The sequence below is a fragment of the Marinobacter sp. ES-1 genome (assembly GCF_000475255.1).
Lineage (GTDB): Bacteria > Pseudomonadota > Gammaproteobacteria > Pseudomonadales > Oleiphilaceae > Marinobacter > Marinobacter vinifirmus.
Map to the genome: position 1 here is coordinate 1 of NZ_AXBV01000060.1, position 57,033 is coordinate 57,033.

Below are 57,033 nucleotides of genomic sequence, written 5' to 3' on the forward strand. Positions count from 1 at the left end.
GGTTGGGTGTTGTCGCAGGTGTGGGTCGGTGTTCCAGAAAACGCTCCTTGCGGCACATCCATGTGGCGCTTCTGCTCCGCCATCCATGGCTTCGCAAATTTCTGGAAACCCCCTCTCGCACTGCCGCCCATCATGGGCAGAGCGTCTTGCTGCAATTGTCAGACACGGATCATGTTGGTGACAGCGGAATCTGTCAATGACTGAACCGCCACTGCATCACGTTACAGAAGGCCATTCGCGGTTAACCGCCAATATCTCCCCACAACCACTGGCACAGTGCCATGGCTGCCACCGGCGCCGTTTCGGTGCGCAGAACCCGGGGGCCGAGGGCGACGGGGAGGAAGCCGTTTTGTTCTGCCAGGGCAATCTCGTCGGCGCTCAGGCCGCCTTCGGGGCCGATCATCAGGGCGACGCTGGCGGGTTTCTCGAGTGTGTTGAGGGATTGTTCGGTGCGGTGGTGCAGCACCAGGCGCAGGTCGCAGGTTTGGCTGTATTGCAGCCATTCCGCTACGGTCATCACCGGCAGGATGTTCGGGACCTTTGCACGGCCGCATTGTTCGGCGGCGCTGATGGCGACTTGTTGCCAGTGGCGCAGGCGTTTTTCTTCCCGGTCGCCTTTGAGTTTTACGTCGGAGCGTTCGGTGGTGAGGGGGGCGATGGTGGTTACGCCCATTTCCACGGCTTTCTGCACCGCGTAGTCCATGCGGTCGCCCTTGGACAGGGTCTGGCCCAGGACGATGGTCAGAGGCGATTCGGTGGCGTTGGCCTCGGTGCTTTCGATGGTGACGGTGACGTTCTTTTTGCCGGCTTCGGTGATGGTGGCGGTGTAGTCGTTACCGTCGCCGTTGAACAAACGGAGCTGCTGGCCGGGCTGCATGCGCAGTACCCGGCCTACGTGGTTGGCGGCGTTGTCGTCGAGTTCACACGGGCTGCCGGTGTGCAGGGGGCTGTCGGTGTAGATTCTGGGAATGCGCATGGTCAGCCCTTAACTGCGATTTCGATGCCTTCGGTGGCCACCTGGGCCAGGTGTCGGATCTGGTCTTCGGTGATCACGTAAGGCGGCATGAAGTACACCACGTTGCCCAGCGGGCGCAGCAGGGACTGGCGGGTGAGGGCATGCTGGTACACCTTGATGCCACGGCGTTCCTGCCAGGGGAACGGGGTTTTGCTGGCTTTGTCTTTGACCATTTCGATGGCCAGGGTCATGCCGTGCTGGCGGATGTCACCCACGTTGGGATGGTCGGCCAGGTGAGCGACGGATTCGGCCATGCAGCGGGACAGCTGGCGGTTGTTTTCGATGACGTTTTCGTCCCGGAAGATGTCCAGGGTGGCCAGGGCGACGGCGCAGCCGATGGGGTTGCCGGTGTAGCTGTGGCTGTGCAGGAACGCACGCAGGGTTTCGTAGTCGTCGTAGAAGGCGTTGTAGACGGTGTCGGTGGTGAGCACTACGGACAACGGCAGGTAACCGGCGGTCAGACCCTTGGACAGGCACATGAAATCCGGGGTGATGCCGGATTGTTCGCAGGCGAACATGGTGCCGGTGCGGCCGAAGCCCACGGCGATTTCGTCGGCAATCAGGTGTACGCCATAGCGGTCGCAGGCTTCGCGCAGTTTGGTGTGGTAAACCGGGTGGTGCATGCGCATGCCGCCGGCGCACTGGATCAGGGGCTCCACCACCACGGCACAGATTTCGTGGTGCCGCTCGGCCAGCAGCTTGTCCATGGCTTCGAACTGGCGCAGGGCGTAGTCTTCATCGGTTTCGCCCGGCTCCTTGTTGTAGGCATCCGGCGAGGGCGCCGTCAGTACTTCCATCAGCAGCGGCTGGTAGGTGTCTTTGTAAAGGGCAACATCACCCAGCGCCAGCGCGCCCAGGGTTTCTCCGTGGTAGCTGTTGCTGAGGTTAACGAAGTTCTTCTTGCCCGGGTGGCCCTGGTTTTTCCAATAGTGATAGCTCATTTTCAGGGCGGCTTCGATGGCGGAGGAGCCATTGTCTGCGTAGAAGCATTTGTTCAGCCCTTCCGGCGTCACCTCAATCAGCCGCTCGGACAAGTTCACCACCGGTTCGTGGCTGAAGCCCGCCAGGATCACATGCTCCAGCTGGCCGATTTGTTCCTTGATGGCGGAGTTGATGCGCGGGTTGGCGTGGCCGAACAGGTTCACCCACCAGGAGCTGACCGCATCGATGTAGCGATTGCTCTCGAAATCTTCCAGCCATACGCCTTCGCCCCGCTTGATGGGAATCAGCGGCAGGGTTTCGTGGTCTTTCATCTGGGTACAGGGGTGCCACACGGATTTAAGGTCCCGTGCGACCAGGTCGGCATTGCGCATGGTTGTCTCCTGTCAGGCTGCGGAGGCGGTGAATAAATATCCGGATGCGACATGATACTTGGCTGTCAGCAGCCTTAACAGCTCCTTACTGTGAACCAGTCGGATGACCGGCTTGCCATAGCCCGGCGCCAGACCGGCCAATGTTGGTGCACCAGCCTGCGGCAACAATGGAATAAAAATAACAGGAGTCGAATATGGAGCTGAATCTGAAACACCCCTATGAGGCTGGTGTGGATCATGTGCTCGAACGTTTTTTCAGCGAAAGCCACATTATCGAAAAGAACGAGAAAATCGGGTCCCGCAATGTACAGCTGGCCGAGCTGCGCAAAGACGATGTGTCCGGAAAGTTGGTGATCGAGCGTGAAATGATGGCTTCTGCGCCCGTGCCCGGAGTGCTCTCAGGCTTTCACCGGGAGTGGAATCGCGTGCGGCAGGAGGAACACTGGTTCCGTAAAGACGACGATGAGTGGCACTGCGAGTTTCGGGTGAAAATCGACGGTGTGCCGGCGAAGATCAAGGGCGAAATGCGGCTTCAGGGTAACGGTAACCGCTGCATCAATTATGTGAATCTGTCGGTTCGTTGTGATGTGCCGTTGTTGGGCAAAAAAGTGGCAAGGTTTCTGGCGGATGACTCCCACGCCAAGATTGAACGGGAGTATGAAGTCATCCGCCAGTTGCTTTGACCTGCCGGTTCAGTGCGCCAGCACCCGGGACAGGAACGCCTGGGTGCGCTCGTTCTTAGGGTTGTCGAACACATCTTCAGGCCGGCCTTCTTCGACAATCTGGCCTTCATGGATGTAGATCACCCGGTCTGCCACTTCCCGGGCGAAGCCCATTTCGTGGGTGACGACCATCATGGTCATACCCTCTTTGGCCAGCTCCCGCATCACGTCCAGTACTTCACCGATCATTTCCGGATCCAGTGCCGAGGTGGGTTCATCGAACAGCATCAGCCGGGGTTCCATGGCCAGGGCCCGGGCAATGGCGACCCGCTGCTGCTGGCCGCCGGATAGCTGGTTGGGGTATTTGTCGGCCTGGCTGCCAATGCCTACACGTTCCAACAGTCGCTCGGCGGTAGCGTTGGCGACTACCTGGGAGGTGTTTTTTACCTTCATGGGCGCCAGCATGATGTTCTTTCTTACCGTCAGGTGCGGGAACAGGTTGAACTGCTGGAACACCATGCCGACTTCCTTGCGGATTTCGGCAAGGGCCTGCTGGTTGCCGCCTTTCGGCGCCAGTTTCTGGCCATCCACTTCCAGTGTGCCGGATTCAAATTCTTCCAGGCCGTTAACGCAGCGGATCAGGGTAGATTTGCCGGAGCCACTGGCCCCGATGATCACCACGACTTCGCCCTGTTCTACGGTCAGGTCTATATCTTTCAGGACATGCAGTTTGCCGAAGTACTTGTTCATGCCCTTCATCTTTACGATCTGAGTCATTACCCGGGCTCCTTCAGACAGACGCAACGCCGCGGCGTTCAAGCAGCCGCAGAATCAGGGACAGGGACAAGGTTATGGCCAGGTACATAAGGGCCACTACGAAGTAAACCTCGAAGGCGGTAAAGGTGTTGGCGATATACACCTGGCCCTGGCGGACCAGTTCGCCCACGCCGATCACCGAGAACAGCGAGGTGTCCTTGATGCTTACGATAGCCTGGTTTCCGAGCGGCGGGATCATGCGCCGGAAGGCCTGGGGCCAGATAATCGACCAGAAGGTCTGGGTACGGGAAAGCCCCAGAGACAAGCCGGCCTCGCTCTGGCCTTTGTCGATAGACTGCACGCCACCGCGCACCACTTCGGATATATAGGCGCCGGAGTTCAGGGCGATCGCGGCAATACCGGCTGTCAGCGGGTCGATGGGGCCGCCGACCAGGTCCGGCAGGCCGTAGAAGATAAACAGCACCTGCACCAGGATGGGGGTGCCGCGAAAAATTTCGATATAGGCGGTTGCCGGCCAGCGCAGGAACCATTTTTTGTTGATGCTGAGCAGGCCAAAAACGATGCCGAGTACAAAACCGATGGCCAGGCCACCGAAGGAAATCATCAGGGTGTAGGGAATGCCCTTGGCCAGGTAGGGAATGGAATCAATGGCCGCTTGCCAGTCAAACTGAAACTGGAATTCCACGGTGTGTTTCTCCGTTGGGTTGGGAGGAGGCGCCCGGGGCATTGTGTACCCCGGGCGGGTCAAGTGGAGGTTTACTTGTCTTCAGGCATCGGGCCGAACCATTTTTCGTAAATGGTTTTGTAGGTGCCGTCTTCCTTGATTTCTGCCAGGGCCTCGTTAACCGGGCCAACCCATTCGCTACCTTTTTTCAGGGCGATACCGTACTGCTGGCCTTCATACAGCGGGCCTACGGTTTTCACCTTGCCTGCGCCGCGGGTGCTGGCGAAGTAGCCTACGTTCGGGGCGTCGTAGAACACCGCATCTACCGCGCCGGACATCAGCGCCATATACATGTCGGAGCTGCCGGGGTAGGGGGTTACGCCGTCGTTATCGTCCAGGTTCTTGGTGAGGAAGTCGTAGCTGGTGCTACCAATCTTGGTGCCGACTTTCTTGCCTTCCAGGTCAGACATTTCCTGGGTGCCATCGTCTTCGCGAACCAGGATGCGCAGGCCGGAATCGTAGTAAGGGTCGGAGAAATCGACGATTTGCTTACGCTCATCGGTAATGGTGATGCCGGCAATGGCAATGTCGACGTTGCCGGTTTGCAGGGCCGGGATAATACCGTTGAAATCCATGGTGTTCAGGTCGTAATCAAAGCCCGCACGCTCGGCGACTTCGGCGATGATTTCCATGTCGAAACCGATCATTTCGCCGGTTTCCTGATCCATCATTTCAAACGGGACGAAGCTGGGGTCGGTGACTACGCGCAGGGTCTCTGCGCTTACCGACGTGGCGGCGACAGACAGTGCCAGGCCAGCGCCCAGGGTTTTCAGCCATGTTGTACTCATGCTTGCTCCTTTCTCTTATTGTGGTTCCGTCTGCCCGGTAAGGCAGGCTGCGCTATGACCGGTTTGTTCGGTATTGCACAGGGAACATTGATGGGGATGCATCAGATACAGGTTAGCCCATCTTGAAAGGATTTGCAGGAAATCAGGTGGTTAGAAAACGAAAGAGGGGCCGAAGCCCCTCTTTGTACTGCTTTGAAGAATGCCTCAGAAAGCAATCTTTTCGCGGTCGCTGATGCCCAGGTTCTTCCAGATGGAAATGCTGGGTTCGGCCTGGTTCAGGGTGTAGAAGTGCAACCCCGGAGCCCCGGCTTTCAGCAGTTTTTCACACATTTCGGTGACCACGTCTTCACCGAACTTGCGGATGCTGTCGGTGTCGTCGCCGTAGGCTTCCAGCTGCTTGCGGATCCAGCGGGGGATTTCCGCACCGCACATATCCGAGAAACGCACCAGGCTGGAGAAGTTGACGATGGGCATGATGCCCGGCACCACCGGAATGGTGACGCCCATCTTCTCCAGGCGGTCGATGAAGTAGAAGTAGCTGTCGGCATTGAAGAAGTACTGGGTGATGGCGCTGTTGGCACCGGCCTGTACTTTCCGTGCGAAGTTCTTCAGGTCTTCCTCGGCATTGCGGGCCTGGGGGTGAAATTCCGGGTAGGCGGCCACTTCGAGGTTGAAGTGATCCCCGCTGTGCTCCCGGATGAATTCCACCAACTCGTTGGCGTAACGCAGCTCACCGGAGGCGCCCATGCCCGAGGGCAGGTCGCCGCGCAGGGCGACGATCCGGTTGATGCCGTTCTCTTTATACACGTCCAGCAGCTCGCCGATCTCTGCGCGGGTACCACCCACGCAGGACAGGTGCGGTGCTGTGGAAATACCCTGCTTGTGCAGGTTCAGCACCGTTTCGATCGTGCGATCGCGAGTGGAACCGCCGGCTCCGAAGGTGACCGAGAAAAAGTCCGGGTTTACCTCGGCCAGCTGGTTGCGTACCGCCTGCAGCTTCTCCTTGCCCTGATCGGTCTTGGGCGGGAAAAACTCGAAGCTGAAGCGGCGTTTGAATTGCTTCTGGGATTCCATGATCGTTTCCGCTTAGTACCTGTAGCTTTCCGGCTTGTACGGGCCTTCGACCGGTACGCCGATGTATTTCGCCTGGTCCGGAGTCATCTTGGTGATCACGCCACCAAAGCCTTCCACCATGGCGCGGGCCACTTCTTCGTCCAGCTGCTTGGGCAGAACCTGGACGTAAACGCCCTTGGCCTTGGACTCTTCAGGCAGGTCCGCAAACTTGCGCTCGAACAGGTACATCTGCGCCAGCACCTGGTTGGCGAAGGAGCCGTCCATGATCCGCGACGGGTGACCGGTGGCGTTGCCCAGGTTTACCAGACGGCCTTCGGACAGCAGGATCAGGTGGTCGTTGCTGGCCTTATCGCGGTAAATCACGTGCACCTGCGGCTTGACCTCGTCCCACTCCCAGTTCTTGCGCATGTAGGCGGTGTCGATCTCGTTGTCGAAGTGACCGATGTTGCACACCACAGCGCCGTTCTTCAGGGCTTTCAGCATGTTCGCGTCACACACGTTGACGTTACCGGTGGTGGTCACCAGCAGGTCAGTGGTGCCCAGCAGGTCGGTGTTGATTCCTTGCTCGGTGCCGGTGTTGATGCCGTCGATGTACGGAGACACCACTTCAAAACCGTCCATGCAGGCCTGCATGGCACAGATCGGGTCGGCTTCAGTCACCTTCACGATCATGCCTTCCTGGCGCAGGGACAGGGCAGAGCCCTTGCCCACGTCACCGTAACCGATCACCAATGCTTTCTTGCCGGACAGCAGGTGGTCGGTAGCGCGCTTGATGGCGTCGTTCAGGCTGTGGCGGCAACCGTACTTGTTGTCGTTCTTGGACTTGGTGACCGAGTCGTTAACGTTGATGGCCGGAATCTTCAGGGTGCCGTCACGCAGCATTTCCTGCAGGCGGTGCACGCCGGTGGTGGTTTCTTCAGTCACACCGTGGCACTTGGCAATAATCTGCGGGTATTCCTTGTGCAGCAGCTCGGTCAGGTCGCCGCCGTCGTCCAGGATCATGTTCGGCTCCCAGCCGTCTACGTCTGCGCCCACGGTTTTGTGCAGGCACCATTCGTATTCTTCGTCAGTCTCACCTTTCCACGCGAATACGGGAATGCCCTGAGCTGCGATGGCAGCGGCGGCCTGGTCCTGGGTGGAGAAGATGTTGCACGATGACCAGCGCACATCAGCGCCCAGCTCGACCAGTGTTTCAATCAACACGGCGGTCTGGATGGTCATGTGGATGCAGCCCATGATGTTGGCGCCTTTCAGCGGCTGCTCGGCTCTGTATTTCTCGCGCAGTTTCATCAGGGCGGGCATCTCGCCTTCGGCGATCTTGATTTCCTTACGGCCCCAGTCGGCGAGTTCGATATCGCGGACTTTGTAATCTTCGAAGTTGTTCGGAGTGCTCATGTGGTGCTCCTGTCATGTTTGAAATGGTTAGCCACGGAATCCACGGAAAAACACGGAAGGAAAAGATTTTTTTGCCACTAAATCCACCAAAGGACACGAAAGTAAAAACAACTGCTTTTTTAGTGATCAGTCTTTTTTCGTGTTCTTTAGTGGATTTCGTGGCAAATCATTTCTTCTTTATCTTTTTCCGTGTCCTTCCGTGGATTCCGTGGCCAAAAAGTCTTTTAGATGCCCGCAGCGTCTTTCAGGGCTGCCGCCCGGTCGGTCTTCTCCCACGGGAACGCGGTGAAGGTCTTGCCGCCAACGGTCATCTCGTACGGATCACGGCCGAAGTGGCCGTAGGCTGCTGTGGCCCGGTACATCGGGTGCAGCAGGTCCAGCATGTTGGTGATCGCGTACGGGCGCAGGTCGAAGTGCGCGCGTACAAGGTCGATGATCTTGTCGTCGCTGATCTTGCCGGTGCCGAAGGTGTTCAGGGAAATGGAAGTCGGCTGGGCTACGCCAATGGCGTAGGACACCTGAATCTCACACTTCTCGGCCAGGCCGGCAGCCACGATGTTCTTGGCGACGTAACGGCCAGCGTAGGCGGCGGAGCGGTCAACCTTCGAGGGGTCTTTGCCGGAGAAAGCGCCGCCACCGTGACGGGCCATGCCGCCGTAGGTGTCTACGATAATTTTTCGGCCGGTCAGGCCACAGTCGCCCACCGGGCCGCCAATCACGAACTTGCCGGTCGGGTTGATGTGGAACTCGGTGTCTTTGTGCAGCAGTTCGGCCGGCAGGGTGTGCTTGACGATCAGCTCCATCACCGCTTCTTTCAGGTCTTCCTGGGTCACGTCCGGGTCGTGCTGGGTAGACAGAACCACTGCGTCGATGCCCACGACCTTGCCGTTTTCGTAGCGGCAGGTTACCTGGCTCTTGGCGTCCGGGCGCAGCCACGGCAGCAGGCCGCTCTTGCGGGCTTCGGCCTGGCGCTGCACCAGACGGTGCGAGAAGGTGATCGGAGCCGGCATCAGCACGTCGGTTTCGTTGCTGGCGTAGCCGAACATCAGGCCCTGGTCGCCCGCGCCCTGGTCTTCCGGCTTCTGGCGGTCAACGCCCTGGGCGATATCCACGGACTGCTTGCCGATGATGTTGATTACGCCACAGGTGTCGCCGTCGTAGCCCACATCCGAGGAGGTGTAGCCGATGTCTTTGATCACGCCACGCACCAGGTCTTCCAGGTCGACCCATGCGCTGGTGGTGATTTCACCGCCAACGATGGCCACACCGGTTTTCACCATGGTTTCGCATGCTACGCGAGCGTGCGGGTCGTCGGTCAGGATGGCGTCCAGTACCGCGTCGGAGATCTGGTCGGCCAGTTTGTCCGGATGGCCTTCAGAGACCGACTCGGAGGTGAAGATGTTGTAGTCAGACATAGTGGTGCTCCTCTGTGAGCGTTTTCAAAATCGGTGTACGTAATTCTACGTACGTCAATATCAAAGTTTTTTGATGTTCCAGTGTCTGCGCGGGCTTCAGGCCGTTCCAGACGTTTTCCAGAATTCCCGTACCTGCACCTGGAAGCCGTTCCGCAGGCCGATAAACAGTTGCTCGCCCGCTGTCAGGCCGGCATCGGCCGCCCAGGCGGTGAGTTCTTCCGGCTCGAAGCCCAGCCACAGGTCGCCGCAGTTCTCCTTGGCCCAGTCCTGGTCGTGGCTGCACAGGTCGCTGACGATCAAACAGCCACCGCTGTTCATCAGAGCTGCGGCGTCCAGAAAGATGTCCGCCGGGCTGGGTACGTGGTGCAGCACCATGTTGGCGACAATCAGGTCAAAGGCATCGCCCCGGGCCAGTACCGTGTCGGTGACACCTTCAATAAGGTCGACGTTGTTCAGCCGTTCCTCAATACAGGTGCGGGTGGCCTTGGCGAGCATGTCCTTGCTGTTATCCAGCCCCACCACATGATCGAACAGTTGTGATAGCACCGGCAGGAAGCCGCCTTCACCGGGGCCGATTTCCAGCACACTGCGCCAGCCCTGCCGTGCTGCCCGCTTGCGGATCAGTTCGGCGGTGGGCTCCGCATACAGGTCAAAGGCGGCGATCAGTTCCTGCTGCTCCCGGAACTGCTCCGAATGCCGGGAGAAGAAGGCCTGGGACTGTTCCGCCCGCTGCTCGCGGATGGCCTCGATTTTGTCTTCCAGCTGCGGAGGCAAGGGCACCCGGTCTACGGTCTCGAAAATCTGCCGGATGGCCTGGTCTGCCAGCTTGTCGCTGTCCAGGTTCAGGGGGCGGCGGTAGAAAATGGCATTGCCTTCCCGCTGGGGCTCCAGCAACCCGGCTTTGTGCATCACCTTGAGGTGGTGGCTCATGCCGGACTGGCGCATATCAAACATCTGGCTCAGCTCCAGCACACCGAAGGTGTCCCGGCGCAGCACCCGCAGGATCTCCAGGCGCAAGGGATCGCCGCTCGCCTTGAAGATCGGTACCAGGGTGTCCACCGAGGACAATTCGTTCGCATGTGCATTGAGTGAGGTCATGGTTGGCAAGTGTAGGGGGGTTCGATTGATCGATCAATAGCCATATCAAAATTTTTTGATATAGATTTATAGCGTTTGTGAAATCAGTCGCTTTGGTGATTTTGTACCGGCGCCATCGGAAAACCACTACATATGGATTTGCCCCGGCACACAGTAATCGGCGAAAATACGCGCCTTCTTTTTGAGCAGTTTTTGCAGCTTGAAGTCTTTTCCTGAAAAACACTGGAGAATTGTCAATGCCGTCCCGTAAAGATCTCGCCAACGCCATTCGCGCGCTGAGCATGGATGCGGTTCAGAAAGCCAAGTCCGGCCACCCGGGTGCGCCCATGGGTATGGCGGATATCGCCGAGGTACTGTGGAACGATTACCTGAGCCACAACCCGGCCAACCCGCAATGGGCCAACCGTGACCGTTTTGTACTGTCTAACGGCCATGGCTCCATGCTGCAGTACTCCCTGCTGCACCTGAGCGGGTACGACGTTAGCATTGACGACATCAAGAACTTCCGGCAGCTGCACTCCAAGACTCCGGGGCACCCGGAATACGGTTACACACCGGGCATTGAAACCACTACCGGCCCGCTGGGGCAGGGCATTGCCAACGCCGTTGGTTTCGCTCTGGCCGAGAAATCCCTGGCGGCGCAGTTCAACCGCCCGGGCCACGACATTGTGGACCACTACACCTATGCGTTCCTGGGCGACGGCTGCCTGATGGAAGGCATCTCCCACGAAGTGGCTTCCCTGGCCGGTACCCTGGGCCTTGGCAAGCTGGTGTTCTTCTATGACGACAACGGCATTTCCATCGACGGCGAAGTGGAAGGCTGGTTTACCGACAATACTCCGCAGCGTTTTGAATCCTACGGCTGGCAGGTAATTCCGGACGTTGACGGCCACGATGCCGACGCCATCCGCGCGGCTGTTGAACAGGCCCGGGCCAACACCGAGCAGCCGACACTGATCTGCTGCAAGACCATCATCGGCTTTGGTTCCCCCAACAAGCAGGGCAAGGAAGATTGCCACGGTGCCCCGCTGGGTGACGATGAAATTGCCCTGACTCGCGAGGCTCTGGGCTGGCAGCATGGCCCGTTTGAAGTGCCCTCTGAAATCTATGCCGCCTGGGATGCCAAAGAGAAAGGCGCAGCGGCCCAGAAGGCCTGGGAAGACAAGTTCGCCGCCTACGAAAAGGCCGAGCCGGAACTGGCAGCTGAATTCAAGCGCCGTATGGCGGGCGAGCTGCCGGCGGACTTTGCCGAGAAAGCCCAGGCCTACATCCAGGAGTGCCAGGACAAGGGCGACACCATCGCCTCCCGCAAGGCCTCCCAGAACACACTGAATGCCTACGGCCCGCTGCTGCCGGAACTGATGGGTGGCTCTGCCGACCTGGCCGGTTCCAACCTGACCATCTGGTCTGGCTGCAAAGGCGTGAGCAAAGAAGACGCCTCCGGTAACTATATTTACTACGGCGTTCGTGAGTTCGGTATGGCTGCTATCATGAACGGCATCGCCCTGCACGGCGGTTTTGTTCCTTACGGCGCAACCTTCCTGATCTTCATGGAATACTGCCGTAACGCAGTGCGCATGGCCGCGCTGATGAAGCAGCGTTCCATCTATGTGTTCACCCACGACTCCATCGGTCTGGGCGAAGACGGCCCCACCCACCAGCCCATCGAGCAGATGGCCAGCCTGCGTTCCACGCCGAACATGAGCATGTGGCGCCCGGCCGATGCCGTAGAGTCTGCGGTGGCCTGGAAAGCTGCCCTGGAGCGCAATGACGGCCCCACTGCCATGGTGTTCTCCCGTCAGAACCTGCCGCACCAGCAGCGTGATGCAGAACAACTAGCCAACGTCGCCAAGGGCGGCTACGTGCTGTCTGACAGCGAAGGCACCCCGGAACTGATCCTGATCGCCACCGGCTCTGAAGTGGGCCTGGCCCAGGACACTGCCGCCAAGTTGCGAGAGCAGGGCAAGGCCGTGCGTGTGGTTTCCATGCCGTCCACCGACGTGTTCGACGCCCAGAGCGCCGAGTACAAGCAACAGGTACTGCCGCTGGACGTCACCAACCGTATCGCCATCGAAGCCGGCATCGCCGACTACTGGTACAAGTATGTTGGCCTGGACGGCCGCGTTGTGGGCATGACCACCTTCGGTGAATCTGCCCCCGCTGGCGAGCTGTTCAAGGAATTCGGCTTCACCGTCGATAACATTCTTGAAGTGGCTTCGGAGCTGCTGGACGCCTGATGACCAACTCGACGCCGTTTCGCATCGCCATCAACGGGTACGGCCGCATCGGCCAGTGCGTGTTGCGGGCTCTTTATGAAAACGGCTATCGCGACCATCTACAGGTGGTCGCGATCAACGAGTTGTCGGATATCGACACCATTGCCCACCTGACCAAGTACGACTCCACCCACGGGCGGTTTCACGGTGAGGTGGCGGTGGATGGCGACAACCTGGTGGTGAACGGCGACCGCATTCGAGTACTGCGTCACCCGGACCCGGCGGAACTGCCCTGGCGTTTGCTGGACGTGGATCTGGTGCTGGAATGTTCCGGCGCCTATTCCGACCGTGCCACAGCGGAAAAACATATTGAAGCCGGTGCCCAGCGCCTGCTGTTTTCCCAGCCGGGTGACCCGGATGTTGACCGCACCGTGGTCTATGGCATCAACGATGGTGACCTTAACCCGCAGGATGTGATTGTGGCTGCAGGTTCCTGCACCACCAACTGCCTGGTACCGGTGATCAAGGTGCTGGACGACGCCTTCGGCGTAGAACAGGGCAGCACCACCACCATCCATGCCGCCATGAACGACCAGCCGGTGATCGACGCCTACCACCACCAGGACCTGCGCCGCACCCGCAGCGCGCTTCATAATATCGTCCCGGTAGACACAGGACTGGCCCGCGGCATCGAGCGCCTGCTGCCCCACATGGAAGGCCGCTTCAGCTCGGTGGCCATGCGAGTGCCAACGCTCAATGTCTCTGCTATAGACATGGTGGTGAACGTGCGTGCAGCGACCGATGTTGCGGCAGTAAACCTGCTGCTGAAAAACGCCGCTAACGGATCGCTAAAAGGCATTCTCGGCTACACCGACGAACTCCTGGCCAGCTCAGACTTTAACCACGACGCCCATTCCGGCGTGGTCGACGGCGGCCAGACCCGGGTGACCGGCGGCACCATGGTGAAAGTGCTGTGCTGGTTCGATAACGAATGGGGTTTCGCTAATCGCATGCTGGATGTCAGCTGGTGTTGGCTGAGTAAAACTGATTGATTGTTTTGCCACGGAATCCACGGAAGGACACGGAAAGAAAGATAAAGAAGAAATGATTTGCCACGAAATCCACGAAAGAACACGAAAAAAGATTATTGATTAAAAGCCTAAAAAGTCTTTGTCTTTAATTTAGTGTTTTTTCGTGGATTTAGTGGCCAAAAAAATCTTTTAGTCTTTTCTTTCCGTGTCCTTCCGTGGATTCCGTGGCAAAAAACGCTTTTAAACTCGTAAGAAAATGGAATTGAGATTATGGCCATCAAAAAAATGACTGACCTGAACCTCGCCGGCAAGCGGGTTCTGATTCGTGAAGACCTCAACGTACCGGTCAAAGACGGCAAAGTATCCAGCGACGCCCGCATCCGCGCCTCGCTGCCGACCATCAAGGCCGCCAAAGACGCCGGCGCCAAAGTCATGCTGATGTCCCACTTGGGCCGCCCGGAAGAAGGCGTGTACGACGAAGCCTCCTCCATGAAGCCCGTAGCCGAGCACCTGAGCACCCTGCTGGGCCAGGAAGTCCGCCTGATCAAGGATTACCTTGACGGCGTTGAAGTGGCCGACGGCGAAGTGGTGCTGTTCGAAAACGTTCGCTTCAACAAAGGCGAAAAGAAAGACAACGAAGACCTCGCCAAGCAATACGCCGCCCTGTGCGATGTCTACGTGATGGACGCCTTCGGCACCGCCCACCGCGCCCAGGCCTCCACCCACGGTGTGGCGAAGTTCGCTCCCGAAGCCTGCGCCGGCCCTCTGCTGGCAGCCGAACTCGACGCCCTCGGCAAGGCCCTCGACAACCCGACCAAGCCAGTGGTGGCCATCGTTGGCGGTTCCAAAGTCTCCACCAAACTGGACGTCCTCAACGCCCTGGAAAAAGTGTGTGACCAGATCATCGTTGGTGGCGGCATCGCCAACACCTTCCTGGCCGCATCCGGCCACCCGGTAGGCAAGTCCCTGTGCGAACACGACCTGATCGACACTGCCAAAGACATCGCCAGCCGCGTGGAAATCCCGCTGCCGGTTGACGTGGTGGTCGCCAGCGAATTCGCTGAAACCGCCACGGCGACGACCAAAAACATCTCCGACGTCAGCGATGAAGACATGATCCTCGACGTAGGCCCGGAAACCGCCGGCCAGTTCGCTGAACTGCTAAAAAACGCCAAAACCATCCTGTGGAACGGCCCGGTTGGCGTGTTCGAATTCGACCAGTTCGGCAACGGCACCAAGGCACTCGCCCAGGCCATCGCCGAAAGCGACGCCTTCTCCCTTGCCGGTGGCGGCGACACCGTCGCTGCCGTTGACAAATACGGCGTAGCTGACAAGATTTCCTACATCTCCACCGGCGGCGGCGCGTTCCTCGAATTCGTGGAAGGCAAAACCCTGCCGGCAGTAGCCGTGCTGGAAGAGCGTGGTAATTAAGACGCCACTCCAAAATCCAAAACGAACAGAATTCAAACCTCAAAACGTCAACGAAGGAGACAACCCATGGCCCTGATTTCGCTGCGGCAACTTCTGGACCACGCCGCCGAGCATGGTTACGGTGTGCCAGCCTTTAACGTAAACAATCTCGAACAAATGCGCGCCATCATGGAAGCGGCCGACAAAACCGACTCCCCGGTCATTGTTCAGGCCTCCGCCGGTGCCCGCAAATACGCCGGTGCGCCTTTCCTGCGCCACCTGATCCTGGCCGCCATCGAAGAATGGCCGCACATCCCCGTGGTTATGCACCAGGACCACGGCACCAGCCCGGCCGTATGCCAGCGCTCCATCCAGCTTGGCTTCAGCTCCGTGATGATGGATGGCTCCCTGGGTGAAGACGGCAAAACCCCGACCAGCTACGAATACAACGTCGACGTGACCCGTCGCACCGTTGAAATGGCCCACGCCTGTGGTGTCTCCGTAGAAGGTGAGCTGGGCTGCCTGGGCTCCCTCGAAACCGGCCAGGCCGGTGAAGAAGACGGCATTGGCGCCGAAGGCACCCTGGACCACAGCCAGATGCTGACCGATCCCGAAGAAGCCGCTGACTTCGTGCAGAAAACCCAGGTCGACGCACTGGCTATCGCCATCGGCACCAGCCACGGCGCCTACAAGTTCACCCGTCCGCCTACAGGTGACATCCTGGCCATCGACCAGATCAAAGCGATCCACGCCCGCATCCCGGACACCCACCTGGTCATGCACGGCTCCAGCTCCGTACCTCAGGAGTGGCTGAAAGTGATCAACGAATTCGGCGGCGAGATCCCGGAAACCTACGGTGTACCGGTGGAAGAAATCGTCGAAGGTATCAAGCACGGTGTGCGTAAGGTCAACATCGACACCGACCTGCGTCTGGCCTCTACCGGCGCCGTTCGTCGCTTCATGGCCCAGAACCCGGCGGAATTTGACCCGCGCAAATTCCTCAAGGCCACCATGGTTGCCATGACCGACATTTGTGTCGCCCGCTACGAAGCCTTCGGCTGCGCCGGCCAGGCCAGCAAGATCAAGCCGCTGAACCTCGAACAGATGTTCGAACGTTATGCGGCTGGCGAGCTGGACCCCAAGGTCAAGTAAGTCCCGCCTTGAAGCCCCCGACCTCCGGGGGCTTTTTCCTGATGGGTGATCTGAAAACCCTTCCCCCATGTTGATCCCCGCACTTATCGCTGCACCAAAGAACAGGATGCCGACGGCAAGAGTTGTCGCTCCGAAGGTTGGTATTGCTTAACGGCAGTTTTGCGTTTTGGCGTGGATGGCCAATACTTGAAGGCGTGCTTTTCCCGGTATTGGCCAAGGATGCCTTCCAATGAAGCTGTTCCACTGCGGTCGATGTGCCAACCTGCTTTACTTTGAAAACAGTCGCTGTACCCATTGCGGAGCTGACCTGGGCTTTGCCCCGGATGTCATGGATTTGCTGGCGATCGAGCCGGAAGGCGATAACACCTGGGCGACGGTCGCACGTGGTGATCTCTACCGGTTGTGTGACAACTATCAGAATCAGCGAGCCTGTAACTGGCTGATCCCCAAAACCGATCCGCATACCTTCTGTGTTGCCTGTCGCCTCAATCGCACCATTCCGGATCTCAGCATCGAGAAGAACAATGATCTCTGGCGTCGCCTCGAAAAAGAGAAACGGCGGCTTGTGTATTCCGTCTTGCGCCTGGGACTCCCGTGCGAACCCCGGAACGAAGATCAGCTTGGGCTGGCATTCGATTTTCTGGCCGATCAGCCGGCTATGTTTGACGAGCGTAAAAAAGTAACGACAGGCCATGCCAATGGCGTCATTACCATCAACATCGCCGAAGCAGACCCGGTGGAACGCGAGCGGATGCGCAACCAGATGGCCGAGCCGTATCGCACTGTTTTAGGGCATTTTCGCCATGAGTCCGGACACTATTACTGGGATCTGCTTGTCCGGAGTAGCCCGTGGCTGGGCAAATTCCGGGACCTTTTTGGTGATGAGACCAGAGACTACAGGCAAGCGCTGGACCAGCATTACCAATACGGCCCGCCATCTGACTGGCAAAGCCGATACATCAGCGCCTATGCCGGCAGCCATGCCTGGGAGGACTGGGCAGAGACCTGGGCACACTATCTGCATATGGTGGATGCATTGGAAACGGCCTGGCAGTTTGGCCTGCGGCTACACGCCCAACAGAGCCCGACAACAAGCAACGAACCTGGTCCGGCGTTTGATCCCTACCTGGCAGGCGATTTCGATGCGCTGATCAGGCATTGGTTGCCTTTGACGCTTGCGCTCAACAGCCTGAACCGAAGCATGGGGCACGACGACGCCTACCCCTTTGTGCTGGCGCCTGCGGTGGTGGAGAAGCTCCGTCTGGTGCACCAGATCGCTCACGGACGTTAATGAAAGGATCCCGAATGAAAAAGAACAAAGCGATTGACTGGAAAAACTACGATCCCAACGACTTCTACGATGAGCTGATCGCTGCCAAAGGGAAGCCCAGACGAGCCGCGACGGCGATTACCGACTACCTGGGCAATCTCGGGTCCGAGGAGATCCAGGCGCGCCAGCAGGCTGCCGAACTGGCGATACTGGAGATGGGGATCAGTTTCACCATCTACAGCGAGGGCGAGAATATCGACCGGGCCTGGCCTTTCGATATCATTCCCCGGGTGATCTCGCTCCGGGAGTGGGAAAACATTGAACAAGGGCTGGCCCAGCGCCTGACGGCCCTCAACATGTTCATTAACGATATCTACAACGACCAGAATATCGTCAAAGACAAGGTCATTCCCAAGTACGTGTTCGCCAACTCCAAGAACTTCCGCGAGCAGTGCCGTGGTTTTACGCCGCCACTGGGGGTCTGGGCCCACATCTGCGGATCGGATCTGGTGAGAGACAAGGACGGAAAGGTATATGTTCTTGAGGACAACCTGCGGGTTCCTTCCGGTGTTTCCTACATGCTGGAAAATCGCCAACTGACCAAGCGGGTGTTCCCGGAACTGTTCGACAACAACAGTATCCTGCCGGTGGATGACTACACCAACCAGCTGTTCGACATGTTGGCGTCGATTTCTCCAAGGCCCCAGGATCATCCAAGAATTGCGGTACTCACCCCGGGGATTTTCAATTCGGCCTATTTCGAGCACTCGTTCCTGGCGCAGCGCATGGGGGCCGAGCTGGTGGAGGGGGCTGATCTGGTCGTTGGTGAAGACGATTGCGTGTACATGCGCACAGTAGAGGGCCTGGAGCGCGTGGACGTGATCTACCGGCGCATTGATGACGACTTTCTGGACCCGGAAGTCTTTCGGGCAGACTCTACCCTGGGCGTGCCGGGCCTGATGCGAGCCTGGCGCAATGGCAAGGTTGGCCTGGCCAACGCGCCCGGTGCCGGTGTGGCTGATGACAAGGTGATCTACGCCTTTGTGCCAGACATGATCCGCTATTACCTCGATGAGGAGCCGATCATCCCCAACGTGCCCACCTATATGTGCGTGAACAAACAGGACCAGGAGTATGTGCTCGAGCACCTGGACGAGCTGGTGGTCAAACCGGCGAACGAGTCTGGTGGTTACGGCATGCTGGTGGGGCCGCATTCCACCAAGAAGCAGCGCACCGAATTTGCCCGTCTGATCAAGAAGAACCCACGCAACTACATCGCCCAGCCCACGTTGAGTCTGTCGGTCGCTCCCACGCTGTGCGACGAGGGTTTGGCGCCGAGGCACCTGGATCTGCGGCCTTTCGTGCTGCAGGGCGTGCGAACCTACGTTACCGCCGGCGGGCTCACGCGGGTGGCGATGCGCAAGGGCTCCCTGGTGGTGAATTCTTCCCAGGGCGGTGGAAGCAAGGATACCTGGATCGTGGACGAGGAGAATTGATGTGCTGTCACGTGTAGCGGAAAGACTGTACTGGATGGCCCGACACCTTGAACGGGCCGAGAACAGCGCCCGGATGATCATGGCTTTCAATTCCCTGGCGCTGGATATGCCGCGGGAAACCCAGCTGTCCTGGAAGAGCCTGGTAGCGGTTACCGGCATGGAAGCCCTGTTCGATCAGCACCATCAGAAAGCAGATGAGCGCAATTGTGTGAAGTTTCTGATGGCAGACAGCTACAACCCGAGTTCCATTGCTTCCTGCATCAAGGCCGCCCGGGAGAATGTGCGTACCACACGGGATCAGGTGCCGACCGACGCCTGGGAAGTCATCAATGAGCTTTATCGATACATCCAGGAGCACATGGATCAGGGGATAGGTAAACGGGCGAGATACGAATTCCTGAACGAAATCGTTGGCCGCTGCCAGATGCTCAACGGCCTGCTGGCTGGGTGTATGAGTCATGACGAGGGCTACGACTTCATCCGGGTCGGGCGCAACCTTGAGCGGGCAGACATGGCCACGCGACAGATTGAGGTGGGTGCCTTACAGTTCCTCGATGGCTGGGATGGCACCGAAACCTACGGCGGGCTCTTGTGGACCAGCGTTCTGCGCTACCAGAGTGCCTTCCAGATGTACCGTCACAACGTGCGACGCAAGGTCAGTGGGCCTCTGGTGATTCGCTTCCTGTTGCAGAACGAACCCTTCCCGCGCTCGGTGCTGCACAGTCTCAGCGAAGTGGCCGGTGCCCTCAGTCGCCTGCCCAGGAACGAAATTCCGCTGCGCACGGCACTGCAGGCAGTCCGTCATACCCGTGAAGGCGACGTGGATGCGTTAATCCGCAAGGAGGATGTGATCCTGTTTCTGGAGAACCTGCAGCTGGAGATCGGTGAGCTTCACGACGACATTGCAGAGACCTGGTTTCCTGTCTACGAGACAGTCTGAAACTCCCAACACTATTCCCGTGCGAGATAGGTTCCATGTCGATTCACGTTGCCCTGAGTCATACCACCCATTATCGCTACGAGCGCCCGATCACCCTGGGCCCTCAGATTGTTCGTTTGCGACCCTGTCCACATGCGCGAACCCGTATTCTCAGTTACTCGCTGAGGGTTGAGCCCGAAGGTTACTTCCTGAACTGGCAACAGGACCCGCAGGCCAACTATCTGGCCCGGCTGGTGTTTCCGGAAAAAACTGACGAGTTGAAGATCACGGTGGACCTGGTTGCCGAGATGGCCGTGATCAACCCGTTCGATTTCTTTCTGGAACCCCGGGCGGAGACCATTCCCTTCGACTATGAGGAATGGCAGACGGCGGAGCTGGCGCCTTACTTGCAGAAACTGCCGGAAACACCGGAATTCCGGAAGTGGATGGCCGCTATAGACCGCAAGGAAACCCCCAGTGTCGATTTTCTGGTGGGTGTGAATCAGCGTGTTGCTGATCGGATCGATTATCTGATCCGGATGGAGCCGGGTGTCCAGACGCCGGAAGAGACCCTGAAAAAAGGGTCTGGATCCTGTCGGGATTCGACCTGGTTGCTGGTTCAGACGCTTCGGCACCTCGGCCTGGCAGCGCGGTTCGTCTCCGGCTACCTGATTCAGCTCAAGGCGGACCAGAAAGCCCTGGACGGACCCTCGGGCACCGAGGAAGACTTCACCGATCTGCACGCCTGGTGCGAGGTCTTTCTGCCTGGCGCGGGTTGGGTGGGGCTGGACCCCACCTCCGGTCTGTTTGCCGGAGAAGGGCATATTCCCCTGGCCTGTAGCCCTGATCCGTCCTCTGCGGCTCCCATCACCGGCATGGTGGAGGAATGTGACGTAGAGTTCGAGCATCAGATGGGCGTCCAGCGCATCTGGGAGGCGCCGCGGGTGACCAAACCCTACACCGAGGAGCAGTGGCAACGCATTGTGGATCTGGGGCATGAGGTGGACGAACGCCTGACCGAGCTGGATGTGCGCTTGACCCAGGGCGGTGAACCCACCTTCGTGGCCAATCACGACCGTGATGAGCCGGAGTGGAACACCGAGGCCATGGGCCCCACCAAGCGGAAAAAGGCCATCGAGCTCTACCATCGGATGCGGGACCGGTATGGAGCCGGTGGGCTGGTGCACTTTGGCCAGGGCAAGTGGTACCCGGGCGAGCCGCTGCCACGGTGGTCCCTGAACTGTTTCTGGCGCAAGGATGGTGAACCAATCTGGCAGGATGAACGGTGGCTGGCGGACGAGCGTACTGAAGGTAAGGCAAGCCCGGAAGATGCTCACCGGTTTTTGGGGGCCCTGGCGAGGGAACTGGGTGTCGATGAAAAGCACCTGTTCCCTGGGTTCGAGGATGCCTTTTATTACCTGTGGCGGGAACGACGGCTGCCGGTCAACGTCGATCCCTTCGATGCCAGGCTCGACAATGCCCTGGAACGGAAGCAGCTTCAGCAAATTTTCAGCCGGGGGCTGGATAAGCCCGTCGGCTACGTGCTGCCACTGCGTGTTTCCGAAAAGGAGAAGGCCTGGGAGACCGGACCCTGGTTCCTGCGCAGCGAGCGCTGCTATCTGATTCCGGGCGGCTCACCCATGGGCCACCGACTGCCGCTGGACAGCCAGCCCTGGGTGGAAGAAGCGGATTACCCCTGGATACACGAGCAGGACCCGTTTGCCCCCCGTGGTCCGTTGCCCGCCAGTGAGCAGATCCGTCAATGGAACAGCCGAAGCCAGTCTGGCCAGCCGTCCTCTGAGCGGAAGCCGCCGGCAAAAGGCAAGTCGGCCCCCGAGATTGTCCGCACGGCCCTGTGTGTTGAGCCCCGGGAGGGCATCCTTCGCGTTTTCATGCCGCCGCTGGCGGAGCTGGAACCCTATCTTGTGCTGGTCTCTGCCATCGAGAAAACCGCCGCAGAGCTCAAACAACCGGTCTTGCTGGAAGGCTATGAGCCAGCTTCCGACCCACGGTTGAGTCATTTCCGGATTACGCCGGATCCGGGGGTGATCGAAGTGAATGTGCAGCCGGTCAAGACCTGGGACGAATTGGTAGAGCAGACCGAGACGCTCTATGCAGACGCCTACGAATGCCGGCTTACGTCTGAGAAGTTCATGATGGACGGCCGTCATACCGGTACCGGTGGCGGCAACCATTTTGTGCTGGGTTCGCAAAAGGCCGAGGACTCTCCGTTCCTGCGGCGCCCGGATCTGTTGCGCAGCCTGATCAGCTACTGGCACAACCATCCCAGTCTGTCCTACCTGTTCTCCGGCCTGTTCATTGGCCCCAGTTCCCAGGCCCCCAGGATTGACGAGGCCCGCAATGACCACGTGTTCGAAATGGAGCTGGCCTTCAAGGAGATGGAGCGGTTATGCCCGGTGGGCAAGAAAATCGCGCCCTGGATGGTGGACCGCTTGCTCCGGGACCTGCTCACCGATGTCACCGGCAACACCCACCGGGCCGAGTTCTGTATCGACAAGCTCTATTCCCCGGACGGTCCGGGCGGGCGTCACGGTTTGCTGGAGCTGCGTGCCTTCGAGATGCCGCCCCATGCCCGCATGAGCCTGACCCAGCAGCTGCTGTTGCGCGCGCTGGTGGCACGCTTCTGGGAGCAACCCTACAAGCCGCCAGGGCTGGTGCGCTGGGGCACCGAACTGCACGACCGGTTCCTGCTGCCTCACTATGTCTGGCAGGATTTCGAAGATGTGATCGACGATATGAAGGCCCGTGGTTACCCGCTGGAGAGCGAGTGGTTCGCGCCCCATTTCGAGTTCCGGTTCCCCCGGATCGGCGACTACAAGGTCAAGGGCATCACCCTTGAGCTGCGCTCGGCCCTGGAGCCCTGGCACGTCACTGGTGAGCACGGTGCAATCGGCGGCACTGCCCGTTATGTGGATTCCTCCCTGGAGCGTCTGCAGGTGAGGGTGCGCGGTGCTGCGCCGGATCGTTACCAGATCACCTGTAATCAGGTGCCTCTGCCACTTCAGCCTACCGGCATGGTGGGCGAGTCGGTCGCCGGGGTCCGTTACCGGGCCTGGCAGCCGTCGCAGTGCATGCACCCGACCATCGGGGTGGATGGGCCGCTGGTGTTTGATATCGTGGACACCTGGAACGAACGCAGTCTGGGCGGGTGTGAGTATCACGTGACCCATCCCGGTGGCCGGAATTTCGAGACGCTGCCGGTGAATTCGTTCGAGGCTGAAGGCCGCCGTATGGCGCGTTTCTTCCGGATGGGACACAGCTCAGGCCAGCAACCCCTGCGGCCGGTGCCGGAGCACCGGGAGTTCCCGTTCACCCTGGATTTGCGGTATCACAAATAACATGTGTGAACTTACCGTTTGATACTGGCTCAGGGGGCTGGAAAGCGGCTATGCTTCCAGCTCATTGACTAACGGAGCCCGAATTCACGGTGGCGAAGCAGCGCGCAGTAACGGACATCCTCCGCCAGTACCATCCGGTGCCGGATCGGTTTGATGAGCTTGGTTCCCTGGGTTCCGGGCCAAAGCCCCATTGGCGGCCGTTGTTGCAACAGTTGAACCTTGAGTCGGTCGCCGGTCTCAATCTCAGGGCTCAGGCGGTTTCCAGCGCGATTGCCGAAGACGGGGTAACCTACAACGTCTACGAAGATCCCCGTGGCGATACCCGGCCCTGGGAAGTCGATCTGCTGCCGCTGGTTCTGGGCGCGGATGAGTGGCAATGGCTCTCGAAAGCGGTCGCCCAGCGAGCTGAACTGCTGGACAGCGTTCTGGGCGATCTGTATGGCGATCAGGCGTTGCTCAAAGAGGGCTTGATGCCGCCGGCCCTGGTTTACGGTCAGGCTGGTTTTCAATGGCCCTGCCAGGGCATACAGCCGGTGAGTGGCCGCTTCCTTCACCTTTATGCGGTGGATCTGGCGCGGGCGCCGGATGGCGGCTGGTGGGTGATGGCGGACAGGACCCAGGCCCCTTCGGGGGCGGGTTACGCCCTGCAAAACCGGTTGGTCATCTCCCGGGCGTTCCCCGCGCCCTTCCACAACCTGCCAGTGACCAACCTGGCGGAATTCTTCCAGGGGTTCCAGAACAGTCTTGCGAGCATGTCTCCGGCGCGAAATGAGACCGCGTTGTGTGTGCTTCTGACACCGGGCCGTTTTAACGAAACCTATTTCGAACATGTATTTCTTGCCCGCTACCTCGGTTTACCTCTGGTGGAAGGTCAGGATCTCACCGTGCGCGATGACACGGTCTACCTGAAAACACTTCAGGGCCTGCGTCGTGTGCATGCCATCTATCGCCGGCTCGATGATGGCTTTTGTGATCCGCTGGAACTCCGTGCCGATTCCGTGTTGGGTATCCCCGGCTTGCTGGGTGCTGTGCGAGCCGGCAAAGTGCTGATGGCAAACGCCCTGGGTTCCGGCGTTCTTGAAAGTGCGGCGCTGTTCGGTTTTCTGCCGGAGATTTCAAAAAAACTGCTGGGTTCACCTCTGGCTATGCCATCCGTGGCCTCTTGGTGGTGTGGTGAAAAACCCGCGTTGGACTATGTCATTGAGCACCTCGATGAACTGGTCATCAAACCGGCATTTGCGAGTATGCGCATGGAGCCGGTGTTCGGTTATCAGATGAAGGGGGCAGAACGGACCGCACTCATCAAGAAGATGAGTGCCCACCCCCATGCTTTTGTCGGGCAGGAGTTGGTTCACCTTTCTCAGGCCCCGGTCTGGAAGGGTGATCAGAACCAGCCGCTGGCAACCCGGTCTATTGGCCTGCGCCTGTTCGCGGCGGCCACGCCCTCCGGCTGGCGGGTGATGCCCGGTGGATTGACCCGTGTCGCCATGGATGAGGGCGTGGAGGTCATCTCCATGCAGCGGGGCGGGTTGTCGAAGGATACCTGGGTACAGTCGCGTTACACTGCGCCATCCAAATCGCTGATCAAGAAACGGTTGCAGGTTTCCGACCTGCTGGATGGCGAGCGGGACACGCCGTCCCGTGTGGGCGAAAATCTGTTCTGGATGGGCCGACATTCTGAGCGGGCGGAAGGCACGGCTCGCTTGCTGAGGGCGGCGTTCAACCGGTTGTCGGGGCATGATCAGGCCAGTGAGGAGGCACTGCTTGGGCTCCAGCAGGCGGCCGAGCAGTTCGGTACCCTTCCTGAGCCGGAAAAAGATGCCGTACCCGAGCCCCTCCCCGAGGCTTTGCTGAGAGCAGTAAGTGACCAGGAATCCCCGGGGTCGATTGCGTCGATCATCCAGGCCTTGCTGTTCAATGCCAGCCAGGTCCGGGATCGGTTATCCACAGACAACTGGCACACACTCAACCGGGTCGGGAAACCTCTCAGTCCGGCGCCGGCGACGCCAGAACAATCAATCCGGGCGTTGAATCTGGTGTTGCTGGATTGCATATCGCTGGCTGGATTTGCCATGGATGACATTACGCGGGACGCCAGTTGGGTTTTTCTGGTGATCGGGCGGCGCCTGGAGCGGTTGGCCAATCTGTGCACCCTGATTTGTGTGCCGCTGTTCAGTGACCGTTTCAGTCGCAACGCCATGCTGGAGTGGCTGCTGGAAGTGGCAAACTCGGAAGTGACCTACCGGACCCGATATCGCCGGACACCAGAGCTTCTGGGGGTGCTTCACACCATTGTGATCGACGCGAGCAACCCCCATTCTGTGATGTTCCAGTTGCGCCAGTTGCAGAAGGATTTACCCGAAATGGGTCAGAAAACCGGACAGCTGTTTTCCCCGGATCTGAACGACTCCCTGCGTCGTTTACAAGGGTTGGATCTGCACCCGTTTGAGCGCAAGCATCCGGATCAGGCCTGCGGAGCTCTGGCAGAGCTCTTGTGTGATATCCGGTCAGAAGCCTATCGTGTATCGGGTGAAATCCAACGGCAGTGTTTTATTCACACCCGGTATTCCGACCGGCCGGTGAAAGCGGATTAAGGCGCCTGTCATGACATTTGTCCGTTACCATGTGCGTCATGAGACCCTCTACCACTACGACCAGGTGGTGGGTGAGTCTCATCACCTGCTCAGGCTGACTCCGCGGGCGCTGCCCTGGCAGAGGAATCTTGAGCATCACCTGGCGATCTCACCGGATCCATCGGCACGTCGTTCCTTCCTGGACTGCTTTGGCAACCGGATTACCAAGATTCATTTCACTGGTGATCACGACTATCTGGAGATCATCAGCGAGTTCTGGGTGGAGCTGCGCGATCGACCGAAGCCGTCGGCAACTGCGGCAAAAGTACCCTGGGAAAGCGTGCGTGACAGCCTGCGGTATCGGGCGGACAGGACGTTTTCGCCGGAACATCTCGAAGCCACGGCGTTCCGGTTTGTGTCCACCAACGTACCCATCGATTCCCAGTACGCCGCTTATGCACGCGAGGCATTTTTCCCCGGACGCCCCCTGGTGGAAGCAGCGGATGCCCTGATGCGGATGATCCATCGCGACTTCCGCTTCGATGCGACGGCGACCGAAACCTTCACCCCTGTGGAGCAGGCGTTCAAGGCCCGTCGTGGGGTCTGCCAGGATTTCTCCCATATTATGATCGCCTGCCTGCGTTCGGTGGGACTGGCGGCCCGTTACATGAGTGGTTATATCCTGACTCACCCGCCCGAAGGAAAGGAGCGGCTGGTCGGTGCCGATGCCACCCATGCCTGGGTAGCGGTGTTCGTGCCGGATTTCGGTTGGCTGGAGTTGGACCCCACCAACGCGCTGAGGCCCGACCTGGAGCACATTACCCTCGGCTGGGGGCGAGACTTCTCCGATATAACGCCGATGCGGGGCGTGTTGCTGGGCGGTGGTGACCATGAACCGGAGATTGCCGTGACCGTTGTTCCGGAGGAGGAGTTTGCCTCGCTATACGGGGATGGAGAAACCTACCTGGAAGAACTCTCTCCCTGAGTTGAGGCCGTCATTGCCAGGGCTGGAACAAAAGCGTTTCTAGCCCTTTCTCGCCAGCCGCTCCAACGTCAACAACGTATCGGTGTAGCGAGCAAATCGTGCCAGATACTCCGGTGACAACGTCTGCATCTCAGCAATAGCCCGGCTTACCAACCGATGCGCGTTCATCGGTCCCGCTTCTTTCGGTGTGCTTTCAATGGCGTGTCGAATTCGCTCGGCAATAACGTGATGGCCCTGGTTCGCCTGGGCTCTGATCATGGCTTTCAGGGGGCGCGGGTTATTGGGTGCTGAGGCTGGATGGGCCTTTGGCGGGTCTTGTGGCGACTGCCCGAACACCCGTTGTTCCAGAACCGACTGTGGCGCTTCAACCGATGCCTCTGGGGTTTCATTCAGCTGGTTCAGCAACCCGGAAAGAGGCGAATTGCCGCCGACATCGGGTGTGGGCTCATCGCGCTGCCCGGCACTGTCCAGCCCAGCCTGATAGTCCGATATCGCCTGTTCCAGCTTCCGCCAGTGCGTCGTTCCCTTATGCAGCCCCTTTGCGCGCAGTCTCTGCTCGAAAGACTCCAGATAGCGGAACCGAACCGGGTCATTCTGATCGGCGCCGTTTTGCCTCAAGCTTTCCAGCAAGGAGGGGCCGGGGGCTTCGCTCATGGTCAATCACCTTCCCCGGTTTCAGTATCCTCAGCCGACGAAGGCGCCCGTGGCACGGTACTGATTTCCACCCGCCGGTTCTGGGCCCGGGATTCGGCATCGACGTTGGGTACTGCCGGGTGGTGAGGACCAAAGGCGGCAGCGAATACCCGGTCATTGGGCAAACCCAGCTCTGTGAGGGTTCGGGTAACCGTCAGGGCCCGCTGATGCCGATACGGCCATCGTGGAACGTCACCAGACCTTTGGTGAGCGGATCTTCGAGAGCTTGCTCCAGAGCCATCCGGCGCTGTTCTTCGGCTTCCCGCTTCTCAATCTCCTCGGCCAGGGATTGGCTGAGTTCCAGCTGAATGCCGATCACCCACACAAGAATCAGCGCCAGAATACCCACCAGCGCCGCCATCAGGTCCGAGAAAATAGCCCAGACCGGTGCCGATTGCTGTTCGCCGCCTTCCAGCTGTTCCATCACCCGGCCTCGCTGGGTTCAGCCCGGCGCAGCGCCGCAGCGGCATCAATCACATCTTTCTGGGCACTGACGCTGAGATCAATCACCTCGCGGGCCTGGGCGACGTAGTAGGCCAGTTGCTCATCGTGCCGATTGCCGGCCTTGTCAAGCGCTGCCTGGATATCCGCCAGGCCGGCGATGACCTGCTGGTTGGACTGGCTGAACAGCTCAATGGCCTGCATGAACGCATCGCTCAGGGCGCCCACTTCCTGGCTGCTGCCGGTAATGTCGTCGCCCAGTTTGCCCAGTTGCTGGCTCTGTTCCTGGATCAGGGTGTTGAAGCGTTCGCTGATGCCGGTCAGGGTTTCGCCAGCGCCGGTGATCAGGGTATCCACCGCCTCCCGCTGACTGTCAGCGGTGCTGCGCTGGTTCTCCAGCAGGGTGTCCAGTTTCTGAACCAGTCGCTGGCGTTCCTCCAGCAGCTCGTTTTCCCGCTCGCTGTTGCGGGCGATTTCCGACTGCAGCTGTCGGATCACCTCGGCGGCGGCCTTCGGTGTTTCCGAGGCGGTCTCAATCAGGCGGGTCATGGGCGCTTCCAGTGCAGTGCCCAGCTCACTCAGGTGGCGTGCTGCTGTGGCTTCCAGTTGTTCCATTCGCTCGTCTGCAGCCCGGGCTCGTTCGTTTTCCTGTTCCCGAAGCTGATCGAGCTGAGCGGCAACGGTGCTGACCAGTTCCGCCAGCCCGGCCTGTTGCTGCTCAATCAACCCGGTGCTGCTGGTCTGGAAATGGCTTTGGTATTGAGTCAGCGCCTCATTGAATGCTGACAGCATGTCGTCACTTTGAACTTGCTGTCGGGCCAGACCGGCCTGCCAGTGTTGCGTTACCTCAGCTCCTGCATTGTTCAGGCGTTCACAGCTCTGTACCAGTTGTTGCTGCTGTTCCTTGAGCCAGGTTTGGTGCTGGTCGTTGATGGCGCCAAGCCAGGTGTGGAGCTGTTCCTGCAACTGGCTTTGATTTTGTTCGCTCTGCTTTGAGAGGGCCGCTAACGTCTCGTGGTTCTGGGCCTGCTGTGCAATCAGATTCTGCTGCCAGCGCTCGCCCGCCTCCGTGGTAACTGTCTGAAACCCGGAGATCAACTCGGTGAGTTGTTCACGGGCATTATCTGCCCAGCTTTGTTGCAGGCCGTGAGCATCCTTCTGAAGTTGCTCCAGGGCCTGGACAACTATGGGCTCAATCCGCTCTGACGCCTGCTTTGCAGTGTTGTCTAATGCCGTTGTCAGGGAGTTGGCTACGGAGTCGGCCAGGGTCTGATAGTGGCGGCCGACCGTGCTGTGGAATTCCTGCTGGTTGTGAGTCAGGGACTGTTCCAGTTGCTGGCCAAGTTGCTCTATGCGCGCCGTCATGCGTTCCATGGCCGAGGCCATTTCGGGCAGGGCTTTGGCCTGGCTTTCCAGTGCCTGAAACGCCTGGTGGCGTTGATGATCTGTAGATAGATGATGCAGCTTGTCGCGCAGAGCACTATCCAGTGCGCGGGAAGCCTGCAACCGGTCCCGGCGGCTCAGGGTGGAGGCCAGCCCCAGCATGGCGGAGGCGGCCACGCCGGCAATGGAGGTGCCGAAGGCGAGACTCAAACCGGCAATCGGTGCGGCCAGTGCGCTGCGAATAGCGCTCAGTTCGGTACTGTTATCCAGCGCCGAGGCGGCGCCGCCCAGGGTCACAATCATGCCCGCAAAGGTGCCCAGCAGGCCCAGCATCACCAGCAGGCCGGTCAGGTAGGGTGTCAGTTGCGGGCCGGGTAATGCGGCGGCATGGCCCTCGATTCGCCGTTGCACCGGGAACTGCATCGGGGCGGGCAGTGTGCCAAGCCAGTGGTTAACCTGCTCCTGGCTTTCAGGTAACTGATGAACCTGTGCGTTCAGTTCGCGGGTTTGTCGGCGGAAATTCACCAGTTCGCCAAAGCCGAGACAGTAAACGGCGCCAATCAGGCCGGTAAACGCCAGCGCCAGCAGGTCGGAACCGACAAATCCGGCACCAATCCAGGCTACCACGGCCAGGCCGATGGCAAACGCCAGGGTAAAGAACAGTTTACTCATGGGGTGTTGTTAACCTCTTTGTGGCAAGCCTCCAGCAAACCCAGAACCGGTTCCAGCCGAACATCCAGTTCAGCGAGTAACAAAGACTGCGCTTCCTCGCAGTAGCGGTGGAACCAGTCGGCCGTTGTGGCCGGGGTGGGGCTTTGCTCCGGGGTGGTCGATCGGTGCTCGAATCGTTGTTCAAGAACCTTGGGAATATGGGAAAAACACTGTGCGGTATACCCGGCCATTGTTTGATCAAACACGGCGTCCAATTCGGCCAGGTGGGCCAGCTTCGGGCCCTGATCTTTCATCGATTTTCGAACCTTGTCCCGCAACTGACGGCTGTTGGCCGCCACTTTGCGTTGCAGCGCCAGCCAGGCATTGAGAGCGGCTTCAAGCTCGGGTTCACCGTCAAACTCCAGATCGGCGCCAAACCCGCGAATACGCTGAACCAGTGCCCTGCGTATTGTCGCCAGCTCCTCGGTTAACCGCTCTACCGTGGCGCCCTGAGGCGTGCCTGGCTGTTTCGCCCGATAACCAATGCCCGCATCCAGAGTCATGGTGTCGCCCAGGCCAAACAGCCGGCTCAGGCGCTCTGCAAAGCAGGGCAACTGGGTGCCATCCAGCGTTGTCGCTGAATCATCCAGTTGGCGCAATAGCCTGGCTCTGGGACCAGTATTTGCCAGAGGTTGCGAGGGCATTGGCTGGGGTTTCACTCCGGTTTCCGCGCAGGTAACGTTCAAAGCTCGCTATTCTACTGGCTAAGCGGAGTGAATGATAATGACTGTAGCGTGAGAAATGAGCGCCTAGCTGGCCTCTGGCACCGGCTCAGGCCGGCGCCAGGCAACCAGGAAAATCATCAGCCCGGCCACGGCGGTGGCAGCCCCTACGTAGCCAGTGGACTGCCAGCCGAAGCCGGCGGTAATGGCCAGCCCGCCCAGCCATGGGCCGAGGGCGTTGGCGAGATTGAACGCGGCGTGATGGGAGGCAGCGGCCAGAGTCTGGGCGCCGGTTGCCACGTCCATCAGGTGGGTTTGCAGAGCCGGGCCCAGGGCTACCATTAATGCGGTCAGGAAGCAGACTACGAGTAACACGGGCAATGAGCCTGTGGCAGACGGAAAGACGCTCAGAATCATGGCGCTGAACACCAGGATCACGCCAACGGCCCGGAATTGCAGACGGTCAAACAGCCAGCCACCAAGCAGGTTGCCCACAAAACCGCCCATCCCGAACACCACCAGGGCCACGGGAATCCAGACCGCATCCACTCGGGTGACTTCCAGCAGTGTCGGGGCAAGGTAACTGAACACCGCGAACATGCCTGCGAAGCCGATGGCACCAATGGCCAGCGCAAACCAGATTTGTGGTTTGTTAAAGGCGCGGACTTCGCTTAACGGGCTGTGCCTTTGTTCCTGGGGGTTTTTGGGCAGGAACAGCGTAATCAGCACCACGGTTAGTAACGACACCAGGCCAACAAAACCAAAGGCATAGCGCCAGTCCATGGATTGCCCCATCACCGTGGCCAGGGGGTTGCCGATCAGTAGTGCAAGGGTCAGCCCCATCATGATCTGGCTCACCGCCTTGGCCCGCTTGTGTACCGGCACCAGTGAGGCTGCCACCAGGGCCGCAACACCAAAGTAGGCGCCATGGGGCAGTCCGGCGATAAACCGGAAAACCAGCAGGGATTCGTAATTGCTGGCCAGGGCACTGGCCAGGTTGCCCAGCGCGTAGAAGGACATCAGAAGAATGAGCAGCTGCCGCCGGAACAGTTGCGCACCGAGAATGGCCAGAATGGGTGCGCCGACTACTACGCCCAGCGCATAGGTGGAGATAAGGTGGCCTACCTGTGGCTCAGAAACGCCGAGATCCTGGGCGACATTGGGCATCAACCCCATGATGGCGAATTCACCGGTACCGATACCAAAGCCGCCCATCGCCAGCGCAAAGACGATCAGCCAGGTTGGAAGGCCGGACTCAGAATTGTGGTTGGCGGCGCTCAATCTGATCTCCTTGATCCAATCAGGGAAGAGAAAGCCCGCCATTGTCAGGGTTGGGTGTGCTAACGGCAATAAGCGATTATGAGGATGGACGTTAGCTTGCTAATTCAAGCCGTAGCGGCGTTCGCGCTCAAACCTGAAAAAGCCCTCTTCCTCTTCCCGTTCGATGGTCGGAGCAGAAAACCCGAAATGTTCCTGGCGAAGATCCGTTAACGCGGCCTCCAGTTGGTCGCCGTTGAGGCGGTTCTCCAAAGCGCGCCTTTCGGCCATGTAGGCTTTGCCTTTCTGCCATTTTTCCTCCCGGCGCTGGTCTTCCTCGGCCAACTGGCGAACGGTTTCTTCGGAGTAGCCTATCTGGCGGCGCAGAGCGTTGATGGTTTGCTGGCGCTTGTCTGCTGGCAGGCTGGCGAGCTGCTGTTGAACGCTGTCCATGGCAAACAGGGCGTGGCCGGTCGCGCCGGAACCCGCCAGTTGCCGGGCCAGATCGGCACCATAGAGTTCGTCGGCAGTGGTCTGAAGTTGGTGAGCCAGTTCGGTCAGTGGCATCTGGTTGGCCTGGTCCAGCCGCGCCAGAGTTTGCTGGAACTGGTCCGATTTCGCTTCCACCGGGTTTTGTTCCTCGGCCCAGATCTGGCTTGCCAGCGGGCCGAAAATCGCTTCGCGTTGCTGCCAGAGTTCGGCGTAGCGTTCCATGTCTGGCAGCCCCTGCAAACGAAGCTCGTGATTGTCGAGCCACCGGTTGTAGCGGTCCAGCTTGGCCATTAACGCGAAAATGCTGTCGGCCAGCTCCGGAAAAGCCGTGGTGATGGCGGACTGGAAAAGCTCGTTACCGGAATCCGGATAACGCGCCAACAGGTTTCGGCGTTCGTTATACAGACGTGCCTGGGTGGCCGGCTCGGTGATGGTGTCGCCGTACAGTTCCAGGTACTTAACGGCCAGTTCAACAACGCGTTGGTCGCCGCTTTGGGTTAGCTCGGCGGTGGGCGTCGCGGCCGCATGTGAAGGCGCGGAGCTGTCGGGCACCTGCCTGGTCGTTGTCTTTGATAACTCGGGCCAGTAATGCGTACCGCCGGCAACCAGTAAGGCCAGGGCACCGAGCGCCAATACGGAGTTGAGTACTTTCATTGCAGCGGTCCTGCGATTGGTCTTGCCGAATACGGTCCCGGCCGTTTTCCGGCCGGGACACGGGGGCCTCAGAGAAGCGGTTGCAGTTTCGGCCAGATCAGATCAGCGATCTTTTTCGATCCACTATCCGCCGGGTGGATACCATCAAAGATGATGTCCCGGTCGTTGATCACCCAGCGCGGATCCACAAACGTGCAGTCCAGTACCGAGTTCTCGCAGGCCCGGGCCAGTGTGGCATTACCGTAGTCGACCGCCTCTTTCATGTCGTCCAGCCGGAACAGGCCGTTCTTGGTGTAGTAGTAGCCGGTCAGAATGCCATTCTGGACGTCGGCTTCGGCCATCTCGTTCAGAAAGTCGACAGCATCTACGTAGATATCATCGATGAAATCCCGACACTGTTTGCTCAGCCGGCCGAAGCGCCACCAGGGTGTTTTGCAGTTATTGGAGTTCAGGGCGATGGCCGGAATCAGGATGTCATTGCCGCCGGCGTCGCCCACCACGGTTTCGATGTCCGGGTTATCAGCAACCGCATCCCGGAACTGCTGGGGAATAGACGGGGCAATCAGCTCGCCTGACAGCTCCGCACCGGAAACTGTGTAGCGGCGGAAGGTTTCACCGGCCCTGGCTTCCAGCTGGTTCTGGATCTCACCAGACAGGGCAAAAATGGAATCGCCCACAAAGACTACCTGGTCGTTGTCGGCATCGGTCACTTTGTCGTTGCTCAGCAGGTATCCGAGCTCACTGCAGCCGGAGAACAGCAGGATGGCAGCCAGTGCCAGAACCGGTTTAATGCATTGGCCGGCAGGCTGCGGGCGGTAATTTGCTTGCTTTGTCATTGTTATAGCTCCTTGAGTAAGGGATAGACGGATCGTCTATAGGTACAGCCTCAGAACTATCGACCAGATTTCCCGGGTTCGCGTAGGGTGAAGGGGCTGATTGGCTTGTCAGATCCGGCCATTGCCTGTCCGGTGTGACCGGGGTCTCACTGGTTGATCTGCGGCAAGTAAACCGGAGCCCAGCTTGTAATTTCTCTGCCAGCGACAAATATAAAGAGTCAGAGATCACGTTTTGATCAGGTGCGAGGAGTTACATGGACTTCAAAGACTATTACGCCGTTCTGGGGGTGAGCGAGTCGGCTACGCCCGAGGACATCAAGAAGGCCTACCGCAAGCTGGCGCGCAAATATCATCCGGATGTGAGCAAGGAAGAGAACGCCAGCGACAAGTTCAAGGACGTGGGCGAGGCCTACGAAGTGCTCAAAGACCCGGAAAAGCGGGCCGAGTACGACCAGCTGCGCAAATACGGCGCCCGGGCCGATGGTTCCTTCCAGCCACCACCGGGCTGGCAGAGTGCGTCCGGCTTTGGTGGCGGCGGATATACCGAAGCCGATGCCCGGCAGTTCAGTGAGTTTTTCGAGGAGATTTTTGGCGGCGGCAGGCGCAGTGGTTTCTCTGGCGCTGACTTTGGTGGCGGGTTTCGCCAGAGCGTGAGAATGCGCGGCGAAGATGTTCATGCCCGGTTGGCCCTGTTTCTGGAAGAAGCCTTCAACGGCTGCGAAAAACAGGTGTCGTTCACAGTGCACGAAGTCGACGACCATGGCCGCATGATGCCGCGGCAGAAAACCCTGAAGGTCAAGATTCCCGCTGGTATGCGTGAAGGCCAGCACATTCGCCTGAAAGGCCAGGGCGCGCCCGGTGTAGGCGGTGGCGAGCCGGGCGATCTGTTCATTGAGATTGAACTGGCACCTCATCCCCATTTCTCCATCGAGGGTCGGGATGTGCTGGTGACGGTACCGGTTGCACCCTGGGAGGCGGCACTTGGCGCTACGGTGACGGTGCCGACGGTCAGCGGAAAGGTAAATGTGAAAGTACCCAAGGGCTCCACCAGCGGGCGCAAGCTCCGGCTTAAGGGCAAGGGGTTCCCGGGCAAGCATCCCGGGGACCAGATTGTGGTATTGCAAGTGGCCATGCCCGAGCAGCACACGGCGGAAGCCGAGAAACTCTACGAGAAGCTGGCTGAGCTGGAGAAAGGGTTTGATCCGCGCAGCAAGCTGCACGTGTGAGGGAGGCGAACATGACGAGTAAAGACCGGATTCTGACCGTGGAAGTCACCGATGCAGATGGCACCACCTTTACCCTGCGCGAGATCTGCGAACGGGGAGACTGCCATGCCGAGTTTGTGATCAAGCTGGTGAACTACGGCGTTATTACTCCGCTGGAGGAAGGGCCGGAGGTCCGCCAGTGGCAGTTCGATGTGGCCGCACTGAGCCGCCTCCAGAAAGCCCGTCGCCTGCAGCGCGACCTGAAACTCAACCTGCCAGGGCTGGCAATGTCGCTGGAGCTTCTGGACGAAGTGCAGGATATGCGCCGGGAGGTCAACCGGCTCAATCAGCGGATTCGCCAGCTAATGGGCGAATAATCAACCGGCCGGGGGCTGAGCGTTGCTGTCAGCCCCCAGCTTTTTCCAGCTTCTGAATTTCCGCGTAGATCTTTTCAGCTTCCTCCATCAAGGTGCCGTGGCTGCGTAGATCGCCGTTGCGTTGCGCGTGCAAAGCCTTGGCCAGCTTTTCCTCATAGGCCTTTTGCAGTTTCTTCTTCGGATCGCTTTTCAAGAACCCCAGCATAACCAGTCTCCAGGTTTGTGTTTCTTCTGCTGTATACGTTCGTTGCCCGGTCAGGTTCAAAAAAAGTTCATGAACAAAAACTGGACAATCTCAAAAATTGGGATATTTTTCCCATTTCACGGTTTGGGAAAAATATCCCAAACTGGCGGCGCGCAGTGAGCATGCGCCGGATTGAGTGAAATCAGCCTGGAGATGGAACATGAAACGTAACGGACTTTCGAAAGCGATCAAGTTGGCGGTGGCCGGAGCTTTGGTGGGTGGCCTGGCGGCCTGTGGCGGTGGTGGCTCCGGCTCTTCCGGTTCCGCTGACACCAGTGCCAGCAGCCAGGGTACCAGCGTGGGTGCGATTACCGGTTTTGGCAGTGTGTATGTGAACGGCACTCGCTTTACCACCGATGGCAGGGTGGACAGCGATGACGGGCTCGAGCGGGAAGACCAGCTGGACAAGGGCATGATCCTGAAAGTGAAAGGCAGTTGGGACGACCGGGGTGAAGGCCGGGCCGATGACATTTCCTACGACGACACCCTGCGTGGCCCGTTGACCGCGGCAAGCTGGGACGCCTCGGCCAATACCGGCCAGCTTGAAATGCTGGGCCAGTTGATTGGCCTGACCAATGAAACCGTCTTCCGTGGCGCAACCCCGGAGCAACTGGCGGCCAGCCCAGCGAGCTACCGGGTGCGGGTGAGCGGCTGGCGGCTGGACGATGGCAGCTTCCGGGCCAGTTATGTGGGCGCCAGGGTTAGCGGACTGGATTTTGACGATGACAATGAGGCTGAGCTGGAAGGCGTGGTACAAAACCTGGATGCCATAGCCCGAACTTTCACCATTAACGATTTCTCCGTCAATTACGAGTTGGCCAGTGGTGATGACGACTTCGACCTGGATGACCTGAGCGACGGCATGGCGGTAGAAGTGGAAGGCTATCTGCAGGCTGGCATCCTGATGGCCAAAGAAATTGACGATGAAGACGACCTGTTTGATGACGACGATGACGTCGAAATCTCCGGTGATCTCTACGACTACGACAGCAGTACCCGAACCTTCCGCATCAATGGTGTGCCGGTGCAGATCGACAGCGACACTGATTTCGATGACATCAGCGCCAGCAGCCTGCAGGACGGTGTATTTGTGAAGGTAGAGGGCGACTTCCGCAACGGTGTCTTGCTGGCCGAGGAAATTGAAGGCCGGGAAGGCGATGACGAGGTGGAAGGCCGGATCGAGCAGATCGACCTGGCCAGTGAAGTGCTGATTGTCAGCGGCGTTCGGGTTCAACTCACGGCCAGCACCCTGATTGATGATGACGACGATGACGGTGGCCGCCGTAGCCGGGTAGACGATATCAACGCCTTCATGGTCGGTGACTATGTAGAAGTGGAGGGTCGCCGCCGGGACGGATACCTGGAAGCCTTCACCATCGAGCGTGAAGACGAGGACGATGATGACGGTGACGACGACTGACCGGTAATCCCGAAACGGGCCGCAGTGCTGGCGGCCCGTTCTGGCTTTTACAATCGCTATGGGAATACAATCCCAAACATGACTGATGCCAATGCCAACCCCCTCCACAAAGCACTGTTCCGCATTTTGCGGCCCCTGGCCCGTTTGCTGTTGCGCAACGGTGTGCCTTTCGGCGAATTCTCCGAACTGGTCAAACGCGCCTATGTGGAAGCGGCATTGGAAGATTTCAGTGATGGCCGGCGCAAACCCACGGACTCCCGGGCAGCGGTTATGACCGGCCTGACCCGCAAGGAAGTCAAACGCCAGCGGGAAATCCTGGCGGGCCAGAACCCTGTGCGGGAATCCCGGTCTAACGCCAACCGGGCCTCCCGTGTGGTGTCTGGCTGGGTGCACGATCCGGCTTATCAGGCTGACGACAAACAGCCCGCCATGCTGGATTTTGAAGGTGCCGGCAGCTTTACTGAACTGGTACGCAAGTACAGTGGAGACATGACGCCGCGGGCTGTGCTGGATGAGCTGATGCGGGTGGGCGTGGCTGTGGTAGAGCCGGACTCCGGCAGGCTCCAGCTAAAACAACGAGCTTACGTACCGGCCGGTGACAGTGAGGATATGCTCCAAATCTTCGGTGAAGACGTATCTGATCTTGTAGCCACCATCGATCACAACCTGATCAGCCGTTCGGCAGGACATCCGCCGCTGTTCCAGCGGACCCTGACCTACGACAACATTCCGGCAGACGTGATTGAACGGTGGCGGGAGATTTCGGCGGAACGGTCCCAGGCGCTGCTGGAACAACTGGACGACTGGCTGGGGCCCCATGACCGGCAAGGGTCTGGAAACCAGGGTGAAAGCGCCAAAAAAGTGCGTACCGGCGTTGGCATTTTCTATTTCGAAGAACCGGTACAACCGGACACCAGCGGAGATAAACGCTCATGAGCCCGAAGATCACAACGGTGGAGCCAGCCCGATGGCAGCCGACCGGGCTGGTGACCACCTTGCTGTCACCCGGAGCCCGGCAGGTGATCAACTGCTGGTTGGGAACCGGTGACTTCCTGGATGAGCAGCACCAGCCCAGAATACTGCTGGCCCTGGCCGAAGGGGATGACGCCTTTACCGACCTGGTGCGTTGCGCCAACCCCGAACTGGTGTCTGCCGTTGTGCTGAACGAACTCCTGCGCAAGGGCATTGTCGAGGCCCTGGAAAGCGGTCATGTTCTGTTAAGACGCAGCGCCTATGCTCCTGCGGGGCAGCCTGAACCGGAATCGGTACTGGCTGAGCCTGAAGACTTGTTCAGCAACGGCATTCCACGCCGCCGCTTCAACGATACCTGATAACCATTGCCGGCCCGGATGGCTGGCGGGAGAGCACAATGACGTCTGACCAACTCCGTAAACGCCTTTCTCTGGCAATCGCACCTGTGGCCTTCGGTATTTTCAGCGTTCAGCGCCTGTGGCGGTGGTGGAGGCGGCGGTATCGGTATAGCCGACGGCGGCATTCGCGGCACCGGCTCCAGTGTTGGGCCGGTTTCCGGGTTTGGTAGTGTGTTTGTGAATGGGGTGAAGTTTGAGACCAGCAACATTCTGAATCGGCGTGTTGAAAATAACGACGGCCTGTCCAGCGAAGATGATCTTGAAAAAGGCATGATTCTTCGTGTTGCGGGGGAATGGAGCCCGGACGGCACGGGTACAGCCGAATCCCTCGAATACGATGACACTTTCCGTGGTACCGCGGCTAATGTCTCGGTAACGACAGTCGACTCCTCCGGATCGCCGGAGGCAGGTACCTTCTCCGTTCTGGGCCAGACTATTTCGTTCGACCGACGCACCGTTATCCGGCTGGATAACGAGTTTGCAGATGCAAGCGCTCTCGAAGGCAAGCGGGTTCGAATCAGTGCATGGCCATCCGGGAATAGTTATCGGGCGAGCTATATCGGTGAGCTGGACACTTTGCCCGAGAACCTGGTCGAGCTGGAGGGCCTTGGGCGTTACGATTCTGGCGACCTGCTGATCGGGACACAAAGAATCATCGTTCCTGGCGACAGCGTTTTCGCTGATGGTTTGACTGCTGATGCGATAGGGCAGGCTGGCCAGCGTATTGAAGTTGAAGGTGAGTATGACGGTGCAATCATAACCGCAAGGACCATTCGCCCGGCCGATGATCGCCGTTACGAGGGGCAAGAGGGCGAGGATATTGAAATTACCGGTACGGTTTCTGATTACACGCCTCGTGCAACAAGCTTCTTCGTTAACGGCGTTGCCGTCTCGATCACGTCAGACACAGAATTTGACGATCTTGATCGAGACCAGCTGACGGACAATATGCTCGTCAGAGTGGAGGGTGACTTCCGTGATGGCACTATAGTGGCGGAAGAGGTTGAGCTGTTTGAAGGGAATGCGGAGGTTGAGGCTTCTGTTATAAAAGCGGGCCGCCTGCCTGACAGTTGGGATATCGGCGGTGTTATCGTTGTTTTGACAAATTCCACCGTGATTGAGTTCGATGATGGCTTATCCTCCATTTCTCCGGGTGTTTCGGCTGAAGTGGAGGGTATAGAGCGCACCGGCAATGATGGAAACGTCTTCCTGGAAGCGCTCACGGTGGAGGTAGAAAGCGATAGCAGCCCAGATTATGAGCTTACCGGCAGGATTGATAGAACTTACACTGGCTCAGGCTCTATAAAGGTGTTGGGCTTGGTGCTGAATAACACCCAGCCCGTCCCGGACTGCGATATTGTCGAGGTAGAATATTTGGAGGGCGGCAGCACCGGCTACGTTGTTGATGAGCTGGAATGCGCAGAAGACGATGATGACTAAGGCCCAAGCATGAACCACCTCGCCCACACCTTCCTCGCCCCAGACTCCCCCGAGGCACGTGTGGGCAGCATCCTCGGAGATTTCTCCCGGGGTGTGGACTGGTCGGCCTTGCCTCCCCCGGTACTGGAAGGCGTTCGCCACCACCTGGCCGTTGATGTATTCACCGACAAACATCCGGAAGTCCTCGCCAGCAAGCAGCTGTTCTCCAAAGAACGTCGCCGCTTTGCCGGCGTGGCTCTGGACATTCTCTACGACCACTTCCTGTTGCGGCACTGGTGCCGGTTTGCTGACTGCGAGAGTGGGGAGTTTGTGCAGACGGTCTATCAAGAGCTGCAACGCCACGAACAGGTCATGCCGCCTGCCATGGTCAAAGTCACCCGCCGTATGGTGGAGCACGACTGGTTTGGCGCCTACCAGGACCTCGGCAATATTGGCTTCGCCCTGGACCGGGTCGCCGGCCGCATCCGCTTCCCCAACCAATTCACTGGAATAATTGACGAAATTCGGGACAATGAGCCGGAACTCGAGGCGAATTTCCTGACGTTCTTCCCGGAACTCCAAACCTTCGCCCGCCAGTTTCCGAACGTATAACAAGGAGTCCCAGATGGGTGAAGCCAAACGACGCAAACAAACCGGCGCCCCCTCGCCAGCCAGGAAAAACAACAAAAAGCCCCTGCTGATTGCAGGTGCATTGGTGGTTGTTGCGGCTGTGGCCGCCGCCCTGTACTTCCTCACAACCCCGCCGACCCCGACCTCCGACGAACTGCCGGTGGCCGCCGCGAACGCCGAACCTTTCCCGGCCTTCCTTGACCAGTACGGCACCTCCGTTGGCCCCGAAAACGCCAGAGTTGTCGTGCGTGAATTTGCCGACTACCAGTGCCCCGCCTGCGCCCGCTTCGCCGAAGCCAGCCAGCGTTTGAAGCAGGAATACGTCGAAACCGGCAAAGTCCGCTTCGTTTACTTCGACCTCCCCCTGCGCCAACACCAGAACGCCATGCCCGCCGCCCAGGCTGCCCGCTGCGCCGGTGACCAGGGCCAATACTGGGCCATGCACGACAAACTCTACGACGCTCAGGGCGAATGGAGCGGCTCCAACGACCCGGTAGCCACCTTCACCCGCTACGCCAACGGCCTTGGCCTTGAAGAACGCCGCTTCCGCCGGTGCCTGGAAACCGAACTGCACAAAGAAGCGGTAGAACAGAGTTTGCAGGTTGCCGTTCAAATGCGTGTTTCCAGCACTCCGACAGTGATGGTGGACAACATCCAGCTGACCCGCCCCGGCTGGGGGCAACTGTCTGCAGTTGTTGAGCGCGAACTCAACAGCTCCGGTGACTAATTCCGTTTTGCGATACTGGCCTGACGGCAAACTGAAGAGTTAGCCGGTGGCTGGGAGGCCTTTCCAAAAGCCTGCGTAGCCATGGATGGCGGAGCGGAGCGTACAGGGACGTATTCACAGCGTCTTTTGGAAAGGCCTCCCAGCCATCGGCGGGCCCCAAGGCAGAAAATTACGTAAACCCCCAACTTGCACCCAACACCCAGTTGGTTAAACTCTGCCCCCTTCCGTGAACACCACAAACCATGCTCCGGATTTACGATCCGGCCCGCAGGAGAAAACCATGAGCAACAACATCGTTGTCTGCGCACTGTACAAGTTCGCAGTATTGAATGATTACAAAGACCTACGCCAGCCCCTACTGAACCTCATGCTGGAAAAAGACGTCCACGGCACCCTGCTGCTGGCCCGCGAAGGCATCAACGGCACCATCGCCGGCAGCCGTGAAGGCATCGACGCCGTCAAAGCCTGGATCGCCAGCGACGACCGCTTTGATGGCGTGGACTACAAAGAATCCTTCGTCGAATTCCAGCCGTTCAAGCGCACCAAGGTCAAACTCAAGAAAGAAATCGTCACCATGGGCGTGCAAGGTATCGACCCGAAACGCGTCGTGGGTACCTACGTAGACCCCAAAGAATGGAACGACCTGATTTCAGACCCGGAAGTGCTGCTGGTCGACACCCGTAACCAGTATGAAGTGGAGATTGGTACCTTCAAAAACGCCGTCAATCCGGCCACTGACACCTTCCGGGAATTTCCCGAGTATGTGAAACAGAATCTGGACCCGCAAAAACACAAGAAAGTCGCCATGTTCTGTACCGGCGGCATTCGTTGCGAAAAGTCCACCGCTTACCTGAAAGAACAGGGGTTTGACGAGGTGTATCACCTCAAGGGCGGCATTCTGAAGTACCTGGAAGAGGTGCCTCAGGAGCAGAGCCTGTGGCAGGGCGAGTGTTTTGTATTTGATGACCGGGTTACCGTCAACCACAACCTCGAGCGTGGTGATTACGACCAGTGCCACGCCTGCCGCCGGCCCATTACCGTAGAAGACAAACAGCGCCCGGAATACGAGCAGGGTGTGAGCTGCCACCAGTGCATCGACTCCCTGACCGAGGAGCAGAAAGCCCGGTTCAAGGAGCGTGAGCGCCAGATGCGCCTTGCCGAAGAGCGTGGTGAAGCCCACGTGGGTGGCGAAGCGGCCCGCATTATTGCCGAGCGCAAGGCCCGCAAGAAGGCCGAACGGGAGCAACAGGCCCGCAGAAGTCTGGAGGGGGAAAACGCACGTAAGTCTGCGTCGAATTGAAGAAAAACCCAACCAAGGAGAAACTATGTTGATCAGGAAACCGCTGGTAGTCGCCTGTATGGCACTGGCCCCGATGGTTCATGCCCAGGAAAGTGAAAACTGGAAAGGCGAAGCCGAACTGGGTGTGTTGGTGACCTCCGGTAACAGTGAGGAAACCAAGGTGAACGGCCGGCTGGGGCTGATTCACGAAACCGACACCTGGCGTAACAGCGGCGATTTCAGCTCCAAGTACACCGAGGCTGAAGACCAAACCACCGCCGAGGAATACAAGGCCGCACTGGAAGCCGACTACAAGTTCGACGACCAGCAGTACTGGTTTGTTCGCGGGTCCTGGGAAGATGACCGTTTCTCCGGCTACGACTTTGAATCCACCCTGACCACCGGTTATGGCAACCGGGTGTGGCAGTCTGGCGACCGTTCCTTCCTGGACCTGTCTGCCGGCGCCGGTTATCGCTACAACAAGCTCAAGCAGATGGACGTGGACACCGGTCGTGACGTGGAAGAAGAAGCCGTCGCGCGGCTGGCAGGCCAGTTCGATTACGGTTTGTCTGAAACCTCCCTGTTCCGGCAGAAACTGAGCACGGAAATCGGCCTGGATGACAACAACACCATCACCCAGTCTGAGACCTCCTTGCAGAGCACCATCGTGAACAGGCTGTCCATGAAAGTGGCATTCCGGGTGAAGCATGTGTCGGATGCGCCGGAAGGCTCAGACAAGACTGATACCGAAACGTCGCTGTCTCTGCTCTACGGTTTCTGAGCAGCGTCGGTTAAAAAAACGGGGCAGGTGGTTCAACCATCTGCCCCGTTTTTGTTTGCGGAAACCGGTTATACGTTGTTTCGCAGCCCCAGCTCGTCCGGGTAGGGGGTCAGGTATTTCTGGGTGTGCAGGTAGTCTACCGGCTCCTTGCGCTGGGCCAGGCGCAGCAGTGTCATTGGCACCACCAGCGGGATCTCGCCGCGCCGGTAGGCTTCAATCTGCTCCAGCAGCACCGTTTTCTCTTCGGCGGACATGCCGTCTTTCAGGTAGCCCAGCAAATGCTGCATGGCATTCACGTGGGAGCCCCGGCTCACTTTCTGGGTCATGGCTTCCATAAAGCCGTGAATATAGCGCTCGGCAATCTGCGCCAGCGGCTCGGACTTCAAATCGGCCAGCATCGGCCCCAACTGGCGGTAGATCTTTTCAGAATGGGCCAGCAGGGTGAACTTGTGGCGCTGGTGGAACTCCAGCAGTGACTGCTTGGTGAGCTGGTCGCCGGCCACGTTCTGCATCCAGTCGTCGTAGGCGAACACACGCTCGATAAAGTTTTCCCGCAGCATGTCGTCATGCAGGCGGCCCTCTTCTTCCACCGGCATCAGCGGGTAGGCTTTCATCAGGGCATCCGCGAACATGCCCCGGCCATCGCGATGCATGAAGGCGCCCTCGGCGTTATGGATCTTGATGCGCTCCATGCCGCAGCTGGGGGATTTCGCCATCAGGATATAGCCGCGCAGGTTCTCCAGGGAGGGCAAAACCTGCTGGATGAAGTCCTGCATGGGTTGTGTGTGGTCTTTGGTGCCTTTGCTTTCAACCAGGTGCAGGCCGTCTTCGTGCTCGCGCAGGTGAATGGCCGGGCGGGGCACGCCAAGGCCCGCTTCCAGCTCCGGGCAGATAGAACGGAACTCGAAATGCTTTGACAGCACCTGGGTGCAGTAACGGGAATGTTTATGGCCGCCATCGTGGCGAACTTCCTTGCCGAGCAGGCAGGTGCTGATGCCAACAGGTATACCGCTCACAGGCTTCTCCAGTCTTGAAAGTGACGTTGCTGATACCGCTTACGCGCTTTCAGTGTAAACCGATCAGGCGGCTGTGCCCAACACCGGGGTGGGCGGGTCAGTGTCGCTTTTGCCTGGCCGCCAGGCTGGTGGCGTAAATGCCCCGGACATCCCGGGCAAACTGTTCGATGGAGTAGTCAGCGGCAAAGTTGCGGGCCTTGTCGGACAGTTCCGCACGCAGTGCGTCATCTTCCAGCAGTTGCCGGGCCTTCTCGAGCCAGCGAGCCTGGTTCTCCGGTGTCTTGTAGCCATTCAGGCCGTCGCGCACCACGTCTTCAATGCCACTGGCGCGAACAGCCACCACCGGCAAGCCGGCAGACATGGCCTCCAGGATGACCATGCCCTGGGTTTCGGATTTGGAGGCGAACAGAAAGGCATCCCCCAGGTTATACCAGAGCGACATCTCCTCCGGTTGCACGGCACCGGCCAGGGTGAAATGGCTTGCCAGGCCCAGGCTTTCAATTTTTTTCTGAAGGCGGTCCCGCTGGTGCCCGTCGCCGATCATCAGGAAGCGGAACGGTATGCTGGTTTCTTTCCTCAGCCGGTCGATGGCTTCAATCATGAAGTCGATGTTTTTCTCGTTAGACAACCGCGCCACGCTGATGAAAACCTTCTCGTTGGTCAGCCCCAGTTTGTTGCGCAGGGCGTCAACGTCGGCTTTTTCTACCGACTGAAAGCGCTGGTACTCGATGCCGGTGGGCTGCACAAAGGTGGGCGTGGTTACCCCGATCATGCGCAGGTATTCCTCGGTGGAGTAGGTGGGCACAATCACCCCATCGCAGCGGTTAGCGAAACGCTTGATCAACGCGTGAGAAATCAGGTTGCGGAACAGCATGCCGGGCAGGGGCACGAAGTGGGCATAGTGCTCCAGCCGGGTGTGGTAGGTGTAGATGGCCGGAACGCCGAGCTGGCGGGCCATAAACAGCCCCAGGCTGCCGAGCCAGAACGGATGATGCAGGTGAATCACATCAGGCCGGAACGCCCGAACCTGTTTGCGAATGCGGGCCAGGAAGATATTGGCCAGCCGGAACTCCCGTTTCTCGCCCATGGCCAGAAGCGAGGGCACTCGAACCACCGCATCTTCCTGGTCAGACTGGTCGCGGTATTTTGGCGCGACAACCAGGGTGCTGTCGCCCAGTTGCTCCAGCCCGTTGCGCAATCGTTCGATGGAAATCGGCACACCGCCAATGAACGGCAGGTAGTTGTTGGTAAACATGGCCACCCGTAACGGTTTCTCCAGCCAGGGCGTAGGGTCCAGGTCGTAGTCCGGATAGTAGTCTTTGCCGATGAAGATCACCTGGTACAGCTTGATGGTGATGGCCACAAACACGGACACAATCAGGATGAAGTTCAAAAAGCCGGTATAGAACAGGGAGTAGATAAAGAACCAGAAACCTTCCAGCCGTTTCCAGAGGGGGTGCTGGCCCACCTCGAGGCGCTGCATCTGGTGCTGCACCTCGCCGTTCGGCGAGACCGACACCTCAACGTAGTGGTAGAAGCTTTCTTCGGTGTTGAGTACCAGGCCTCCGGCGCCGCCGGTCGTGATGTAGGGAGTGCCGTCGATCTCCTGTTCGTCATACAGGGACAGGTTGGCGGAAAGCACCAGGGCGATTTCCTGCTCCTTCACCAGCTGCATCAACGCCTGGCGAAAGGCTTCCGGCTGCAAGTAGTCTTCTTCTCCGTCAAACAGGGTCGGGGTTTGCGGTTGCAACAGCGGGTGGCCAACAAACAGGATCTGGGCGTTACTGGTGTCGTGGGCCAGCAGGTCCCGCAGCCAGCGTATTTGCCAGCGCCAGGGTGTTTTGCCGGTGCTGTCGAGAAAAATCAGCCGGGTGTTGCCGGTGCGGATGCTGTAGAAGTGCGGGCCGAAGTGGTCGTAGAACCGGAAGCTGCCGAAGTCCTCGTATTCGTGGGCCCCGAAGGTGAGTAAGTAGGGAATCTCCAGGTGGCTCAGGGTGCCGTATAGCGCCCGGTACTTGTCTTCGCCACCGCCGCTGACCGCGTTGCCGGCGGAAACCAGAAAATCCAGGCCGGCCTGGTTCAGTTCCGGAATAAAGCGCCGCTCGAAAATGCCGACCGAATTGTTGATGTTGCCGACTACCGCAAAGCGGATACCTTCGCCGGGTGGTGTGCGCTGGTGGATTCGCTCCACCTGCTCGCTGTGCAGGGCTTCGAAATCCTGCTTGAAGAAATTCAGGTACACCTTGTAGCCGATCAAGGCCACGACAATTACCAGGCACAGGTAAAACAGGAGTTTCAGCGGGTTTCGTCGGGTCATGACACGCTCCGGTGGCTTTTGATCAGTTCCCTTTGCATCACCAGCAGGCCGATCAGCATACCCAGGTAGATCGTCAGAAAGCGCCAGGCAATGGTGACCAGCACCAGGTGGTTACCCGATAGGATATCCCGGAAGAAACTGCCGAACACCCCTTCGGAAATGCCGGAAGCGCCCGGGGTGGGTGAGAAGTACATGATGAAGGTTGTCACCACCAGCAGCCCCAGAGTGACTAGGTAATTCACCTCATAGCCCAGGCCATGGATCAGCAGCGCCGGAAAGCTGAACAGGCTGAGCAGGAACAGCGCGGTAAAGCCCACCGAGAGCAGGATGTCGCGGGGGTTACCTTGCAGGTAATCGCTGAAGCACTGGGCAAACCGGAGCATTTCCCGGCGCAGTTTGAACTGCCACCGGTCGTGGCGGCAGGCGTTGATCAGGTGGGCCTTGCGAAGCCCGGCGATCAGGGCGCTCAGAGGGGCAATCAGCCAGCGGGTGCGGAGCAGCAGCACCGCAAAAAATCCCAGATACAGGGTTACGAACACGGCCAGGGCCGTGCTGACACCAGACGATAAGACCCCGCCATCGAGTGCATCCAGCGTGAGCAGAAAGACCGGAGTCAGGGAGAAAATGAAGATCACCGCCAGTACCGTGCGAATCGTGGTGGCGGCAGTGGCGCGGGCAACCGGCACACCGTGGCGGGTCAGGTACCAGATCTGGGCAAAGCCACCACCCGTGGCCATGGGCGTGACGTTGGAGAAGAACAGGTTGATAAACACCAGCCGGAATACTTTGCGCAAGGGCAGCCGGTGGCCGAGCGCCCGGAGGGTGTAGTGCAGGCGCAGGCCATCGGCCAGGTAATACACCAGTAACAGGGCCGCGGCCGGGATCAATAGTGTAGGGGAGAGCAGGCGGTTATCAAACTCGAAACTGCGGCCGGCAAAGCGATCGTATACAGCATAGAGGCCCGCGCCGGTCATCAGCAGGAAGACCAGGCTGAACAGTGTCAGCCTGCGCCAGGAGGTCCGTTTCTGGTAGTCGCCGTCAGTCTCGCTTGCCATTGCTTGCCCGCCGTATCATGGCGAGCAGTTTACCCTGACCGGCGTGGGCGTTGTCCAGTGCACTGTGCAGGACTAGGTTCTGGTCAGTGGCCGTACACCATCATGGTGGTGTCGGTAATGGCGAAATCGGTGAACTGAACCGAACCGATGCTGGTGCCACCAATCTTGAATACCGGCATGTCGATGTCAGCCCGGAACTCTACATTGTGAATGGACAGCCCGTCTTTGCCGGAGCCCGCGCTGGTGCCTTTCGCAAGGCGGGCGGTGGCATGGGCCATACCGAAGTGGCCAAGGGTATCGTCGCCCCTGCGGTTGTGGATCTGCAGGCCTTCAATGCCGACGGCGGCGAAATTGAACAGCAGGATAACGTCTGCCGCTTCCCAGTCCAGGCTGCCGTTGGTGATCTCAAAATGGGTATCCAGCTGAAGCTCCGAGCCGGAGACGCTGTTGCCGTTAGCCAGGGTGCGGGTAGAGGTGCCACCGTTACGAATCACCAGGTCCGTCGGGCCGACATAGCCTTGCAGAAAGATATTGGAAAACAGGTTGGCACTGCCTTCCGAGCCGGTGGTGGTCACGCTGTCGATGGCCAGTTCGAAGTCCACTGCCTGCAGGTAGTCGGCCAGGCTGGTCGGGTCGCCGTAATCGGTGGCGCCCAGGTGGATAACCAGGTCGCCGCTGTTGAATTTCTTGCCGTAACCGCCGGAGAGTGCGTAGCGGGCCAGGGCATCGGCAACATCGGGATCAGAGCTGTCCAGCAGGCCGGCGTCTGCCCGGCGGGCGATTTCAGAGAAGCCGTGGGTCAGTACTTCGCCCTCACCGGCAATATCGACCGTCAGTTTCAGGTTATCGAGCACGGAATCGTTGTGGCCGGACAGGCGGATGCCGTTCACACCGAGCGTGCCCTCGTCGGTCCAGGTCAGGCTGTCGATGTTCAGCTTGGTTTCCAGCTCGATGGTGACCCCGGCCTGGCCGGTAACCGACGACATGGCTGAATCATTCAGCGGCTGGAAGTCAGCAACGGCAGGCACGGGCAGCAAGCTGGCTGCGGCCAGTAACGTGCCGGTCAGTGGCAATTTGGAATAGGTGCGGTACATGTTGGCCCCGGGTTTCATTCGACAATTTGTTGTTGTTTTGACAAGCCCGCAGGGACAACACAACCAAGGCTGCGGTGGTTATTTGTTGTACAGGTGTACTTTAGGCGGGGAGGGCGCGGGTATCTGTGCGCTGTTTCACAAACCGGCTGGTCGCATGGGAGCGGTCTATGACCTTGAAATCCGCGCCAGCAGCACGCAGGTATAGAGATTGAATCCTTAAAATCACCCTCTAAACCAAAGGGGAAACCAAGATGCCCAAGCATTTCGAGCAGGCGCCCGGTCTTTACGACGCTCCGGTACCGGAAACCGAAGGTTATGTGTTCAACCAGACCATGATGCGCATCAAAGAGCCTGAGCGCTCCCTGGACTTCTACACCCGGGTAATGGGGATGCGGCTGGTGCGTAAACTGGATTTCCCGGAAATGAAGTTCACGCTCTACTTCCTCGGCTATCTGGATGACAAACAGGCCCAATCTGTACCGGCAGACGATGCCCATCGCACAACCTACACCTTCGGGCGCGAAGCCATGCTGGAACTCACCCACAACTGGGGTACCGAAGACGATGCAGACTTCGCTTACCACAATGGCAACGACCAGCCCCAGGGCTTTGGCCACATCGGTGTTGCAGTGCCGGATGTTTACGCCGCGTGCGAGCGTTTCGAAAAACTGGGCGTGGAGTTTGTGAAGAAGCCGGACGACGGAAAGATGAAAGGCCTGGCCTTTATCAAAGACCCGGACGGCTACTGGATTGAAATCCTGCAGCCGAACATGCTGGAAAAACAGCGCAAAGACAGCTGATCTCTGCGCGTGTTAACCAGCGGTAGCCCCGGTATCAGTGCTCGGCACTGGTATCCGGGGATTTGCCATAGCGGGAGGCCACGATCACCGCTATGGTCAGAATCAGTGCTCCGGCAATACCGACAGGCCCCAACACTTCCCCCAGAATCACCCAGGCCAGTAGCGCCACAAACAGCGGCTCCAGCGTTACGATAATGCTGGACAAGGTTGCTGGTGTGGTTTTCATACCGCTAAAAAAGCTCACATAGCCGATGCAGGTGGGCACCACGCCGATGTAGACAATCATCAGCCAGTGCTTCAGCCCCAGAGTGTCCAGCCCTTCAAAACCTCCACTGAATGCAACCACCGGCAACAGCAGTAACGCTGCCGTGGCAAAGCAGATAAACGCTGTTGTGAATACCGGTGTGCCGGCAGAGTTGTAGCGGCTGGTCAGTGTGAAGCCGGTATAGACGGCGGCAGCCAGCAACGCCATCAGAATACCTGCAAGGCGCAGTGAACCGGCGGTATCCATATCGCTGACCACCAGCATGCCGGTGCCGGCAATGGCGGCGAGTGCTGCGATGACCGTCAGCAGGTTCGGTTTTTCCCCGAGCAGCGGCGCGGCCAGAATGGCCACCAGGACGGGCGGCAGGCACAGGGAAATCAGGGTGGCAATGCCAGCGCCGGTCAGGTCGACGGCCAGCAGGTAGCTGCCCTGGTAAAACGCCTGGAACAGGCCAAGGGCGGCCAATGGCAAAAAGGCTTTCAGGCCCAGCGAACGGAGCGAGCTGCCGGCAACCTGCTGGCCGGGGTGGGCGGCAACCAGTTGCTTCTGCTCCCGGCGCATCAGCAGCCAGAAGAAGGGCAGGGCAACCACCAGCCGAAGAAAACCGAGGGTGATGGCCTCAAGCTCTGTGCCGGTAAACAGAAACTTGGCAACAATGCCTGTGGTGGCCCAGAGCAGCGCGGCCAGGGCAATCAAAAGGGCGCCTTGAATCATCTGAATCTGCCGGATTGGTGTTGGTTGGCCGGCAAGGGTAGCAGCGGCAGCATGGCTGCGCCAGAGGGGCAGGGAAGGGCAGCGGGGGCTGCCCGACAGGGTCTTACTCTACGGCGAGCCGCTCGGCATTCTTCTCAACCGTACGGGCACCAATACCTTTCACCTTGGCAAGCTCTTCGGTGGCGGAAAACGGGCCGTTTTCTTCGCGGTAACTGATGATCGCCTGTGCCTTGGCTTCGCCAATACCGTTCAGCGAGGCCAGGGTAGCTACATCGGCTGTATTGATATTGATGGTTTCAGCTTCGTTGGCGTAGGCAAAGCCGGTGGCCAGGCTGAACAGCAAAACGAGGGTTGCCAGAAGGGCGTTGTGTTTCATCGGAGAACTCCTGAGTGTCGATAATGTTGTTATGAACAGTCAGGCATGACAGCGAGTGGTTGCTGGTAGGGCGGTAGGTAGGTGTTGGAGCCTGAGTGCACGGAATGGGACTACGATCCGTGTAGTCCCGACATTCCGTGGCTGACCCCTGCCTGATCCGTCAGGCGCGCATCATCCTGAGCACTTCGTCCTTGCGTTCATCCTTGCAGCCCTGTCCTTCGGGCAACTCCTGAATCCGTGGAGTTTCCATCCCTGAGCCAACGTCCGTGCTGGCTTATCATCCCTGACAACCGCCATTTTACTGAACATGAGTGGGGGAAATACCGGACATCGGCTCGTTGGTGTGTGCGAGATGTCTTACATCGTTGTGAGTATTTCGGTGAATTTGGGTTCATGGTTTGGGTGCTGCGAGCGTCGTGCACACAAACAGCGCGCTTGGTTGCCCAGTGCACTGAATTGAAGCAAAGGTTAGTGCGCTATCTTGTGGCGCGATTACGAAATGCGCGCTGAACAATATATAACATAATGTTTTTAAAGTATTTTCTGTGGTGTTGGAACAGCTGATGCTATGGGGTTCAGGCGTTGACGACTCATAACCCAACGAAAAGGACGCACAACATGAGCATCAAAAAACACGTGAAACTGGGCCTCTCTGCATTGGCGCTGTCTGTCTCCCTCGGTTCCATCAATACCGCGTTTGCCGCCGAAGACCCCATCAAAGTGGGTATTCTCCATTCCCTGTCCGGCACCATGGCCATCAGTGAGACCGCACTGAAAGACACCATGATGATGCTGATTGAAAAGCAGAACGAAGCCGGTGGCGTGCTTGGTCGCCAACTGGAGCCGGTGGTGGTTGACCCTGCTTCCAACTGGCCATTGTTCGCGGAGAAAGCCCGTGAGTTGCTGGAAAAAGAAAAAGTCGACGTGATCTTCGGTAACTGGACCTCGGTGTCCCGTAAATCCGTCCTGCCGGTGGTAGAGGAACTGAACGGCCTGCTGTTCTACCCGGTTCAGTACGAGGGCGAGGAATCGTCTGAAAACGTGTTCTACACCGGTGCAGCGCCCAACCAGCAGGCGATTCCAGCGGTGGATTACCTGATGAACGATCTGGGTGTTGAGCGCTGGGTGCTGGCGGGCACGGATTACGTTTACCCGCGCACCACCAACAAGATTCTGGAAACCTACCTGAAAGACAAAGGTGTGGCCGCCGGCGACATCATGATCAACTACACGCCTTTCGGCCACTCGGACTGGCAGACCATCGTGTCTGACATCAAGAAATTCGGCAGCGCCGGCAAGAAGACCGCCGTGGTCTCCACCATCAACGGCGACGCCAACGTGCCCTTCTACCGTGAACTGGGTAACCAGGGCATTTCTGCCACCGATATTCCCGTGGTTGCGTTCTCCGTGGGTGAACAGGAACTCTCCGGCATCGACACCGCTCCGCTGGTTGGCCACCTGGCTGCCTGGAACTACTTCATGAGCGTGGATAACGACGCCAACTACGACTTCATCGACGCCTGGGTTGCCTACAAGGGCGACGATGCCGCCGTCACCAACGACCCGATGGAAGCCCACTACATCGGTTTCAACATGTACGTTGAAGCGGTGAAGAAAGCCGGCACCGCCGACGTGGATGAAGTGAAAGACGCCATCATCGGGGTGAGCGTGCCCAACCTCACCGGCGGCTACGCCACCATGATGCCGAACCACCACATCACCAAGCCGGTGCTGATTGGCGAGATCCAGGACAACGGCCAGTTCTCCGTGGTCTGGGAGACCCCGTCTACCGTGGCTGGCGATGCCTGGTCTGACTTCCTGCCAGGTTCCAAGGACCTGATCAGTGACTGGCGAGCGCCTCTGCGCTGCGGCAACTTCAACGTGGTCACTGGCAAGTGCGGTGGTGGCTCGGCTGACGTCGCCTCCAACTAAGCTCCAACCGGGCACAGCCGGGCAGGCCTGAGCCTGCCCGGCACCGCTCCCGAATTCCCAAGCCAACAGGAATGAATCATGAGCATTCACCGATTGCTCGCCAGGATGGTATTGGCTGTCTGTCTGGCCCTAGGGGCCACACTGGCGAATGCCCAGGCGCAGACCGATGCGCCCGAAGCGCTGCTGAAACGGCTCGTAGAAGCCGGGCAAGCTGAAAAAACCGACTTACTCAAAGCCCTCTCCGAAACCGGCGACGAACGCGCCCGGGGCTGGCTGGAAGCCGTTCGCGACGGCAAACTCGCGATGATTGAAGACACCGGTGCCCTGGTGATTGTGGTTAACAACCGGGGCCGTAACTGGCAGATCGCCGACGCCCTGACCGGCGAAGACCTGGGTGAAATGTCGCGCCGGGATCTGCAAAGCCTGCGCGTGAACAACGCCCTGCGGGCCGACATCGAGGGCATCCTCTCGGTTATCGACCTGACCGTAGCCGACCCAGGCCAACGCCTTGATGCCGCGCGCAATCTGCTGGGCGACGTGAATGAAGCGCTGGCCACCCAGCTGCAGGCCCGTTTGCAGGTGGAAGACAACGGCCAGGTGCGTGACATGCTCACCAATGCCCTGGCCATTTACCAGGTGGAGCAGGGCGATGTTGAGGCGGTGGCCACTTTGTCTGGCAGCCTGAACCCGACTGTGCGTGCCGCCCTGAATAATGCCGTTAACAGCGATGACCCTGCGCTGGCGGCTGCGGCCGAAAAAGCCCTGGCCAGCATTGAACAGAAACTGAAACTCAACCGCGCTGCCGAGACCCTCTATTTTGGCCTGTCCCTCGGCTCGGTACTGGTGCTGGCCGCCATTGGCCTGGCCATCACGTTTGGGGTGATGGGCGTGATCAACATGGCCCATGGCGAGCTGATCATGCTCGGTGCCTACACCACCTGGGGCATGCAGCAACTGTTCCCGGGCCAGCCTGGCCTGGCCCTGATCCTGTCCATCCCGGCCGGATTCCTGGTGGCGGCGCTGGCGGGCATCGCCATTGAGCGCAGCGTTATCCAGTACCTGAAGGGCCGCCCGCTGGAAACCCTGTTGGCCACCTTCGGCATCAGCCTGATCCTGCAGCAGCTGGTGCGCACCGTGATTTCCCCGCTCAACCGCACGGTGGTCACGCCTGAGTGGATGAGCGGCTCGATCATGGTAAACGAAGCGCTGTCGCTCACCCTGAACCGCCTGTACGTGATTGGCTTTGCCCTGGTGGTATTCGCCGGGCTGATGCTGATCATGCGCAAGACTCGCCTGGGGCTGGAAGTCCGTGCTGTTACCCAGAACCGGGCCATGGCCCGCTCCATGGGCATTAAAGCCACCAAAGTGGACATTATGACCTTCGCCCTGGGCTCCGGTGTGGCCGGGCTGGCGGGCGTGGCCCTGTCGCAGATCACCAACGTTGGCCCCAACCTGGGCCAGAACTACATCATCGACTCGTTCATGGTGGTGGTGTTCGGTGGTGTGGGCAATCTCTGGGGCACCCTCATTGCCGGGCTTTCCCTGGGCACCATCAACCAGCTTCTGGAACCCTGGGCGGGTGCGGTCCTCGCCAAAATCATGGTGCTGGTGCTGATCATTCTGTTCATTCAAAAGCGGCCACGCGGGCTATTCCCGCAGAAAGGCCGGGCGGCGGAGGGCTGAGTTATGGCGACATCACAAACCTGGCTGCTCCGGCCCTTCCAGGAGCGTTCCACCCAAGTTTTCCTTGGTGTGCTGTTCGCCGCCCTGGTGCTGGTTACCTTCCTGCATCTGTTTATGCCGGAAGACAGTGCCCTGCACGTAAGCGCTTACACCGTCACCCTGCTGGGCAAATACCTGTGCTACGCCTTGTTGGCGGTGGCGGTGGACCTGGTGTGGGGTTATCTGGGCATTCTCAGTCTGGGCCACGGCGCCTTCTTTGCCCTCGGCGGCTACGCCATGGGCATGTACCTGATGCGCCAGATCGGTGATCGCGGCGTGTATGGCGATCCTGTGTTGCCGGACTTCATGGTGTTCCTGAACTGGCAGGAGCTGCCCTGGTACTGGCAAGGGTTCGATATGGCCTGGTTCGCCTTCATCATGGTGCTGCTGGCCCCGGGCCTGCTGGCGCTGGTGTTCGGCTTCCTGGCCTTCCGCTCCCGGGTAACCGGCGTGTACCTCTCCATCATCACCCAGGCACTCACCTTTGCGTTGATGCTGGCGTTCTTCCGCAACGAGATGGGCTTCGGTGGCAACAACGGCCTGACCGATTTCAAAGACATCCTCGGCTTCAACCTGCGCAGCGACGCCACCCGGCTTGGCCTTTTCCTGGCGACCGGCATCGCGCTGGCGGTGGGCTATGTCGTGTGCCGTGCCATTGTGACCAGCAAACTGGGCCGGGTCAGCGTGGCCTGCCGCGATGCCGAAGCCCGTACCCGGTTCCTGGGTTACCGGGTGGAGCGGGTGCAGCTGTTTGTGTTCGTGGTCTCCGCCATGCTGGCGGGTGTGGCCGGCGCGTTGTATGTGCCACAGGTGGGCATCATCAACCCCAGCGAATTCTCGCCGCTGTTCTCTATTGAAATCGTGGTGTGGGTGGCCCTGGGTGGTCGCGCAACGCTTTACGGGGCGGTGATCGGCGCCATCCTGGTGAACTACGCCAAAACCGTGTTCACCGGCGTCATGCCAGACGCCTGGCTGTTCGCCCTGGGGGCGCTGTTTGTGCTGGTGACCGTGTTCCTGCCCAAGGGCATTGCCGGCCTGCTACAGAAACGCCGCCAGAAGGACGATGACCAGCCCGGCGCTCAGGAGGCCACCGCATGAGCATCTTTGAACAACTCACTAACCGGGACCAGGTGTTCGATTTTCTCACCCCCGTGGCGTCGCCGGTCGACGTGCGCCACGGGCCGATCCTGTACATGGAAGGCGTGAGTGTGAGTTTCGATGGCTTCAAGGCCATCAACAACCTCAACCTCACCATCGACGACGGCGAACTGCGTTGCATCATCGGCCCCAACGGGGCGGGTAAAACCACCATGATGGACATCATCACCGGTAAAACCCGGCCCGATACCGGCTCGGTGTGGTTCGGCAGCCGCCACAACCTGCTGCGCATGAACGAGCCGGACATTGCCACCCTGGGCATTGGCCGCAAGTTCCAGAAGCCCACCGTGTTCGAGGCCCTGACCGTATTCGAAAACCTCGAACTGGCCATGGCCGCCGACAAACGCATCCTGCCCACCCTGACCGCCATCATGACCGCGGAATACCGGGACCGGATTGACGAAATCCTGGAAATGATCGGTTTGCAGGCGCTGCGCGACAAGCCCGCCGGCATCCTCTCCCACGGCCAGAAACAGTGGCTGGAGATCGGCATGCTGCTGATGCAGAAACCCCGGCTGCTGCTGGTGGACGAGCCCGTGGCCGGCATGACCGAACAGGAAATGGAACGCACCGCCGAGTTGCTCACCAGTCTCGCGGGCAAACAGTCCGTGGTGGTGGTGGAACACGACATGGGCTTCGTGCGCTCCATCGCCCGTAAAGTCACCGTACTGCACCAGGGCAGCGTGCTGGCCGAAGGCACCATGGACCAGGTCTCCAACGACCCGGACGTGATCAAGGTGTATCTCGGGGAGGAGGCCTGATGCTCAAGATTGAAAAGCTCAACCAATTCTACGGCGAAAGCCACACCCTCTGGGACCTGGAGCTGGACGTGCCTCAGGGCCAGTGCACCTGTGTGATGGGCCGCAACGGCGTGGGCAAGACCACGCTGATGAAATGCATCATGGGCGAGGAAACCGTGAAAAGCGGTTCCATCGAGTTTGCCCGGGATGTGGAACTCACCAAAAAGAAAATCGAAGACCGCTCCCGCCTGGGCATCGGCTACGTGCCCCAGGGCCGGCAGATCTTCCCGCTGCTGACCGTGGAGGAAAACCTGCGCACTGGCCTGGCGGTGCGGGCCGATGGCAGCAAGCAAATCCCCGAGCGCATTTACGAGCTGTTCCCGGTGCTGAAAGAAATGAAACACCGCCGGGGCGGCGACCTCTCCGGCGGTCAGCAGCAACAGCTGGCCATTGGCCGCGCGCTGGTGATTGAGCCGAGACTGCTCATCCTCGATGAGCCGGGGGAGGGCATCCAGCCCAACATCGTGGCCCAGATTGGCGAGGTGATTCGCCGGTTGATTGAAGAAGACGGCCTGACCGTGCTGCTGGTGG

51 protein-coding genes (1 of these 51 only partly in view) are annotated in these 57,033 nt (G+C 59.2%); 27 read left to right on the forward strand and 24 right to left on the reverse strand.

Annotation, left to right across the window (positions count from 1 at the left end; all coding sequences use genetic code 11):
• Positions 1 to 241: 241 nt before the first annotated feature.
• Positions 242 to 976 carry a 16S rRNA (uracil(1498)-N(3))-methyltransferase gene (locus Q668_RS11325; RefSeq protein WP_022989724.1) on the reverse strand — a complete coding sequence of 245 codons (735 nt, stop codon included), beginning with the start codon at positions 974 to 976 and terminating at the stop codon, positions 242 to 244.
• 2 nt (positions 977 to 978) lie between these two features.
• A complete protein-coding gene (locus Q668_RS11330; protein ID WP_022989725.1) occupies positions 979 to 2,328 on the reverse strand; it encodes an adenosylmethionine--8-amino-7-oxononanoate transaminase in 1,350 nt (449 codons plus the stop codon).
• 194 nt (positions 2,329 to 2,522) lie between these two features.
• Here Q668_RS11330 and Q668_RS11335 point away from each other — a divergent pair, with 194 nt between their 5' ends.
• Positions 2,523 to 3,011: a DUF2505 domain-containing protein gene (locus tag Q668_RS11335; RefSeq protein ID WP_022989726.1), complete on the forward strand. Its 489-nt coding sequence runs from the start codon at positions 2,523 to 2,525 to the stop codon at positions 3,009 to 3,011.
• 9 nt (positions 3,012 to 3,020) lie between these two features.
• Here the strand turns inward: Q668_RS11335 and Q668_RS11340 are convergent, their stop codons facing one another.
• The 7 genes from Q668_RS11340 to Q668_RS11370 all read right to left on the reverse strand — a co-directional run bounded on the left by Q668_RS11340 (position 3,021) and on the right by Q668_RS11370 (position 10,261).
• Positions 3,021 to 3,767, reverse strand: a complete 747-nt coding sequence (locus tag Q668_RS11340) for an amino acid ABC transporter ATP-binding protein (RefSeq protein ID WP_022989727.1) — start codon at positions 3,765 to 3,767, stop codon at positions 3,021 to 3,023.
• A 13-nt stretch (positions 3,768 to 3,780) separates the two neighbouring features.
• The gene (locus Q668_RS11345; protein ID WP_199456645.1) at positions 3,781 to 4,494 is read right to left on the reverse strand and encodes an amino acid ABC transporter permease; all 714 of its coding nucleotides are present in this window, start codon (positions 4,492 to 4,494) and stop codon (positions 3,781 to 3,783) included.
• A gap of 29 nt (positions 4,495 to 4,523) precedes the next feature.
• On the reverse strand, positions 4,524 to 5,279 hold the full coding sequence (locus Q668_RS11350; protein ID WP_022989729.1) for a transporter substrate-binding domain-containing protein: 756 nt from the start codon (positions 5,277 to 5,279) through the stop codon (positions 4,524 to 4,526).
• Between the two features lie 204 nt (positions 5,280 to 5,483).
• Complete coding sequence (metF, locus tag Q668_RS17100) at positions 5,484 to 6,353, reverse strand: methylenetetrahydrofolate reductase [NAD(P)H] (protein ID WP_022989730.1); 870 nt, start codon at positions 6,351 to 6,353, stop codon at positions 5,484 to 5,486.
• Between the two features lie 12 nt (positions 6,354 to 6,365).
• Positions 6,366 to 7,748 carry an adenosylhomocysteinase gene (gene ahcY, locus Q668_RS17105; RefSeq protein WP_022989731.1) on the reverse strand — a complete coding sequence of 461 codons (1,383 nt, stop codon included), beginning with the start codon at positions 7,746 to 7,748 and terminating at the stop codon, positions 6,366 to 6,368.
• Between the two features lie 224 nt (positions 7,749 to 7,972).
• Positions 7,973 to 9,163, reverse strand: coding sequence for a methionine adenosyltransferase (gene metK / locus Q668_RS11365; protein ID WP_022989732.1), 1,191 nt, complete (start codon positions 9,161 to 9,163; stop codon positions 7,973 to 7,975).
• Positions 9,164 to 9,259: 96 nt separating this feature from the next.
• Entirely contained in the window at positions 9,260 to 10,261 is a 1,002-nt protein-coding gene (locus tag Q668_RS11370; protein WP_036219810.1) for a metalloregulator ArsR/SmtB family transcription factor, read from the reverse strand.
• A gap of 236 nt (positions 10,262 to 10,497) precedes the next feature.
• Here Q668_RS11370 and tkt point away from each other — a divergent pair, with 236 nt between their 5' ends.
• From tkt to Q668_RS11420, 10 genes are all read left to right on the forward strand, one after another.
• Positions 10,498 to 12,498, forward strand: coding sequence for a transketolase (gene tkt / locus Q668_RS11375; RefSeq protein WP_022989734.1), 2,001 nt, complete (start codon positions 10,498 to 10,500; stop codon positions 12,496 to 12,498).
• Positions 12,498 to 13,529: a type I glyceraldehyde-3-phosphate dehydrogenase gene (locus tag Q668_RS11380; protein ID WP_022989735.1), complete on the forward strand. Its 1,032-nt coding sequence runs from the start codon at positions 12,498 to 12,500 to the stop codon at positions 13,527 to 13,529. Before tkt ends, Q668_RS11380 begins: the two co-directional genes overlap by 1 nt.
• Before the next feature lie 249 nt (positions 13,530 to 13,778).
• A complete protein-coding gene (locus Q668_RS11385) occupies positions 13,779 to 14,939 on the forward strand; it encodes a phosphoglycerate kinase (protein ID WP_022989736.1) in 1,161 nt (386 codons plus the stop codon).
• Between the two features lie 66 nt (positions 14,940 to 15,005).
• Positions 15,006 to 16,070 carry a class II fructose-bisphosphate aldolase gene (fba, locus tag Q668_RS11390; protein ID WP_011786479.1) on the forward strand — a complete coding sequence of 355 codons (1,065 nt, stop codon included), beginning with the start codon at positions 15,006 to 15,008 and terminating at the stop codon, positions 16,068 to 16,070.
• Positions 16,071 to 16,299: 229 nt separating this feature from the next.
• Positions 16,300 to 17,361, forward strand: coding sequence for a putative zinc-binding metallopeptidase (locus tag Q668_RS11395; protein ID WP_022989737.1), 1,062 nt, complete (start codon positions 16,300 to 16,302; stop codon positions 17,359 to 17,361).
• Between the two features lie 14 nt (positions 17,362 to 17,375).
• Complete coding sequence (locus tag Q668_RS11400; RefSeq protein ID WP_011786477.1) at positions 17,376 to 18,836, forward strand: circularly permuted type 2 ATP-grasp protein; 1,461 nt, start codon at positions 17,376 to 17,378, stop codon at positions 18,834 to 18,836.
• A gap of 1 nt (position 18,837) precedes the next feature.
• Complete coding sequence (locus tag Q668_RS11405; RefSeq protein WP_022989738.1) at positions 18,838 to 19,776, forward strand: alpha-E domain-containing protein; 939 nt, start codon at positions 18,838 to 18,840, stop codon at positions 19,774 to 19,776.
• Between the two features lie 35 nt (positions 19,777 to 19,811).
• Positions 19,812 to 23,114, forward strand: a complete 3,303-nt coding sequence (locus Q668_RS11410) for a DUF2126 domain-containing protein (protein ID WP_022989739.1) — start codon at positions 19,812 to 19,814, stop codon at positions 23,112 to 23,114.
• 89 nt (positions 23,115 to 23,203) lie between these two features.
• Positions 23,204 to 25,708 (forward strand): circularly permuted type 2 ATP-grasp protein, encoded by a 2,505-nt coding sequence (locus Q668_RS11415; RefSeq protein WP_022989740.1) that lies wholly within the window; start codon positions 23,204 to 23,206, stop codon positions 25,706 to 25,708.
• A 10-nt stretch (positions 25,709 to 25,718) separates the two neighbouring features.
• Positions 25,719 to 26,672: a transglutaminase family protein gene (locus Q668_RS11420; protein ID WP_014422409.1), complete on the forward strand. Its 954-nt coding sequence runs from the start codon at positions 25,719 to 25,721 to the stop codon at positions 26,670 to 26,672.
• A gap of 39 nt (positions 26,673 to 26,711) precedes the next feature.
• On the opposite strand, the gene Q668_RS11425 is transcribed toward Q668_RS11420, so the two are convergent.
• The 8 genes from Q668_RS11425 to Q668_RS11455 form a co-directional block, all read right to left on the reverse strand.
• Positions 26,712 to 27,326, reverse strand: a complete 615-nt coding sequence (locus tag Q668_RS11425; protein WP_022989741.1) for a DUF2894 domain-containing protein — start codon at positions 27,324 to 27,326, stop codon at positions 26,712 to 26,714.
• 2 nt (positions 27,327 to 27,328) lie between these two features.
• A complete protein-coding gene (locus Q668_RS17500; RefSeq protein WP_022989742.1) occupies positions 27,329 to 27,490 on the reverse strand; it encodes a hypothetical protein in 162 nt (53 codons plus the stop codon).
• Positions 27,491 to 27,519: 29 nt separating this feature from the next.
• A complete protein-coding gene (locus Q668_RS17505; RefSeq protein WP_022989743.1) occupies positions 27,520 to 27,789 on the reverse strand; it encodes a hypothetical protein in 270 nt (89 codons plus the stop codon).
• Positions 27,789 to 29,861: a DUF802 domain-containing protein gene (locus Q668_RS11435; RefSeq protein ID WP_022989744.1), complete on the reverse strand. Its 2,073-nt coding sequence runs from the start codon at positions 29,859 to 29,861 to the stop codon at positions 27,789 to 27,791. Before Q668_RS11435 ends, Q668_RS17505 begins: the two co-directional genes overlap by 1 nt.
• Positions 29,858 to 30,544: a DUF3348 family protein gene (locus tag Q668_RS11440; RefSeq protein ID WP_036219811.1), complete on the reverse strand. Its 687-nt coding sequence runs from the start codon at positions 30,542 to 30,544 to the stop codon at positions 29,858 to 29,860. The genes Q668_RS11435 and Q668_RS11440 overlap by 4 nt, the downstream gene beginning before the upstream one ends.
• A 105-nt stretch (positions 30,545 to 30,649) precedes the next feature.
• Positions 30,650 to 31,777: an MFS transporter gene (locus tag Q668_RS11445; RefSeq protein WP_227498349.1), complete on the reverse strand. Its 1,128-nt coding sequence runs from the start codon at positions 31,775 to 31,777 to the stop codon at positions 30,650 to 30,652.
• A 165-nt stretch (positions 31,778 to 31,942) separates the two neighbouring features.
• Positions 31,943 to 32,965, reverse strand: a complete 1,023-nt coding sequence (locus Q668_RS11450) for a hypothetical protein (RefSeq protein WP_022989747.1) — start codon at positions 32,963 to 32,965, stop codon at positions 31,943 to 31,945.
• A gap of 68 nt (positions 32,966 to 33,033) precedes the next feature.
• A complete protein-coding gene (locus Q668_RS11455; protein ID WP_022989748.1) occupies positions 33,034 to 33,801 on the reverse strand; it encodes an SGNH/GDSL hydrolase family protein in 768 nt (255 codons plus the stop codon).
• Positions 33,802 to 34,055: 254 nt separating this feature from the next.
• On the opposite strand from Q668_RS11455, the gene Q668_RS11460 reads away from it, so the two are divergent.
• Complete coding sequence (locus tag Q668_RS11460; protein WP_022989749.1) at positions 34,056 to 35,027, forward strand: DnaJ C-terminal domain-containing protein; 972 nt, start codon at positions 34,056 to 34,058, stop codon at positions 35,025 to 35,027.
• 11 nt (positions 35,028 to 35,038) lie between these two features.
• Entirely contained in the window at positions 35,039 to 35,383 is a 345-nt protein-coding gene (locus Q668_RS11465; protein ID WP_022989750.1) for a chaperone modulator CbpM, read from the forward strand.
• 28 nt (positions 35,384 to 35,411) lie between these two features.
• Here the strand turns inward: Q668_RS11465 and Q668_RS17110 are convergent, their stop codons facing one another.
• Positions 35,412 to 35,588, reverse strand: coding sequence for a DUF6435 family protein (locus Q668_RS17110; protein WP_022989751.1), 177 nt, complete (start codon positions 35,586 to 35,588; stop codon positions 35,412 to 35,414).
• Positions 35,589 to 35,787: 199 nt separating this feature from the next.
• Here Q668_RS17110 and Q668_RS11470 point away from each other — a divergent pair, with 199 nt between their 5' ends.
• The 8 genes from Q668_RS11470 to Q668_RS11505 all read left to right on the forward strand — a co-directional run bounded on the left by Q668_RS11470 (position 35,788) and on the right by Q668_RS11505 (position 43,253).
• The gene (locus tag Q668_RS11470; protein ID WP_022989752.1) at positions 35,788 to 37,047 is read left to right on the forward strand and encodes a DUF5666 domain-containing protein; all 1,260 of its coding nucleotides are present in this window, start codon (positions 35,788 to 35,790) and stop codon (positions 37,045 to 37,047) included.
• Positions 37,048 to 37,125: 78 nt separating this feature from the next.
• Complete coding sequence (locus Q668_RS11475; protein ID WP_036219824.1) at positions 37,126 to 37,983, forward strand: DUF6502 family protein; 858 nt, start codon at positions 37,126 to 37,128, stop codon at positions 37,981 to 37,983.
• Positions 37,980 to 38,378 (forward strand): hypothetical protein, encoded by a 399-nt coding sequence (locus Q668_RS11480; protein ID WP_022989754.1) that lies wholly within the window; start codon positions 37,980 to 37,982, stop codon positions 38,376 to 38,378. The genes Q668_RS11475 and Q668_RS11480 overlap by 4 nt, the downstream gene beginning before the upstream one ends.
• Before the next feature lie 225 nt (positions 38,379 to 38,603).
• A complete protein-coding gene (locus tag Q668_RS11485; RefSeq protein WP_152521784.1) occupies positions 38,604 to 39,857 on the forward strand; it encodes a DUF5666 domain-containing protein in 1,254 nt (417 codons plus the stop codon).
• 9 nt (positions 39,858 to 39,866) lie between these two features.
• Positions 39,867 to 40,448: an ACP phosphodiesterase gene (locus Q668_RS11490; protein ID WP_022989756.1), complete on the forward strand. Its 582-nt coding sequence runs from the start codon at positions 39,867 to 39,869 to the stop codon at positions 40,446 to 40,448.
• A 13-nt stretch (positions 40,449 to 40,461) separates the two neighbouring features.
• Positions 40,462 to 41,193, forward strand: coding sequence for a DsbA family protein (locus Q668_RS11495; RefSeq protein ID WP_022989757.1), 732 nt, complete (start codon positions 40,462 to 40,464; stop codon positions 41,191 to 41,193).
• A gap of 280 nt (positions 41,194 to 41,473) precedes the next feature.
• On the forward strand, positions 41,474 to 42,493 hold the full coding sequence (locus Q668_RS11500) for a rhodanese-related sulfurtransferase (protein ID WP_022989758.1): 1,020 nt from the start codon (positions 41,474 to 41,476) through the stop codon (positions 42,491 to 42,493).
• A 25-nt stretch (positions 42,494 to 42,518) separates the two neighbouring features.
• A complete protein-coding gene (locus Q668_RS11505) occupies positions 42,519 to 43,253 on the forward strand; it encodes a YdiY family protein (protein WP_022989759.1) in 735 nt (244 codons plus the stop codon).
• 68 nt (positions 43,254 to 43,321) lie between these two features.
• Here Q668_RS11505 and Q668_RS11510 read toward each other — a convergent pair whose 3' ends face one another.
• The 4 genes from Q668_RS11510 to Q668_RS11525 all read right to left on the reverse strand — a co-directional run bounded on the left by Q668_RS11510 (position 43,322) and on the right by Q668_RS11525 (position 48,735).
• The gene (locus tag Q668_RS11510; protein ID WP_022989760.1) at positions 43,322 to 44,269 is read right to left on the reverse strand and encodes a YbgA family protein; all 948 of its coding nucleotides are present in this window, start codon (positions 44,267 to 44,269) and stop codon (positions 43,322 to 43,324) included.
• Between the two features lie 97 nt (positions 44,270 to 44,366).
• Positions 44,367 to 46,586 (reverse strand): glycosyltransferase, encoded by a 2,220-nt coding sequence (locus Q668_RS11515; protein WP_022989761.1) that lies wholly within the window; start codon positions 46,584 to 46,586, stop codon positions 44,367 to 44,369.
• Positions 46,583 to 47,641 carry a lysylphosphatidylglycerol synthase transmembrane domain-containing protein gene (locus Q668_RS11520; protein ID WP_022989762.1) on the reverse strand — a complete coding sequence of 353 codons (1,059 nt, stop codon included), beginning with the start codon at positions 47,639 to 47,641 and terminating at the stop codon, positions 46,583 to 46,585. The genes Q668_RS11515 and Q668_RS11520 overlap by 4 nt, the downstream gene beginning before the upstream one ends.
• 83 nt (positions 47,642 to 47,724) lie before the next feature.
• Positions 47,725 to 48,735 carry a DUF6160 family protein gene (locus Q668_RS11525; RefSeq protein ID WP_022989763.1) on the reverse strand — a complete coding sequence of 337 codons (1,011 nt, stop codon included), beginning with the start codon at positions 48,733 to 48,735 and terminating at the stop codon, positions 47,725 to 47,727.
• Between the two features lie 251 nt (positions 48,736 to 48,986).
• Here Q668_RS11525 and gloA point away from each other — a divergent pair, with 251 nt between their 5' ends.
• Positions 48,987 to 49,535, forward strand: a complete 549-nt coding sequence (gene gloA, locus Q668_RS11530) for a lactoylglutathione lyase (protein WP_022989764.1) — start codon at positions 48,987 to 48,989, stop codon at positions 49,533 to 49,535.
• A 34-nt stretch (positions 49,536 to 49,569) separates the two neighbouring features.
• Here gloA and Q668_RS11535 read toward each other — a convergent pair whose 3' ends face one another.
• Together Q668_RS11535 and Q668_RS11540 are read right to left on the reverse strand one after the other, a co-directional pair.
• A complete protein-coding gene (locus Q668_RS11535) occupies positions 49,570 to 50,514 on the reverse strand; it encodes a DMT family transporter (protein ID WP_022989765.1) in 945 nt (314 codons plus the stop codon).
• 103 nt (positions 50,515 to 50,617) lie between these two features.
• Entirely contained in the window at positions 50,618 to 50,890 is a 273-nt protein-coding gene (locus Q668_RS11540) for a ComEA family DNA-binding protein (RefSeq protein ID WP_022989766.1), read from the reverse strand.
• 618 nt (positions 50,891 to 51,508) lie between these two features.
• Between Q668_RS11540 and urtA the strand changes: the two genes are divergently transcribed.
• The 5 genes from urtA to urtE all read left to right on the forward strand — a co-directional run.
• Positions 51,509 to 52,822 carry an urea ABC transporter substrate-binding protein gene (gene urtA, locus Q668_RS11545; protein ID WP_022989768.1) on the forward strand — a complete coding sequence of 438 codons (1,314 nt, stop codon included), beginning with the start codon at positions 51,509 to 51,511 and terminating at the stop codon, positions 52,820 to 52,822.
• Between the two features lie 78 nt (positions 52,823 to 52,900).
• Entirely contained in the window at positions 52,901 to 54,505 is a 1,605-nt protein-coding gene (urtB, locus tag Q668_RS11550; RefSeq protein ID WP_022989769.1) for an urea ABC transporter permease subunit UrtB, read from the forward strand.
• A 3-nt stretch (positions 54,506 to 54,508) separates the two neighbouring features.
• On the forward strand, positions 54,509 to 55,642 hold the full coding sequence (gene urtC / locus Q668_RS11555; RefSeq protein ID WP_022989770.1) for an urea ABC transporter permease subunit UrtC: 1,134 nt from the start codon (positions 54,509 to 54,511) through the stop codon (positions 55,640 to 55,642).
• Positions 55,639 to 56,463 carry an urea ABC transporter ATP-binding protein UrtD gene (gene urtD / locus Q668_RS11560; RefSeq protein ID WP_022989771.1) on the forward strand — a complete coding sequence of 275 codons (825 nt, stop codon included), beginning with the start codon at positions 55,639 to 55,641 and terminating at the stop codon, positions 56,461 to 56,463. The genes urtC and urtD overlap by 4 nt, the downstream gene beginning before the upstream one ends.
• Positions 56,463 to 57,033, forward strand: the 5' portion of a protein-coding gene (gene urtE, locus Q668_RS11565) for an urea ABC transporter ATP-binding subunit UrtE (protein ID WP_011786439.1). The gene runs 128 nt beyond the window's last position; the window shows 571 of its 699 coding nt (coding positions 1-571); the start codon lies at positions 56,463 to 56,465; its stop codon lies beyond the right edge, outside the window. The genes urtD and urtE overlap by 1 nt, the downstream gene beginning before the upstream one ends.

What these genes read in the sequence shown, in the direction of transcription:
- Q668_RS11520 (WP_022989762.1), bottom strand. Translation starts at nt 47,641, where the DNA reads ATGGCAAGCGAGACTGACGGCGACTACCAGAAACGGACCTCCTGGCGC.
- Q668_RS11515 (WP_022989761.1), bottom strand. Translation starts at nt 46,586, where the DNA reads ATGACCCGACGAAACCCGCTGAAACTCCTGTTTTACCTGTGCCTGGTA.
- urtC (WP_022989770.1), top strand. Translation starts at nt 54,509, where the DNA reads ATGGCGACATCACAAACCTGGCTGCTCCGGCCCTTCCAGGAGCGTTCC.
- Q668_RS11335 (WP_022989726.1), top strand. Translation starts at nt 2,523, where the DNA reads ATGGAGCTGAATCTGAAACACCCCTATGAGGCTGGTGTGGATCATGTG.
- Q668_RS11410 (WP_022989739.1), top strand. Translation starts at nt 19,812, where the DNA reads ATGTCGATTCACGTTGCCCTGAGTCATACCACCCATTATCGCTACGAG.
- Q668_RS11330 (WP_022989725.1), bottom strand. Translation starts at nt 2,328, where the DNA reads ATGCGCAATGCCGACCTGGTCGCACGGGACCTTAAATCCGTGTGGCAC.
- gloA (WP_022989764.1), top strand. Translation starts at nt 48,987, where the DNA reads ATGCCCAAGCATTTCGAGCAGGCGCCCGGTCTTTACGACGCTCCGGTA.
- Q668_RS11325 (WP_022989724.1), bottom strand. Translation starts at nt 976, where the DNA reads ATGCGCATTCCCAGAATCTACACCGACAGCCCCCTGCACACCGGCAGC.
- Q668_RS17505 (WP_022989743.1), bottom strand. Translation starts at nt 27,789, where the DNA reads ATGGAACAGCTGGAAGGCGGCGAACAGCAATCGGCACCGGTCTGGGCT.
- Q668_RS11420 (WP_014422409.1), top strand. Translation starts at nt 25,719, where the DNA reads ATGACATTTGTCCGTTACCATGTGCGTCATGAGACCCTCTACCACTAC.
- Q668_RS11465 (WP_022989750.1), top strand. Translation starts at nt 35,039, where the DNA reads ATGACGAGTAAAGACCGGATTCTGACCGTGGAAGTCACCGATGCAGAT.
- Q668_RS11525 (WP_022989763.1), bottom strand. Translation starts at nt 48,735, where the DNA reads ATGTACCGCACCTATTCCAAATTGCCACTGACCGGCACGTTACTGGCC.
- Q668_RS11440 (WP_036219811.1), bottom strand. Translation starts at nt 30,544, where the DNA reads ATGCCCTCGCAACCTCTGGCAAATACTGGTCCCAGAGCCAGGCTATTG.
- metK (WP_022989732.1), bottom strand. Translation starts at nt 9,163, where the DNA reads ATGTCTGACTACAACATCTTCACCTCCGAGTCGGTCTCTGAAGGCCAT.
- fba (WP_011786479.1), top strand. Translation starts at nt 15,006, where the DNA reads ATGGCCCTGATTTCGCTGCGGCAACTTCTGGACCACGCCGCCGAGCAT.
- Q668_RS11455 (WP_022989748.1), bottom strand. Translation starts at nt 33,801, where the DNA reads ATGACAAAGCAAGCAAATTACCGCCCGCAGCCTGCCGGCCAATGCATT.
- urtA (WP_022989768.1), top strand. Translation starts at nt 51,509, where the DNA reads ATGAGCATCAAAAAACACGTGAAACTGGGCCTCTCTGCATTGGCGCTG.
- Q668_RS11495 (WP_022989757.1), top strand. Translation starts at nt 40,462, where the DNA reads ATGGGTGAAGCCAAACGACGCAAACAAACCGGCGCCCCCTCGCCAGCC.
- Q668_RS11425 (WP_022989741.1), bottom strand. Translation starts at nt 27,326, where the DNA reads ATGAGCGAAGCCCCCGGCCCCTCCTTGCTGGAAAGCTTGAGGCAAAAC.
- Q668_RS11470 (WP_022989752.1), top strand. Translation starts at nt 35,788, where the DNA reads ATGAAACGTAACGGACTTTCGAAAGCGATCAAGTTGGCGGTGGCCGGA.
- urtD (WP_022989771.1), top strand. Translation starts at nt 55,639, where the DNA reads ATGAGCATCTTTGAACAACTCACTAACCGGGACCAGGTGTTCGATTTT.
- Q668_RS11370 (WP_036219810.1), bottom strand. Translation starts at nt 10,261, where the DNA reads ATGACCTCACTCAATGCACATGCGAACGAATTGTCCTCGGTGGACACC.
- Q668_RS11490 (WP_022989756.1), top strand. Translation starts at nt 39,867, where the DNA reads ATGAACCACCTCGCCCACACCTTCCTCGCCCCAGACTCCCCCGAGGCA.
- Q668_RS11395 (WP_022989737.1), top strand. Translation starts at nt 16,300, where the DNA reads ATGAAGCTGTTCCACTGCGGTCGATGTGCCAACCTGCTTTACTTTGAA.
- Q668_RS11460 (WP_022989749.1), top strand. Translation starts at nt 34,056, where the DNA reads ATGGACTTCAAAGACTATTACGCCGTTCTGGGGGTGAGCGAGTCGGCT.
- Q668_RS11445 (WP_227498349.1), bottom strand. Translation starts at nt 31,777, where the DNA reads ATGGGCGGCTTTGGTATCGGTACCGGTGAATTCGCCATCATGGGGTTG.
- Q668_RS11400 (WP_011786477.1), top strand. Translation starts at nt 17,376, where the DNA reads ATGAAAAAGAACAAAGCGATTGACTGGAAAAACTACGATCCCAACGAC.
- Q668_RS11535 (WP_022989765.1), bottom strand. Translation starts at nt 50,514, where the DNA reads ATGATTCAAGGCGCCCTTTTGATTGCCCTGGCCGCGCTGCTCTGGGCC.
- Q668_RS11350 (WP_022989729.1), bottom strand. Translation starts at nt 5,279, where the DNA reads ATGAGTACAACATGGCTGAAAACCCTGGGCGCTGGCCTGGCACTGTCT.
- Q668_RS11475 (WP_036219824.1), top strand. Translation starts at nt 37,126, where the DNA reads ATGACTGATGCCAATGCCAACCCCCTCCACAAAGCACTGTTCCGCATT.
- Q668_RS17110 (WP_022989751.1), bottom strand. Translation starts at nt 35,588, where the DNA reads ATGCTGGGGTTCTTGAAAAGCGATCCGAAGAAGAAACTGCAAAAGGCC.
- urtB (WP_022989769.1), top strand. Translation starts at nt 52,901, where the DNA reads ATGAGCATTCACCGATTGCTCGCCAGGATGGTATTGGCTGTCTGTCTG.
- Q668_RS11505 (WP_022989759.1), top strand. Translation starts at nt 42,519, where the DNA reads ATGTTGATCAGGAAACCGCTGGTAGTCGCCTGTATGGCACTGGCCCCG.
- Q668_RS11380 (WP_022989735.1), top strand. Translation starts at nt 12,498, where the DNA reads ATGACCAACTCGACGCCGTTTCGCATCGCCATCAACGGGTACGGCCGC.
- metF (WP_022989730.1), bottom strand. Translation starts at nt 6,353, where the DNA reads ATGGAATCCCAGAAGCAATTCAAACGCCGCTTCAGCTTCGAGTTTTTC.
- Q668_RS11340 (WP_022989727.1), bottom strand. Translation starts at nt 3,767, where the DNA reads ATGACTCAGATCGTAAAGATGAAGGGCATGAACAAGTACTTCGGCAAA.
- ahcY (WP_022989731.1), bottom strand. Translation starts at nt 7,748, where the DNA reads ATGAGCACTCCGAACAACTTCGAAGATTACAAAGTCCGCGATATCGAA.
- Q668_RS11385 (WP_022989736.1), top strand. Translation starts at nt 13,779, where the DNA reads ATGGCCATCAAAAAAATGACTGACCTGAACCTCGCCGGCAAGCGGGTT.
- Q668_RS11540 (WP_022989766.1), bottom strand. Translation starts at nt 50,890, where the DNA reads ATGAAACACAACGCCCTTCTGGCAACCCTCGTTTTGCTGTTCAGCCTG.
- tkt (WP_022989734.1), top strand. Translation starts at nt 10,498, where the DNA reads ATGCCGTCCCGTAAAGATCTCGCCAACGCCATTCGCGCGCTGAGCATG.
- Q668_RS11435 (WP_022989744.1), bottom strand. Translation starts at nt 29,861, where the DNA reads ATGAGTAAACTGTTCTTTACCCTGGCGTTTGCCATCGGCCTGGCCGTG.
- Q668_RS11345 (WP_199456645.1), bottom strand. Translation starts at nt 4,494, where the DNA reads ATGCCCCGGGCGCCTCCTCCCAACCCAACGGAGAAACACACCGTGGAA.
- Q668_RS11500 (WP_022989758.1), top strand. Translation starts at nt 41,474, where the DNA reads ATGAGCAACAACATCGTTGTCTGCGCACTGTACAAGTTCGCAGTATTG.
- Q668_RS11450 (WP_022989747.1), bottom strand. Translation starts at nt 32,965, where the DNA reads ATGAAAGTACTCAACTCCGTATTGGCGCTCGGTGCCCTGGCCTTACTG.
- Q668_RS11480 (WP_022989754.1), top strand. Translation starts at nt 37,980, where the DNA reads ATGAGCCCGAAGATCACAACGGTGGAGCCAGCCCGATGGCAGCCGACC.